At 68.9% G+C, this 55,594-nt stretch carries 53 protein-coding genes, 2 tRNA genes and 4 pseudogenes (1 of these 59 cut by a window edge); 39 read left to right on the top strand and 20 right to left on the bottom strand.

The window, feature by feature from the left end; genetic code table 11:
• The 6 genes in view from flgK to MFF24_RS22405 are tightly spaced (at most 43 nt apart) and all read left to right on the top strand, a layout consistent with a single transcriptional unit that may run on beyond the window.
• Positions 1-45: the 3' end of a flagellar hook-associated protein FlgK gene (flgK, locus tag MFF24_RS22430; protein ID WP_238227920.1), read on the top strand. Its footprint begins 1,425 nt before the window's first position; 45 of the gene's 1,470 nt are visible here — the last part of the coding sequence; the start codon falls outside the window, past its left edge; the stop codon is at positions 43-45.
• Between the two features lie 7 nt (positions 46-52).
• A complete protein-coding gene (locus MFF24_RS22425) occupies positions 53-1,105 on the top strand; it encodes a flagellar hook-associated family protein (RefSeq protein ID WP_238227918.1) in 1,053 nt (350 codons plus the stop codon).
• 43 nt (positions 1,106-1,148) lie between these two features.
• Positions 1,149-1,496, top strand: coding sequence for a flagellar biosynthesis regulator FlaF (gene flaF / locus MFF24_RS22420; protein ID WP_108938735.1), 348 nt, complete (start codon positions 1,149-1,151; stop codon positions 1,494-1,496).
• Between the two features lie 10 nt (positions 1,497-1,506).
• Positions 1,507-2,034: a flagellar biosynthesis repressor FlbT gene (gene flbT, locus MFF24_RS22415; protein WP_238227916.1), complete on the top strand. Its 528-nt coding sequence runs from the start codon at positions 1,507-1,509 to the stop codon at positions 2,032-2,034.
• A gap of 3 nt (positions 2,035-2,037) precedes the next feature.
• Complete coding sequence (gene flgD, locus MFF24_RS22410; RefSeq protein WP_238227914.1) at positions 2,038-2,445, top strand: flagellar hook assembly protein FlgD; 408 nt, start codon at positions 2,038-2,040, stop codon at positions 2,443-2,445.
• Positions 2,446-2,456: 11 nt separating this feature from the next.
• Positions 2,457-2,723: a flagellar biosynthetic protein FliQ gene (locus MFF24_RS22405; protein WP_012452597.1), complete on the top strand. Its 267-nt coding sequence runs from the start codon at positions 2,457-2,459 to the stop codon at positions 2,721-2,723.
• Between the two features lie 375 nt (positions 2,724-3,098).
• Here the strand turns inward: MFF24_RS22405 and MFF24_RS22400 are convergent, their stop codons facing one another.
• Complete coding sequence (locus MFF24_RS22400) at positions 3,099-4,796, bottom strand: methyl-accepting chemotaxis protein (protein WP_238227913.1); 1,698 nt, start codon at positions 4,794-4,796, stop codon at positions 3,099-3,101.
• A 279-nt stretch (positions 4,797-5,075) separates the two neighbouring features.
• Between MFF24_RS22400 and flhA the strand changes: the two genes are divergently transcribed.
• The 8 genes from flhA (at position 5,076) to MFF24_RS22360 (ending at position 11,854) form a co-directional block, all read left to right on the top strand.
• Positions 5,076-7,157: a flagellar biosynthesis protein FlhA gene (flhA, locus tag MFF24_RS22395; RefSeq protein WP_238227911.1), complete on the top strand. Its 2,082-nt coding sequence runs from the start codon at positions 5,076-5,078 to the stop codon at positions 7,155-7,157.
• Positions 7,154-7,924, top strand: coding sequence for a flagellar biosynthesis protein FliR (gene fliR, locus MFF24_RS22390; protein WP_108938741.1), 771 nt, complete (start codon positions 7,154-7,156; stop codon positions 7,922-7,924). Before flhA ends, fliR begins: the two co-directional genes overlap by 4 nt.
• 4 nt (positions 7,925-7,928) lie before the next feature.
• A complete protein-coding gene (locus tag MFF24_RS22385) occupies positions 7,929-8,339 on the top strand; it encodes a hypothetical protein (protein ID WP_108938742.1) in 411 nt (136 codons plus the stop codon).
• Positions 8,340-8,410: 71 nt separating this feature from the next.
• Positions 8,411-8,887 (top strand): rod-binding protein, encoded by a 477-nt coding sequence (locus tag MFF24_RS22380; protein WP_238227909.1) that lies wholly within the window; start codon positions 8,411-8,413, stop codon positions 8,885-8,887.
• 6 nt (positions 8,888-8,893) lie between these two features.
• Positions 8,894-9,238 (top strand): flagellar protein FlgN, encoded by a 345-nt coding sequence (locus MFF24_RS22375; protein WP_108938744.1) that lies wholly within the window; start codon positions 8,894-8,896, stop codon positions 9,236-9,238.
• 3 nt (positions 9,239-9,241) lie between these two features.
• Positions 9,242-9,688: a hypothetical protein gene (locus tag MFF24_RS22370; RefSeq protein ID WP_108938745.1), complete on the top strand. Its 447-nt coding sequence runs from the start codon at positions 9,242-9,244 to the stop codon at positions 9,686-9,688.
• A gap of 175 nt (positions 9,689-9,863) precedes the next feature.
• On the top strand, positions 9,864-10,757 hold the full coding sequence (locus MFF24_RS22365; protein WP_238227907.1) for a dihydrodipicolinate synthase family protein: 894 nt from the start codon (positions 9,864-9,866) through the stop codon (positions 10,755-10,757).
• Between the two features lie 101 nt (positions 10,758-10,858).
• Entirely contained in the window at positions 10,859-11,854 is a 996-nt protein-coding gene (locus tag MFF24_RS22360) for a DUF2336 domain-containing protein (RefSeq protein WP_238227905.1), read from the top strand.
• Between the two features lie 16 nt (positions 11,855-11,870).
• Here MFF24_RS22360 and MFF24_RS22355 read toward each other — a convergent pair whose 3' ends face one another.
• The 3 genes from MFF24_RS22355 to MFF24_RS22345 form a co-directional block, all read right to left on the bottom strand.
• Positions 11,871-12,212, bottom strand: a complete 342-nt coding sequence (locus MFF24_RS22355; RefSeq protein WP_231345501.1) for a DUF1491 family protein — start codon at positions 12,210-12,212, stop codon at positions 11,871-11,873.
• Between the two features lie 247 nt (positions 12,213-12,459).
• A complete protein-coding gene (locus MFF24_RS22350) occupies positions 12,460-13,206 on the bottom strand; it encodes a peptidoglycan-binding domain-containing protein (protein ID WP_238227902.1) in 747 nt (248 codons plus the stop codon).
• A gap of 112 nt (positions 13,207-13,318) precedes the next feature.
• The gene (locus MFF24_RS22345) at positions 13,319-15,277 is read right to left on the bottom strand and encodes a PAS domain-containing sensor histidine kinase (RefSeq protein ID WP_238227955.1); all 1,959 of its coding nucleotides are present in this window, start codon (positions 15,275-15,277) and stop codon (positions 13,319-13,321) included.
• A gap of 389 nt (positions 15,278-15,666) precedes the next feature.
• Here MFF24_RS22345 and MFF24_RS22340 point away from each other — a divergent pair, with 389 nt between their 5' ends.
• Positions 15,667-16,035, top strand: a complete 369-nt coding sequence (locus tag MFF24_RS22340; protein ID WP_238227900.1) for a hypothetical protein — start codon at positions 15,667-15,669, stop codon at positions 16,033-16,035.
• Positions 16,036-16,104: 69 nt separating this feature from the next.
• The gene (gene cydB / locus MFF24_RS22335) at positions 16,105-17,148 is read left to right on the top strand and encodes a cytochrome d ubiquinol oxidase subunit II (RefSeq protein WP_108938750.1); all 1,044 of its coding nucleotides are present in this window, start codon (positions 16,105-16,107) and stop codon (positions 17,146-17,148) included.
• Between the two features lie 108 nt (positions 17,149-17,256).
• Here the strand turns inward: cydB and MFF24_RS28895 are convergent, their stop codons facing one another.
• Positions 17,257-17,382 carry a hypothetical protein gene (locus tag MFF24_RS28895; RefSeq protein WP_283214539.1) on the bottom strand — a complete coding sequence of 42 codons (126 nt, stop codon included), beginning with the start codon at positions 17,380-17,382 and terminating at the stop codon, positions 17,257-17,259.
• A complete protein-coding gene (locus tag MFF24_RS22330) occupies positions 17,379-18,617 on the bottom strand; it encodes an MFS transporter (RefSeq protein WP_238227898.1) in 1,239 nt (412 codons plus the stop codon). Before MFF24_RS22330 ends, MFF24_RS28895 begins: the two co-directional genes overlap by 4 nt.
• Positions 18,618-18,866: 249 nt before the next feature.
• Here MFF24_RS22330 and MFF24_RS22325 point away from each other — a divergent pair, with 249 nt between their 5' ends.
• Complete coding sequence (locus tag MFF24_RS22325; RefSeq protein WP_238227896.1) at positions 18,867-21,347, top strand: PBP1A family penicillin-binding protein; 2,481 nt, start codon at positions 18,867-18,869, stop codon at positions 21,345-21,347.
• A gap of 86 nt (positions 21,348-21,433) precedes the next feature.
• Here the strand turns inward: MFF24_RS22325 and MFF24_RS22320 are convergent, their stop codons facing one another.
• Positions 21,434-22,021 (bottom strand): phospholipase A2 family protein, encoded by a 588-nt coding sequence (locus MFF24_RS22320; RefSeq protein ID WP_238227888.1) that lies wholly within the window; start codon positions 22,019-22,021, stop codon positions 21,434-21,436.
• 247 nt (positions 22,022-22,268) lie between these two features.
• Here MFF24_RS22320 and MFF24_RS22315 point away from each other — a divergent pair, with 247 nt between their 5' ends.
• Together MFF24_RS22315 and MFF24_RS22310 are read left to right on the top strand one after the other, a co-directional pair.
• Positions 22,269-22,514, top strand: a complete 246-nt coding sequence (locus MFF24_RS22315) for a hypothetical protein (protein ID WP_238227886.1) — start codon at positions 22,269-22,271, stop codon at positions 22,512-22,514.
• A 291-nt stretch (positions 22,515-22,805) separates the two neighbouring features.
• Positions 22,806-24,182: a TAXI family TRAP transporter solute-binding subunit gene (locus MFF24_RS22310; RefSeq protein WP_373322738.1), complete on the top strand. Its 1,377-nt coding sequence runs from the start codon at positions 22,806-22,808 to the stop codon at positions 24,180-24,182.
• Between the two features lie 153 nt (positions 24,183-24,335).
• Here MFF24_RS22310 and MFF24_RS22305 read toward each other — a convergent pair whose 3' ends face one another.
• On the bottom strand, positions 24,336-25,823 hold the full coding sequence (locus MFF24_RS22305; protein ID WP_238227884.1) for an AMP nucleosidase: 1,488 nt from the start codon (positions 25,821-25,823) through the stop codon (positions 24,336-24,338).
• Between the two features lie 209 nt (positions 25,824-26,032).
• On the opposite strand from MFF24_RS22305, the gene tsaA reads away from it, so the two are divergent.
• Positions 26,033-26,539 carry a tRNA (N6-threonylcarbamoyladenosine(37)-N6)-methyltransferase TrmO gene (tsaA, locus tag MFF24_RS22300; RefSeq protein WP_238227882.1) on the top strand — a complete coding sequence of 169 codons (507 nt, stop codon included), beginning with the start codon at positions 26,033-26,035 and terminating at the stop codon, positions 26,537-26,539.
• 19 nt (positions 26,540-26,558) lie between these two features.
• On the opposite strand, the gene MFF24_RS22295 is transcribed toward tsaA, so the two are convergent.
• From MFF24_RS22295 to MFF24_RS22280, 4 genes are all read right to left on the bottom strand, one after another.
• Positions 26,559-27,872, bottom strand: a complete 1,314-nt coding sequence (locus MFF24_RS22295; RefSeq protein ID WP_238227880.1) for a GNAT family N-acetyltransferase — start codon at positions 27,870-27,872, stop codon at positions 26,559-26,561.
• Between the two features lie 141 nt (positions 27,873-28,013).
• The gene (locus MFF24_RS22290; RefSeq protein WP_238227879.1) at positions 28,014-29,084 is read right to left on the bottom strand and encodes an ATP-grasp domain-containing protein; all 1,071 of its coding nucleotides are present in this window, start codon (positions 29,082-29,084) and stop codon (positions 28,014-28,016) included.
• Positions 29,085-29,328: 244 nt separating this feature from the next.
• A complete protein-coding gene (locus MFF24_RS22285; RefSeq protein ID WP_238227877.1) occupies positions 29,329-29,757 on the bottom strand; it encodes a DUF1810 domain-containing protein in 429 nt (142 codons plus the stop codon).
• Between the two features lie 97 nt (positions 29,758-29,854).
• Positions 29,855-30,751: a histone deacetylase family protein gene (locus MFF24_RS22280; RefSeq protein WP_238227943.1), complete on the bottom strand. Its 897-nt coding sequence runs from the start codon at positions 30,749-30,751 to the stop codon at positions 29,855-29,857.
• Between the two features lie 116 nt (positions 30,752-30,867).
• Here MFF24_RS22280 and MFF24_RS22275 point away from each other — a divergent pair, with 116 nt between their 5' ends.
• From MFF24_RS22275 to MFF24_RS22245, 7 genes are all read left to right on the top strand, one after another.
• A complete protein-coding gene (locus MFF24_RS22275) occupies positions 30,868-32,028 on the top strand; it encodes a ceramide glucosyltransferase (protein ID WP_238227875.1) in 1,161 nt (386 codons plus the stop codon).
• A 153-nt stretch (positions 32,029-32,181) separates the two neighbouring features.
• Positions 32,182-34,020, top strand: coding sequence for a chromosome partitioning protein ParA (locus tag MFF24_RS22270; protein ID WP_238227873.1), 1,839 nt, complete (start codon positions 32,182-32,184; stop codon positions 34,018-34,020).
• Between the two features lie 47 nt (positions 34,021-34,067).
• Positions 34,068-34,553, top strand: coding sequence for an ATP-dependent Clp protease ATP-binding subunit (locus MFF24_RS22265; RefSeq protein WP_108938762.1), 486 nt, complete (start codon positions 34,068-34,070; stop codon positions 34,551-34,553).
• Positions 34,554-34,571: 18 nt separating this feature from the next.
• Positions 34,572-35,153 (top strand): hypothetical protein, encoded by a 582-nt coding sequence (locus tag MFF24_RS22260; RefSeq protein WP_238227871.1) that lies wholly within the window; start codon positions 34,572-34,574, stop codon positions 35,151-35,153.
• Positions 35,154-35,527: 374 nt separating this feature from the next.
• Complete coding sequence (locus MFF24_RS22255) at positions 35,528-37,552, top strand: hypothetical protein (RefSeq protein ID WP_238227869.1); 2,025 nt, start codon at positions 35,528-35,530, stop codon at positions 37,550-37,552.
• On the top strand, positions 37,549-38,064 hold the full coding sequence (locus MFF24_RS22250; protein ID WP_238227867.1) for a hypothetical protein: 516 nt from the start codon (positions 37,549-37,551) through the stop codon (positions 38,062-38,064). The genes MFF24_RS22255 and MFF24_RS22250 overlap by 4 nt, the downstream gene beginning before the upstream one ends.
• Before the next feature lie 44 nt (positions 38,065-38,108).
• Complete coding sequence (locus MFF24_RS22245; RefSeq protein WP_238227865.1) at positions 38,109-38,801, top strand: glutamine amidotransferase-related protein; 693 nt, start codon at positions 38,109-38,111, stop codon at positions 38,799-38,801.
• Position 38,802: 1 nt separating this feature from the next.
• Here the strand turns inward: MFF24_RS22245 and MFF24_RS22240 are convergent.
• A pseudogene (locus tag MFF24_RS22240) lies at positions 38,803-38,970 on the bottom strand (aldo/keto reductase); the annotation flags it as partial.
• Here MFF24_RS22240 and MFF24_RS22235 point away from each other — a divergent pair.
• Positions 38,957-39,172 (top strand): annotated as a pseudogene (locus MFF24_RS22235) (helix-turn-helix domain-containing protein); the annotation flags it as partial. The pseudogenes MFF24_RS22240 and MFF24_RS22235 overlap by 14 nt on opposite strands.
• A gap of 19 nt (positions 39,173-39,191) precedes the next feature.
• Here MFF24_RS22235 and MFF24_RS22230 read toward each other — a convergent pair.
• Positions 39,192-39,276 (bottom strand) — tRNA-Leu (locus tag MFF24_RS22230).
• Between the two features lie 130 nt (positions 39,277-39,406).
• On the opposite strand from MFF24_RS22230, the gene MFF24_RS22225 reads away from it, so the two are divergent.
• Together MFF24_RS22225 and MFF24_RS22220 are read left to right on the top strand one after the other, a co-directional pair.
• On the top strand, positions 39,407-39,988 hold the full coding sequence (locus MFF24_RS22225; RefSeq protein WP_238227863.1) for a YqaA family protein: 582 nt from the start codon (positions 39,407-39,409) through the stop codon (positions 39,986-39,988).
• Complete coding sequence (locus MFF24_RS22220; protein ID WP_238227861.1) at positions 39,985-40,500, top strand: disulfide bond formation protein B; 516 nt, start codon at positions 39,985-39,987, stop codon at positions 40,498-40,500. Before MFF24_RS22225 ends, MFF24_RS22220 begins: the two co-directional genes overlap by 4 nt.
• Here MFF24_RS22220 and MFF24_RS22215 read toward each other — a convergent pair.
• From MFF24_RS22215 to MFF24_RS22205, 3 genes are all read right to left on the bottom strand, one after another.
• Entirely contained in the window at positions 40,464-41,081 is a 618-nt protein-coding gene (locus MFF24_RS22215; protein WP_238227859.1) for a ParB-like protein, read from the bottom strand. The two genes, MFF24_RS22220 and MFF24_RS22215, sit on opposite strands and share 37 nt — an antisense overlap.
• 636 nt (positions 41,082-41,717) lie before the next feature.
• Complete coding sequence (locus tag MFF24_RS22210) at positions 41,718-42,140, bottom strand: EVE domain-containing protein (RefSeq protein WP_238227857.1); 423 nt, start codon at positions 42,138-42,140, stop codon at positions 41,718-41,720.
• 100 nt (positions 42,141-42,240) lie between these two features.
• Positions 42,241-43,254, bottom strand: a complete 1,014-nt coding sequence (locus tag MFF24_RS22205) for an NAD(P)H-dependent glycerol-3-phosphate dehydrogenase (protein WP_238227855.1) — start codon at positions 43,252-43,254, stop codon at positions 42,241-42,243.
• Positions 43,255-43,821: 567 nt separating this feature from the next.
• Here MFF24_RS22205 and MFF24_RS22200 point away from each other — a divergent pair.
• Positions 43,822-45,297: a methyl-accepting chemotaxis protein gene (locus MFF24_RS22200; protein WP_238227854.1), complete on the top strand. Its 1,476-nt coding sequence runs from the start codon at positions 43,822-43,824 to the stop codon at positions 45,295-45,297.
• 16 nt (positions 45,298-45,313) lie between these two features.
• Here the strand turns inward: MFF24_RS22200 and tsaD are convergent, their stop codons facing one another.
• A complete protein-coding gene (gene tsaD / locus MFF24_RS22195; RefSeq protein ID WP_133090611.1) occupies positions 45,314-46,357 on the bottom strand; it encodes a tRNA (adenosine(37)-N6)-threonylcarbamoyltransferase complex transferase subunit TsaD in 1,044 nt (347 codons plus the stop codon).
• 205 nt (positions 46,358-46,562) lie between these two features.
• On the opposite strand from tsaD, the gene MFF24_RS22190 reads away from it, so the two are divergent.
• The 5 genes from MFF24_RS22190 to MFF24_RS29080 all read left to right on the top strand — a co-directional run bounded on the left by MFF24_RS22190 (position 46,563) and on the right by MFF24_RS29080 (position 51,972).
• Positions 46,563-47,276: a uroporphyrinogen-III synthase gene (locus tag MFF24_RS22190; RefSeq protein WP_238227843.1), complete on the top strand. Its 714-nt coding sequence runs from the start codon at positions 46,563-46,565 to the stop codon at positions 47,274-47,276.
• Positions 47,277-47,417: 141 nt separating this feature from the next.
• Entirely contained in the window at positions 47,418-49,736 is a 2,319-nt protein-coding gene (locus MFF24_RS22185; RefSeq protein ID WP_238227841.1) for a COG4223 family protein, read from the top strand.
• 117 nt (positions 49,737-49,853) lie between these two features.
• On the top strand, positions 49,854-51,380 hold the full coding sequence (locus MFF24_RS22180) for a heme biosynthesis protein HemY (protein WP_238227840.1): 1,527 nt from the start codon (positions 49,854-49,856) through the stop codon (positions 51,378-51,380).
• A 158-nt stretch (positions 51,381-51,538) separates the two neighbouring features.
• Positions 51,539-51,628, top strand: a tRNA-Ser gene (locus MFF24_RS22175).
• 65 nt (positions 51,629-51,693) lie between these two features.
• Positions 51,694-51,972 carry a DUF6538 domain-containing protein gene (locus tag MFF24_RS29080; protein ID WP_373322737.1) on the top strand — a complete coding sequence of 93 codons (279 nt, stop codon included), beginning with the start codon at positions 51,694-51,696 and terminating at the stop codon, positions 51,970-51,972.
• On the opposite strand, the pseudogene MFF24_RS22170 reads toward MFF24_RS29080, so the two are convergent.
• A pseudogene (locus MFF24_RS22170) lies at positions 51,941-52,460 on the bottom strand (transposase); the annotation flags it as partial. The gene MFF24_RS29080 and the pseudogene MFF24_RS22170 sit on opposite strands and share 32 nt — an antisense overlap.
• Before the next feature lie 422 nt (positions 52,461-52,882).
• Here MFF24_RS22170 and MFF24_RS22165 point away from each other — a divergent pair.
• The 3 genes from MFF24_RS22165 to MFF24_RS22155 all read left to right on the top strand — a co-directional run bounded on the left by MFF24_RS22165 (position 52,883) and on the right by MFF24_RS22155 (position 54,920).
• Positions 52,883-53,182 carry a hypothetical protein gene (locus tag MFF24_RS22165; RefSeq protein ID WP_238227941.1) on the top strand — a complete coding sequence of 100 codons (300 nt, stop codon included), beginning with the start codon at positions 52,883-52,885 and terminating at the stop codon, positions 53,180-53,182.
• Positions 53,183-53,249: 67 nt separating this feature from the next.
• Entirely contained in the window at positions 53,250-53,396 is a 147-nt protein-coding gene (locus tag MFF24_RS22160) for a hypothetical protein (protein WP_166058449.1), read from the top strand.
• Between the two features lie 450 nt (positions 53,397-53,846).
• Complete coding sequence (locus tag MFF24_RS22155; RefSeq protein ID WP_238227827.1) at positions 53,847-54,920, top strand: calcium-binding protein; 1,074 nt, start codon at positions 53,847-53,849, stop codon at positions 54,918-54,920.
• A gap of 581 nt (positions 54,921-55,501) precedes the next feature.
• Here MFF24_RS22155 and MFF24_RS22150 read toward each other — a convergent pair.
• Positions 55,502-55,594, bottom strand: a pseudogene (locus MFF24_RS22150) (IS5/IS1182 family transposase); the annotation flags it as partial.

The following is a 55,594-nucleotide window of genomic DNA, read 5'->3' as shown; positions in this document are numbered from 1 at the left end:
GTCGTCAACGACCTCCTCAAGACCCTCCTCGACGCGGTGCGGTGATACGGCGATGATGACGATCGGCTTCATCTCGAGCCTCAACCTCTGGAACGCGCCGCGCACCGGCGTGTCGCGTCTCCAGTCCGAACTCGCGACCGCGACCAAGGAGATCGCCACCGGCCGCTTCGCCGATATCGGGGCGACGCTGGGCGGCGGCGTCGCCGGGGCCTTCGGCCTGCGCGGACAGAGCGCCGTGCTCGCGGCGTTGACGCAGAGCAACGCGGCGGCCTCGTCCCGGCTCGAAGCCTCGCAGAGCGCGCTCAAGGAAATTCAAACCGCGGCCGAGGCGACGCTCAACGAACTCTTGGCGCTGCCCGCCGACCAGCGCGCGAAGACCGCCGGCGAATCCGGCCGCAGCCGCCTCGCCGCCCTGGCGGGCGCGCTCAACACCAGCGCGGGCGGTCAGTTCGTGTTCGGCGGCACGAACAGCGGCACCGCCCCACTGACCCCCTACGAGGGTAGCCCGCCCTCGGCCGCGAAGCAGGCGGTGGACGCGGCCTTCACCGCCTTCTTCACCTTCGCGCCGGGCAGCCCGGCGGCCTCCGCTATCACGCCGACCCAGATCGAGGGCTTCATCGACGGTCTGCTCGCCGACACGTTCACCCAGGCGAACTGGAGCGGGACGTGGTCGGCGGCCTCGAACCGGACGATCGACAGCAAGATCTCGCTCACCGAGACCGTCACCACCTCGGTGAGCGCGAATGCCGAGCCGTTCCGCCAGCTCGGCATGGCCTACGTCATCGCCGCCGGGCTTGGCCTGTCCGATCTTCGGGCGGACACGCAGCAGGCGGCGACGAGCAAGGTCATGGACCTGCTGGGCCAAGCCACCCGGAGCCTGACGACGATGCGAGCCGATCTCGGACGCGCGCAGAGCCAGATCGGGGACGCGAATGCCCGCATGGCCAAGCAGACCGCCCTTCTGACCGGACAGATCCGGGATCTGGAGAGCGTCGATCCGGCGGAGGCCAAATCCCGGGTCGATGCCATCACGACCCAGATGCAGATGTCTTACGGGCTGACTGCGCAGTTGCGCAGCCTCAGCCTGATCAACTTCATCTCCTGAACGACCGCCTTTCTGAAGAACCGAGTACGGAGCGTAGGCCCCGATGTACCGTCTATCCTATGCCGAGATCATGGAAGACGCGCCCGATCTCGGCCGCGAGCGCGAGCGCGCGGCGTTCGACCGGGCGCTCGGCCTGCTGCGCTCGGCCGAGGCGCGCGGCGCCGCCGGTCCGGAGCGGACAGCCGCGGTCGGATCGATCCAGGATCTCTGGAACGTGCTGATTGCCGACCTGCTCGACGCCGAGAACGCCTTGCCCGAGGCCCTTCGCGCCGATCTCGTTGCCATCGGCTTGTGGAACATGCGCGAGGCCGGGGAAGTGCTCAGCACGCCGGAGCGCAGCCTCGCGGCCCTGATCGAGGTCAACACCTCGATCCGCGACGGATTGCAGTGAGGAACGGGCCATGACGCGCGAGACCGGCCGGGCCGCCGCCCGTACCATGCACCTGAGCCTGAAAGCGGGCGAGCGCGTCTACATCAACGGCGCGGTGGTGCGCGTCGACCGCAAGGTCGCGCTCGAACTGATGAACGACGCGACCTTCCTGCTGGAGGGCCATGTCCTCCAGGCGGAGGAAGCGACGACGCCCCTGCGCCAGCTCTACTTCGCGGCGCAGACCGTGCTGATCGCGCCGGCCCAGGCTGGTCCGGCCCGCGCGCTCTATGCCCGGATCGAGGAGGGTATCCTCGCGGCCACGACCGAACCGGCGATCCGCGACGGGCTGGCGGCGGCGCACGCCCTCGTCGAGGCCGGTCGCGCCTTCGAGGCGCTGAAGCTCATCCGAGGGCTCTATTCAGCGGAGGCCGACCTGCTCGGCGCGGGCCGGCCTCTCCCCGAGGTGCCACCCGCCGCCCTCGTTCCGCCCAACCGGTCCGGCCCCCGCCGCCGGCCTACGACGCGCGCCCGGCCGGCGCCCTCCTCCGACAAGGCCTGAACCGTGGACGTCACCAACACCGGCACGACGAGCGGCGCCACGACGGCCGCCGCGGCGAAGGCGGCCACCTCGGTGGCTTCCAAGATGAACGCCGACACCTTCCTGAAGCTGCTGATGGCGCAGCTTCAGAACCAGGACCCGACGAAGCCGATGGACTCGACGGAATATGTCGGTCAGCTCGCCTCGTTCTCGCAGGTCGAGCAGGCCACCAAGACCAATCAGAAGCTCGATTCGCTGCTCACCTCGAGCTTCCTGAACCAAGCCGACGCGATCATCGGGCGGACGCTCACCTCGGCGGACGGCCTGACGACCGGCACGGTGCAGTCGGTGCGGGTCACCGGCGATGGCCTGATGGCCAAGCTCACCGACGGGCGCGAGATGCTGCTCGCCTCCGGTATCTCCATCAGCTAGTCACGCATTCCATGAACGAGGTCGACGCCCTCGAACTCGTCCGCTCCGCGATCTGGACGGTGCTCGTCGCCGCCGGGCCCTCCGTCGGCGCGGCGATGCTGGTCGGCATCGCGGTCGCCCTGCTGCAGGCGCTGACGCAGGTCCAAGAGGTCACCCTCACCTTCGTGCCGAAGATCGTCGCGATCCTGCTGGTCATGCTCGTGACCGGGACCTTCGTCGGCTCGCAGATCTACGCATTCGCCGAGATGACCTACGGGCGGATCGCGACGGGCTTCTGAACTCCGTCCAATCGGAACCGGCTCTCGTCCGAGGGCGCTGGTCGTGCCAGCGAAGATCGTGCGAACCGCCGGCGAGACGGCGCCCGGCCGTCATCGGGGGAAAAAGGGCGGGACCGGGCGGATGGAGCTGTCGAGACTTGACCGCCCGGTCCCTCGCGAGAGCCTCGACCTGGGGAAGGACAAAAGCTGTAGCGATCGGATCTTAGCATCGGCGTTGCCTGTTGGCAGCACGCGATGCGGTGGCCTGCCATGCATCGGTTAACAGTGAACAGGCGGCTGTCAGCGATTGCACTCTGACGGCCAGGTTGTTCGGGCGCGGGACGGCATCGCCGTTCCGCGCCCGCGGACCATCGGATACGCCTCGTGGGGCCGGGATCAGGCCGCGCGGATGGTGGCCAGGAAGCGGTCGACCTCGCTGGTGAGATGCTCCGATTCGCGCGACAGCTCGGTCGCTGCCGCCAGCACTTCGCTCGCCGCTGCGCCGGCCTCGTCCGAGGCCTGCGCCAGTCCCGTGACGTTGCGCGTCACCTCGGTCGTCCCGATCGAGGCCTGGGAGACGTTGCGCACGATCTCCTGCGTGGCCGCGCCCTGCTGCTCGACCGCGGCCGCGATGGTCGCGGCGACGGTGTTGATCTCCCCGATTCGTCCGGTGATCGAACCAATGGCCGAGACCGCGCGTTCGGTGACGCTTTGGATCTCGCTGATCTGACCGCCGATCTCCTCCGTGGCGCGGGCGGTCTGGCTGGCGAGTTCCTTCACCTCCGTCGCGACGACCGCGAAACCGCGTCCGGCTTCGCCCGCGCGCGCGGCCTCGATCGTGGCGTTGAGGGCAAGCAGGTTCGTGTGCGAGGCGATGTTGGAGATCATGCTCACCATGTCGCCGATGCGGGCCGAGGTGCGGCTCAATTCGCGCACGAGCTGACCGGTCTGATCCGCCTCCGCGACGGCGTTTTGCGCGAGCCCGGAGGAACCCTGAACCTGCCGTCCGATCTCCTGGACGGATGCCCCGAGTTCTTCCGCCGCGGCCGCCACGGTGCCGACATTGCTCGCCGCCTCCTCCGCCGCCGCAGCGACGGTGCTCGACTGGTTCGCCGTTTGATTGGCGGTCATGGACATCTGCTGGGCCGTGGCCTGAAGCTCGGTGGCCGAGGAGGACACCCGACCGACGATGCCGCCGACCGCCCGCTCGAAGCCGTCGGCGAGTTGGATCATCGTGCGGCGGCGCTCGGCGGCGGCAGCCTCGTCGGCGATGCGCCGCATCTCGGCCTGCTCCGCCGCCTTCTGCGCAACCATGGCCTTGATGCCATCGACAGCGCGGCCGACCGCACCGATTTCGTCGCCGCGCGCGGCCTCGCGGATCGTCGCATCGACATCCCCGTCCGCCATGCGCCGGAGCACAGCGACGAGACTCGCCAGCGGCCGGGTGATGCCGAGCACGGTGATGGCCGTGGCAAGCCCGAGCGCTGCGAGAATACCCAGCACGGACGCGATGGCGAGATTGGTGATCGACCGGCTCGCGGCTTGATCCGCTCTGTCCCGAGCCTCGGCAAGCTCCTCACCCAAACGATCGACCCGCGTCTGCACGGCATCGCGCAGCTTGGCACGGAAGACGGCCGCTTCCGTCAGCAGAAGCTTTCCGGCGGCTTCGTTGTCGTTCCTAAGTGCGAATTGAAGGACGCGATCATTGACGGAAAACAGGTCCGCAGCCGTTTTCCGCATCTCGTCATTGGCCTTGCGGCGCTCTGCGGTATCGGCCAAAGCGTCCAACTGATCAATATTCTTGAAGGTCGAATTGACCGCATTGTCGTATCGCTTCTTGTATTCGTCCAATTGTTTCTGGCGATTTTCAATGATCGCGTTGCGGGTCAGAATGGCAACTTCAGCGACATCGTTTTTCACCGAAAGAACATTCTCAAGCCTTTTGGCTTGAACATCAACAATTTGCCTCATCTGAACAGTATTGTCTAATATAATCGTGCAGGCATAAAAAATTGATCCACTCGATAGAGCCACGATGATCAAAATCGGCAAGAACGACTTTATGACCAAATTCAAATTGTTGAGTAGGCGCATTTGCCGCTCCGACACTCCGAGGACCGAGGAATGGACCTTCGTCGAAGCAGAACTAGTGAGTGCTGATTATCAATTGATAAAACTCTCATGATTTTCTTCACATATGATCGATAATCGACCGGATCTATAACGCCGCTTTGAGCGACCGGCGCCATATCCGCCGTGCCCACCGTCGGCCTGGGCAGACCTCGTGGTTGTCCGTTTCTGCTTCCGCGCCTCCATCCCCGCGCAAGCTTGCCAGGTCACAAGCGGCGTGACCTGAGGGGAACGGTTCACGTCATGGCGGTGAGCGAAGCGCTCGTCCTGGAGAAGCGGTCGCGGCGGGATTTCGGATTCGCGGCCGGCATCGTCGCGATCCTGGCGGTTCTGTTCCTGCCGGTGCCGGCGGTGCTGATCGATATCGGGCTCGCCTTCTCGATCGCGCTCTCGGTGCTGATCCTGATGGTGGCGCTCTGGATTCAGAAGCCGCTCGAATTCTCGGCCTTCCCCACCGTGCTGCTGATCGCGACGCTGCTGCGGCTCGCGCTCGGCATCGCCACCACCCGCCTGATCCTGGCCAACGGACAGAAGGGCGTGGACGCCGCCGGCCACGTCATCCAGGGCTTCTCGCAATTCGTGATGAGCGGCGATTTCGTCATCGGAATCGTCGTCTTCGTGATCCTCATCACGGTCAACTTCCTCGTCATCACTAAGGGCGCGACCCGCATCGCCGAGGTCGGCGCCCGCTTCACCCTCGACGCCATCCCCGGCAAGCAGATGGCGATCGACGCCGATCTCAATGCCGGCCTGATCGACGACAAGGAGGCGCAGCGCCGCCGCCGCGAACTGGAGGAGGAATCGGCCTTCTTCGGCTCGATGGACGGCGCCTCGAAATTCGTGCGCGGCGAGGCGGTGGCCTCGCTCATCGTCATCGCGGTCAACGTCTTCGGCGGCGTCATCATCGGCACCACCCGCCACGGCATGCCGCTCGGCCAAGCGGCGGACGTGTTCGTCAAGCTGTCGGTCGGCGACGGCCTCGTCTCGCAGATCCCGGCGCTGATCGTCTCGCTCGCCGCCGGCCTCCTCGTCTCGAAGGGCGGCACTCGCGGCGCGGCGGAAGAGGCGGTGCTCGGCCAGCTCAGCGCCTATCCCCGCGCGCTGATCGTCGCCGCCGCCTTGATGCTGATGTTCGCCCTCGTGCCGGGCCTGCCGTTCCTGCCGTTCGTCGCGCTCGCGGGCCTGATGGGCTTCGTGGCGATCACCATCCCGAAGCGCCGCGCGGCGCAGGCTGCGCTGGCCGCAGCCAAGGTCAAGCGCGAGGAGGAGACCAAGCAGGCCGAGGTCAAGGATTCGGTCAAGGAGCAGCTGCGCACGCCGGAGATCGAGCTGTGCCTCGGCCGGCAGGTCGCCGCGCAGATCCAGGGCAGCCACGCCGAGTTGCACCACCGCGTCGCCAAGATGCGCCGCAAGTTCGCGCGCCAGTACGGCTTCGTCGTGCCCGATATCAAGCTCACCGACAGCCTCAACCTGCCGCCCAAGACCTACCAGATCCGCATCCACGGCACGGTCGCGGCCACCCAGGAGATGCGCCCGGGCGAATTGCTCGTCGTCGTCGGCGATGGGCCCCGCCCCGACGTGCCGGCCGAAGAGGTGCGCGAACCCGCCTTCGGCATGAAGGCGCTGTGGGTGGTCGATGCCTATGCCGGCGAGATCCGCCGCTCCGGCTTCGAGGCGATCGACGGCGCCTCGGTGCTGCTCACCCACCTCTCCGAGGTGATCCGCAACAACCTGCCCCAGTTCCTGTCCTACAAGGATATGCGGTCGCTGCTCGATCGGCTCGACCCCGAATACAAGCGGCTGATCGACGAGATCTGCCCCTCGCAGATCTCGCATTCCGGCCTGCAGGCGGTGCTGAAGCTGCTGCTCTCCGAGCGGGTTTCGATCCGCAACCTCCACCTGATCCTGGAGGCGGTGGCCGAGATCACCCCGCATGCCCGCCGCGCCGAGCAGATCGCCGAGCACGTGCGCATGCGCGTCGCCCAGCAGATCTGCGGCGACCTCGCCGAGGACGGCGTGCTGCACGTGCTCAGGCTCGGCGCCAACTGGGACCTCACCTTCCACCAGAGCCTCAAGCGCGACGCCAAGGGCGAGGTCATCGAATTCGACATCGATCCGCGCCTCGTCGAGCAGTTCGGCGCGGAGGCCGGCGAGGCGATCCGCGAGCGGATGCGGCAGGTCCACGGCTTCGCCCTCGTCACCGCCCCCGACGCGCGGCCCTACGTGCGGATGATCATCGAGCGGATCTTCCCGACGCTCCCCGTCCTCTCGCATCTGGAGATCGCCCGCGGCGTCGAGATCAAGTCGCTGGGCACCATCTCGTGATTCCGGGCTTCGGCAGCCTGCTCGGCGGCGACGCCTTCCTCGCCACCTTCCTGATCTTCTGCCGCATCGGCGGCTGCCTCCTGATCGTGCCCGGCTTCTCAAGCCCGCGGGTGCCGGCGCAGGTGCGGCTCCTCATCGCCGGCGGCGTCTCGCTCGCGGTCACGCCGCTGCTGCTGCCGCTGTTCCAGGGTCGGCTTCCGGGGCAGGCGCCAACGGACACGCTGGCCTGGATCGCCAGCGAGAGCGTGACCGGGCTTCTCATCGGTCTGCTCGGGCGCATCTTCATCTTCGTGCTGGAGACGGTGATGAACGCGGTCTCGACCATGGTCGGCTTCGGCTCGATGCCGGGCACGCCGGTGGAGGGCAGCGACGCGATTCCCGCGGTCGAGACGCTGATCGTCCTCAGCGCGGTCGCGCTGATGTTCGCCGCCGACCTGCACTGGGAGCTGTTTCGCGGGCTGGTCGATTCCTATGCCCGCATCCCGCCGGGCGAGGGCTTCGGCACGCAGACCGCGCTGGTGCGCCTCGCCGACCAGATCGGCGAGGCCTTCACCCTGGCGCTGCGGATCGCCGCGCCCTTCATCATCTACGCCGTGGCGGTGAACCTCGCGGCCGGGTTCGTGAACAAGCTGACGCCGACGATCCCGGTCTACTTCATCGCCACGCCCTTCGTGATGTTCGGCGCGCTGCTCCTGCTCTACTATCTCTCCAGCGAATTCATGACCCAGTTCCTGGCCGGCTATCTCGCTTGGCTGCGCAAGGGCTGAGCGCATGTCCGCCGCCGACATCGCCAAGCGCCTCAAGCGCGCCGAGCGGCTCACCGCCGTGCAGGAGCAGATGCGCCGGGCTGCCGAATGGCAGCTCGCCCAGACCCGGCGCGACGCCGACGCCGTCGAGGCGGACCGCGCCGCCCTGCTGGCGGCCGTCGGCTCCTCCGCCCACGGGCACCTGTTCCTCGAAGCGTCCAACCGCCGCCTGCGCGGCCTCGCCGCTCGCGCGACCGAACTCGAACGGATCGCGGCATCGCAAGCCGACGACGTGCGCGAGCAGGGCCTCGCGCTCAAGCGCGCCGAACTCAATGCCGAGCGGATCGAGACGCTGCTCGACCGCGAGCGCGAACGGGTCGAGGCGATGGAGCGGCTCGACGGGCTGGCCCAGCGCCGGGACGCAAGCCTCCCGTAAGCCAGCGGGTCTAGGGTTCCTCCGATTGTCAGCGGCGCACCGGTTCGCGCCGCGTCAGGATCGATGGCGCGATGAGCATCTCCCCCCCTTCCGACATCGTCATGGACGTGGCCCGCGCCGCCGATCCGGCCCGCTATCAGGAGGCGGCAGCCAAGCTGTCGCAGCCCGGCGACCCGGCGGCCTTCGCCAGCGCCGCCGACGAGGCCGCCCGCGAGGTGGGTCTCACCACGCACATGCCGCTCGACGTCCACGGGACGCTCACCAGCATGAAGAACGACACCGTCCGCAGCAGCACCGCCGACCCCTACCGGAAGTTCGAGGGGCAGGTGATCCAGCAATTCGTCGAGGCGATGCTGCCCAAGGCCGAGACCGTGTTCGGCAAAGGCAATGCCGGCGGCATCTGGAAGTCGATGCTCTCCGAACAGATCGGCCAGCAGATCGCCAAGACCGGCGGCATCGGCATCGCCCGCATGCTGAACCCTGCGCATCCCACCGGCAACACGACGCCGGCGGCTCCCACGGCTACCGGCGTGGCGGGCAAGGTCTGACCGGCGATGCTGCTCGAATCCCTCAAGCGGCTGGAGGCCACCGTCGAGGCCGAGACCGAGGCGCTCGCCGCCAACACCGCCTTCGATCTCGACGCGGTCAACCGGGCGAAAAGCCGGAGCCTGCTCGAACTCACGCGGTTGGCCCGCGGCATCGACGTCGCGGCGCTGGACGCCGAGACCGGCATCGTGCTGGCCCGCCTGCGCGACAAGCTGATCCGCAACCAAGAGGCGGTCGCCCTGCATCTGCGGGCGGTGGAGGAGGTCGGCGAGACGCTCCAGGCCAGCCTCCAGGCGGCCGAGTCGGATGGCACCTATTCCGCGCGCCTGTCCGCACATTCGGGACGCGATTGAGCGATGCGCGTCCTCTTCAGCGGTTTGTGGATCTGCGCGGTCACCATCGCCTCGTGTTACGCGGCGGTGACCTATGGCGGCGGATTCTTCTCGAAGTCGACCGAGCCCTACCTGGAGGGTCTGCAATATCAGAAGCTCGCGCCCATCAACATTCCGATGGTCGCCGAGGGCAAGGTCCAGGGCTACGTCATCGCCGTGCTGGTCTTCACGGCGGATGCCAAGCTGATGCACACGCTGCCCGTCGCCCCCAACGCCTTCGTGGTGGATGAGGCCTTCCGCCAGATCTACGGCGACACCACGATCGATTTCCGCAAGCTCGCCCGCTACGACATCAACGGTCGGCTCGCCCAGATCCGCGCCAAGGTGAACGAGCGCCTGGGCTCCGACGTGGTGAAGGACGTGCTGGTCGACGAATTGAACTTCGTGGCCAAGCGGGAAGTACGCTCCTAGCCGAGCTCCGACATCGCGAGCGTCAGCGAAGCGATCCAGGGCGCCGCCTCCTTCGAAGACGCCGCGCCCCTGGACTGCTTTGCTCCGCTCGCAGTGACGGATCGGGCTGAACGCCGCGGCCATGTTCCCAGCCCGCGTTGACCGCGCTCGGGCGCCCGCCCATCCTGCCACGGCCATGACCTGTTTCACCGGCCTGTCCGCCTTCCCCATCACCCCCGCCTCCGCCGACGGACGCGTCGACACCGCGGCGTTGCGCGCCCTGATCGCCCCGCTCGTGCGCGCGGGCGTGGACTCGATCGGGCTTCTCGGCAGCACCGGCACCTACGCCTATCTGTCCCGCGAAGAGCGCCGCCGCGCCCTCGACGCGGCCCTCGACGAGGCCGCCGGCCGGGTACCGGTCATCGTCGGCGTCGGGGCTCTGCGCACGGACGAAGCGATCGCGCTGGCGCAGGACGCGCGGGCGGCGGGCGCCGTGGCAGGGCTCCTGGCCGCCGTCTCCTACACGCCGCTGACTGACGAGGAGGTGTCCGAGCATTTCTCGGCCGTCGCGACGGAGAGCGGGCTGCCGATCTGCATCTACGACAATCCCGGCACCACGCATTTCCGGTTCGCGCCCTCGCTGGTCGGGCGACTGGCGCAGGTGCCCGGCATCTGTGCGCTCAAGAGTCCGGCGCCGGATCCGGACGCGGTAGCCGACCATCTCGACGCCCTGCGCCGGGCCGTGCCGGCCGAGTTCCGTCTCGGCACCAGCGGGGACTGGAACGCAGCAGAGGCGCTGCTCGCGGGCAGCGAGGCTTGGTACAGCGTCGCCGCCGGGCTGTTTCCGCACACCTGCCTCGCGATTCTGCGGGCGGCGCAGGCCGGCGACGCCACGAGAACGCGGGCGCTCAACGCACGGATGCAGCCGCTCTGGGACCTGTTCAAGGAGTTCACCAGTCTGCGGGTCATCTATGCAGCGGCGAGCCATCTCGGCCTGTGCCGGGCCGATCCGCCCCGGCCGATCCTGCCGCTCCCGGAACCCCTCCGGCAGCGGGTGGCGGATGTGGTGGATCGTCTCGACCTCTCCTGAATCGGCCGCAGCGGGACAATCGCCGCTGGCCGGTCTTAAAGGTCGATTCACGCAGAACTGTTTGACTCACCATCAGAGTAAGTTCTGCGTAATCGAGTGCCATGTCCTCATCGGTCGCCGGCGCGCCGGACCTGTCCGGCCTCATCGAGCTCTCGCGCGACCCCGCGCTGGACCTGAAGCCCGTGATCCTGCGGGTACAGACCGACCTGTTCCTGACCGCGCCGGTCCACGACCGGGCGATCCTCCAGGCCTTCGAGTCCCTGGCGGCGGGTCTGATTCCGACCGTGGACGAGGACACGCTGCGCGTCGTCGCCGAAAAGCTCGACGGTTGCCCCGACGTACCGGAGGGCGTGCGCGCCGCCCTCGCGACCCGCGGCTTTCCCCTCGCGCCGCCTCGCGAGCGGGAGACGGAGGCGGAAACCGACCGGGCGATCGCGGAAAATCCCGGCGCGCTGATCGGCACCCGAGTGCTGGAGCGCCTGCTCGCCCGCGCCCGCACCGACACGGATCTCGCCCGCACCCTGCTCGGCCGGCCCGACATCCCGCCCGCCGACCTCGCGCCGCTCTGGCTCTTCGCCGAATCCGAGCAGCGCCGCGCCATAACCGAGGCCGTCGAGGCCACTGCGGCCCTGCGGCCCTGCCCACCGGCGCCCCGCGCTCTGGCCACGAGCCTCGTCGAGCATTCCCATTCCCGCGACATCCAGGCCTTCGTCACCGCGCTCGGAAACGGGCTCGGCCTTCCGCCGAACTATCTCAGCGCGGCAGTCGATCCGGCCGCGCGCTACGATCTGCTGACGCTCGCGCTGCGGGCCGCGGATCTGCGCGAAGGCGAGGCGGTGTTCGTCTTCCTCACGCTCAACGACAACGTGGCGCGCTCGGTCGATCGGGTGTTCGCCCTCGTCACGCTGTTTCGCGAGACGAGCCGGGCCACGGCTCGCGACCTGCTCTGCGCGATCCTCGGCGTACCCGTGATGGAGCGCACGGGTGGCGAGCACCAGCCGCTGCACGGCCCCGAGGCCAAGCGCCCGGCCGCGGCCGCCTCCGAGCGCGGCGGCTTCCGCACCCTCCTCCCGACGCGTCTGCGCCGCACCAGTTGACGCCGGCTGAAAAAACCTACTCCGCGAGCGGCAGGCCGTGCCGACCCTCGCGGTCGTCGATCTCAACGATCCAGAGATCGGAATCGAAGCGGATCTCGCGGGCGAGCCGCTCCTCGACATCCGGCGACGGGGCGGCGCTGAGGATCGCCGTGAACAGGCGCTCGCCCGGATCCTCCGCCTCGATCAGCGCCTGCGGCGCAGGGCCGTAAAGGTCGGCGGTGCCGTCGAGCCGGTCAATCTTGACGAAGATCGCTCCCGCCTCCGCCGCGCCGCGCCGACGCTGCACCGCCGGGATGTTTTCCCCATTGAGGCGTCGCAACTGCGCGGAGACCCAGAAATCCGAGCGAAGGCGTGGCATGCCCGGTTCATAGGCGCCCGCCGCCTGGATGGCGAGGGCCGCAAGGCGCGGCTTGGGGGGCGGACACGACCCGCTTTTCGCTGAAGTGCATCGGGTTTCGCTCCCCTCCGTCATCGCGAGCGACCGCGAAGCGATCCAGCCGCGCGACCTCTTCGGAAGGGGCGCGCCCTGGATCGCGTCCGCTTCGCCTCGCGACGACGGAGGGGAAACCGCAGCGATCGAGCCGATCCTGCCTTATCCGCTCGCCTTATCCGTTCGCCTTGGCGGTCATCTCGCGGGTCAGGGCGCGCAGGGTCGGCCCGACGGCCTCGCCCTTCACCGGCAGCTTGCGGTCACGCTCGAACTTCTCGATCGCCGCCTTCGTGCCCGGTCCCATCAGGCCGTCATCCTTGAGCGGACCGTAACCGAGCTTGGCCAGCGCGCGCTGGACGCGGATCACGGTGGGGTCGGGCTTCGGGCTCTCGGGTTTGCCCGCATCCGCCTTCACCTCGGCCTTCTCCTTCGCGGCCGGCTTCGGTTCGGGCTTGCGTTCCGCCTTGGGCGTGACCGAGGCAGTCGTCTCGCCGGAGCGGATCATGTCGGCGATCGCGTCGCGGGGCGGGGCCGGCGCCTCCCGCACCGGGGCGGGCTTCGGCGCCTCCACGGTGCGGACCTCCCGCACCGGCGGCGGCGCAGGCTTTGCCGCTACCGGCTTCGACTCGACGGTCGGCAGGATCGGCGCCGGGTGCGGCCCGTCCTGAAGGCCCATGGCGTTGACGCAGACATAGATCGCCGCGCCGGCGCCGAGCAGCGTTCCAAACACGCCGCCGGGATAGCGCAGGCAGAACCGTCCGGCCCCGCTCGCTGCGGACAGGGCGGCGGCCTGCCAGCCGGCGGCAGTCGGTCCGCGCGGCACCGGCTTGCGGCGCGGCGACCTGGCCGGGCCTCGCCCGGCGCGCATGTCACCGGGGACGACGATCTCGCGCTGGTCCCGTCGGGCGGGCGGCTCGCGCATCATTTCGCTCCTTCAGCGCATCGTCCCGAAAGGCGGGGTCCAGCCTTCCGGAAACGACGATGCAAGAACAGGGACCCTGCTCCGGGTGTCTGCCACGCTGCGTTCGCTCGGCTCATCCGGCGCGGCGCATCGGGGCGTTGACAGGCAGGGGGTTGGGCGATGGGGCAGGCAATGGGGCGGGATCGAACAGGCCGACCGGCAGACGGATCGGCTCGGGCGCCGGCTCCGATGCCGCCCCCCGCACCGAGGTGCGGATCGGTGCCGGCTGGTTCTGCGCCGGCACGATCTTCGCGCTGTCGAGCCCCGCTTTACCGGCGGTCGTGGCGGCCTTGGCGCGGCTGCAATCGAGCGGCAGCGTCACGGTGACGGCCGTGCCCCTGCCCGGCGCACTCTCGACCGAGACGGCACCGCCGTGCAGCCCGGCGAGGCCGCGCACCACCGAGAGGCCGAGCCCGGTTCCCTCGTGGGTCCGGCCGTAGCCGCCGCCGACCTGGAAGAAGGGGTCGCCAAGCCGCGGCAGGTCGGCCTCGGTGATGCCGATGCCGGTGTCGCTCACCACGAGGTCGAAATAGGCCCCGCCCCGGCGCACCATCACCTCGACCCGGCCGCCGCGGGGCGTGAACTTCACGGCGTTGGAGATCAGGTTGATGAGCATCTGGCGGCAGGCGCGGGCATCCGCCACAAGGGCACAGCCGGCGGGCACGGGCGCGCTCGCCAGGGTGACGCCCGAGGCGTCGGCCTTGAGCCGCATCAGGTCGCAGCAGCTGCGGATCAGCGCCTCGACATCCACCGGCTCGGGCTGGAAGTCGAAATGGCCGCCGCGGATGCGCGAGATGTCGAGCAGGGTGTTCACGACCTCGAGCAGATGACGCCCGGACTGGGCGATGATGCCGGCATATTCGCGCGAGCGCTCCGGCGAGAGGCTCACCGCGCCCTCCCCGCCCAGCACGTCCGAGAAGCCGATGATGGCGTTGAGCGGGGTACGCAGCTCGTGGCTGACGGTGGCGAGGAAGTGGGTCTTCACCTCGTCGGCGCGCTCGGCCTCGGCGCGGGCCCGGTCGAGTTCCTGCGCGTGGCGGCGGTGCTCGGTCACGTCGCGGGTCACGGCGACGACGGTCGAGCCGTTGGCGCCGGCCAGCCCCGCCTCGATCCGATGCGCGCGCATCTCGGCGAAGATCGTGCGGCTGCCGTCGCTGCGAGGCGCATCGAGATGCAGGCGGAAGGGGACGGTCGCCGGGGCGCCGTGGGCGGCGACGTCGCTGATCGCCTGGAGCAGCGCCGGACGGTCGCCGATATGCACCCGGTCGAGCAGGCCGTGGCCGCGCAGGCGGCTCGCCTCGGCGCCGACGAAGCGGGCGGCCGAACCGCTGGCCTCCAGCACGCGGCCATTCGAATCGTGCCAGGTCACGAGGTCGTCGATGGCCGAGAGCAGCAGGCGGTCGCGGGCCTCGTTGTCCTGCATGCGGGTGCGCCACTCGCCCTCGCGGCGCATGTGCTCCATCGCCTGCGCCGCGATGTGGCCGATGGCGGTGACGGCGAAGACCGGCATGACGACGGCGTTCGGCCACGTCAGCGCGAGGCTTCCGACCGGAAGGTAGCCGCTCAGCGCGACGGCGAAGGCGCCGAGGACGGCGATGACGGAGGCCGCGATCGTCGCCCGGCGCGAGCCGGAGATCATCGCCTCGAGCGGCACCGCCACCAGCCAGATCGCCGCGGCCGAACTCGCGCCGCCGGTCAGCGCGGCGAGGCAGACGACGATTCCGGTCAGGCCGAGCGAGGACAGGGCATGGGCGACCCACAGCGAGCCGGTGCGCGACAGCACGACGGCCGCGAGCAGCGGCAGGAACAGGCTCGCGATGGCGATCGCCTCGATGCCGCTCGGGACGCCGCGCCAGACGAGATAGGGCGGCAGCCCGGCCATCATCGCGGCGCCGGTGGCGAGCCGCGAGATTAGGAACCGCTCGTGGCGGAATCGCACGCCGGGCTCGGCCATCGCGGAGGCGTGGACCAGCCCGGCGAGACGGGCATCGAAGAGGGAGGCAAGGGCACCGTTCTTACGCAACACCACCACGCACAGCGCGAAATCCAAGCCCGAAAACGGGTGGCCCGCGCCCCTCGACTACTCGTTACGATCTTCGAGCAAACCGTCGCAGAGCCGGTTTAAGCGAGGATGAAAAGGGTCGCTCACTTGCTGCCGACCGCGGCAGCGACCGGCCCCTGCGGACCCCGGCCGAGGCGCCGATCCCCGTTCTTCACAGCACCCGGAACCGGCCCCGGCGATGCTCCGCAGAGGGTAAACGGGCCTGCGAGAGGGCGGCATCGGGCGGAAAAAGGCTTCGTTCACCACGTCGGCGTTTTCGTCTCTCGCGCTTCATCCCGCCGTGCCGGGACGATGGCAGGATCGCATCAGGAATTCGCGCCGGCCGAGCCGGCCAAGCAGCGCCCCTTGGAACCGGATCGATGTCGTTTCTCCTGCGCGCCGCCCTCGTGATCGGTGCCCTGTCCTTTCTCGCGCTCCAGCGCCAGGACGGACCGTCGCCGGCCCCGCCGCGCGCCGCCACGGCGGGGATCGCATCGGAGACCGCGACGGGCGAGGCGATGGATCGCCTGACCACCGGCGGCATCGGCGCGCTGGTGAACGCCGTGAACGCGCTGCCGCCCGAGGCCCGCGAGGAGATGGTGCGGGCCGGGGCGGATGCCGTCGCCCGCCACGTCGCGGGTCAATTCGCCGGACAAGCCGCCGGACCAGTCCCATCGCCGCGTCCCTCCGCGGACACCCTCTCGGCCAGCGACCGCCGGCCATCATGGCGGGGACCCACATCGCATTGAGCGCGGTTCTGGCCTGATGAGGCGGTGCTCCTATAACGGGCGTGTACCGCCCGCCGGGTAGGAGCGACGATGTTCGGCTTCGGGAACGAGTACGAGGGCCTGGCCTTCTGGCTGCCGCTGATCTGGGCCGGCCTTCTGGCGCTCGCGGTGGCGATGTACGTCGTCATCGACGGGTTCGACCTCGGGGTCGGCATCCTCTTCACCGCCGCGCGCCCCGGCAACTGGCGCGACCGAATGATGCTCTCGGTGGCGCCGATCTGGGACGGCAACGAGACCTGGCTCGTGCTCGGCGGCGGCGGGCTGTTCGCGGTGTTCTCGGTCGCCTACGCGATCCTGCTGCCGGCGCTCTACCTGCCGATCATCCTGATGCTGATCGCGCTGATCTTCCGCGGCGTCGCCTTCGAGTTCCGCTTCAAGGCCGAGCGCTCGCAGATCGTGTGGGACAACGCGTTCCACTACGGCTCGCTGGTCGCCACCTTCGCGCAGGGCATGGTGCTCGGCGCCTTCGTCCAGGGCTTCCAGACGGAAGGGCGGGGATTTACCGGCGGCACCTTCGATTGGCTCACCCCCTTCAGCGTCATGACCGGCATCGGCCTCGTCTGCGGCTACGGTCTTCTCGGCGCGACGTGGTGCGTGATGAAGACCTCGGGCGAACTGGAGATCTGGTCGCGGATCAAGGCCAAGCAGTTCCTGATCGGCACCGTCGTCTCGATGGCGATCGTCAGTGCCTGGGTGCCGTTCCTCGGGCTCCACATCCAGTGGCGCTGGTTCTCCTGGCCGAACCTGCTGTTCGTGGCGCCCGTGCCGCTGCTGACCGCCTTCGTCTGCTGGCGAATCTGGCGGGCGATCGAGGACGGGCGCGAGGTGGCGCCCTTCCTTCTCTCGATCGCCCTGTTCCTGCTCGGCTTCCTCGGTCTCGCGATCAGCCTGTTCCCCTACATCGTGCCGCCCAAGCTGACGATCTGGCAGGCAGCCAACGCGACCTCGGCGCTGGAATTCGCCCTTGTCGGCTACGCCGTGGTGATGCCTCTGACGCTCGCCTACACGGCCTATGCCTACTGGGTCTTCCGCGGCAAGATCGAGGAAGACCCGAACGCGGCGAGCTACCATTGAGCGTCCGGCGCATCCTCTGGTTCGCCGCCCTCTACGGTCTGAGCCTCCTCGCCTTCACGGCGCTCGTCTACTTCATCCGCGCCATCGCGCGGTGAGGCGGGCAGCGGGTCAGAGGCAGAGGGGAAAGGCGGCGGCAAGCCAGAGCGTCACGCCTTCCCGCGCCCAGAGCAGCGCACCGACCAGCGTCAGCGCGCCGAGGAGGGCGAGGACGACGAGTTCGTCCCGCCCGCTCATGCCGGCCTCGTCTGCATATCCGGGCGCGCCAGCGGAGCATCGCGGATCGGCAGGTTGAGGAGGCCCGCCAGCAGCGCGATGCCGAGTGAGAGGGTCCAGGCCGCGTCGTAGGACCCGGTATGGGCGAAGATGAAGCCCGCGCCCCACGCGCCGAAAAAGGCGCCGACCTGATGGCTCATGAAGACGATGCCGAACAGGGTCGAGAGGTAGCGCACGCCGAAGATCTGCCCGACGAGGCCGCTCGTCAGCGGCACGGTGCCGAGCCAGAGGAAGCCGATGGCGCAGGCAAACAGCGTCGCGGTGAGCGGGGTGAGGGGAAAGACGACGAACAAAGCCATCACCGCAGCGCGGGCGAAGTAGATCCACGACAGCACGTATTTCTTGCGCAGCCGGTCCGCGGCGACGCCGAAGGCGTAGGAGCCGAGAATGTTGAACAGGCCGATCAAGGCGAGCGCACGGGCGCCGATCCCCGGATCGAGGCCGGCATCGGTCAGGAACGCCGGCAGGTGGGTCGAGACGAAGGCAATGTGGAAGCCGCAGACGAAGAAGCCGGCATTGAGCAGCCAGTAGCCGCGATGGCCCGCCGCCTGCCGTATGGCGGAACTGAGCGGGATGTCGTTAGGTGTCACGGCCGTCCGCCCCCCAGCGGAGCCGGCTTTGCGGGCGATGCCGATGGCAAGGGGGATCATCAGCGCGGCAAGGCCGGCGGCGGCGAGCAGCGCCCCGCGCCAGCCGAGTCCGTCCACCGCGATCTGCGTGGCCGGAACCAGCAGGAACTGCCCGACCGACCCGCCCGCCGTGACGATGCCGGCGGCCGCGCCGCGCCGCCCCGGCGGCATCAGCGGCACGACCGCCCCGAGCACGACGACGAAGGTGACGCCGGCCATGGCAAGGCCGAGCAGAAGCCCGAGCGTGACGGTGAGGCCGAGCGCCGTGGACGCGAGGGCTGCCAGGGCGAGTCCAATGGCGTAGAGGAGGCCGCCGCCGGCAGCGACGCGTCCGGGACCGAACCGGTCCGCCAGTGCGCCGACGAAGGGCTGGGCAAGGCCGAAGATCAGGTTCTGCACGGCCATGGCGAGGCCGAAGCCCTCCCGCCCGACGCCGAAATCCAACTCGACCGGCCGCATGAACAGGCCGAAGCCCTGGCGGATTCCCATGGCGATCGTCACGATCACCGCGCCGCAGGCGAGCGCGATCCAAGGGGCGGGTCGGCGAAGAGGCGGGGAAGGGATCAAGGTCGCGGATCCGGGACAATCGGCCGGGATCATAGTCCGTATCCCGGCCTCGGCAGAACCGGCCCAGGCCGCATGACCGATGCCGCATGACCGCTCACGTGACGGGAGCGGCACCCGAGCGTGGCGCCGGGGTCACCCGTCCGCCCCGTTCGCGGTCCGCCGCTTCCACGCGCGTAGCCTTGGCGGCCTCCGCTCCGCTAAGGTCCGCCGCATGATGTGGGATTTCCGCCAGGCGGCGAACGGTTCGCGATGACGGGCCAGGGACCTGACAGGCCGGGCGCGGACGAGGCCGAGACGCGCGCGGCGGCACGCGAGGCCGCGCGGGCGGCCGCCCTGCTCGCGCGCCAGCTCGGCCGGCTCGCCGGCAGCGCGGGGCGCGGCGCATGGCGCAGCGGTACGGCGGCGGCAAAGGAAGCGGCGAAAGGGACCGCTCCGGTCTTCGCGCGGGCGGCGGACCGCCTCCGCTCGACCGGCCCGCGCACGGCGCCGGCCGCGCCCGTGGCGGATCCGGCGCCGGTCGAGCGGCCGGACACACAGAGCCAGCCCTTCCCCCGTCACTCCGTTCGCCCGCGCCGCCATCGGCCATGGGTGATCGGATTGGCGGTCCTCGTCGGCCTGCCGCTGGTGATCCTGGCCGGCTACGTCTTCGCCGCCTTCGCTACCCTGCCGCCGCTCGGCGGCGTGGCGCCGGAGGCCGCCCAGCGCGCCCTCGTGGTCGAGGCCGAGGACGGGCGCTCGTTCGCCACCCGCGGGGCGTTCCAGGGCGAGCGGCTGACCGAGAAGACGCTGCCGCCCCGGCTGGCCCAAGCCATCGTCGCGATCGAGGACCGGCGCTTCTACAGCCACTGGGGCATCGACCTGCGCGGCATGGCCCGCGCCATGTGGCGCAACGCCACCGGCGGCGGCGTGCGCGAGGGCGGCTCGACCATCACCCAGCAATATGCCCGCCTCACCTCGCTCACCCAGGAGAAGACGCTCCGGCGCAAGATCCAGGAAGCCTTCCTGGCGCTGCGCCTGGAGAGCACGCTGACGAAGCCCGAGATCCTCGTGGGCTACCTCAACACCGCCTATTTCGGTGCCGGCGCCTATGGAGCGGACGCGGCGTCGCGGCGCTATTTCGGGCATGGCGCCGAGAAGCTGACCCTGCCGGAAGCGGCGATGCTGGCCGGCCTCGTGCGCGCGCCCTCGCAACTCGCCCCGACCCGCAATTTCGGCGGCGCCAAGGAGCGGGCCGACCTCGTGCTCCAGGCCATGGTCGAGACCGGCGCGATCAGCCAGTCTGAGGCCGACAAGGCGCGGGCGGAGAAGCTGACCCTGCACACCCCGCCCGAGACGCCGCCGGGCACCAACTACTTCCTCGACGCGGTGCAGGGCGAGGTGAAGCGACTGACGCAGGAATCGGGCGACGTCACCGTCCGCTCGACGCTCAACCTCGAGCTCCAGAGCCTCGCCGAGGGTGTGCTCGCCCGCCGCCTTGACGCGGAGGGAGGCAAGAAGAAGGTCGGCCAGGGCGCGCTGATCGCGATGGCGCCCGACGGCGCGATCCTCGCCATGGTGGGCGGGCGCGACTACGAGGACAGCCAGTTCAACCGCGCGACCCAGGCCAAGCGGCAGGCCGGCTCGCTGTTCAAGCTGTTCGTCTACCTCGCCGCCTACGGGCGGGGCTATTTCCCCGACAGCGTTCTCGTCGATCGCCCGACCCAGATCGGTGAGTGGGAGCCGCAGAACTCCAACAACCGCTTCCGCGGAGCGCTGCCGCTGCGCCAGGCCTTCGCATTGTCCGTCAATACCATCGCGGCGCAGCTCGGCGAGGAGGTCGGGATCCCCGCGATCGTTGCCGAGGCGCGCCGGCTCGGCGTGCAGGCGGATCTGCCGGCGGTGCCCAGCCTCGCGCTCGGCACGGCGGACGTATCGCTTCTCGAGATGACCCGCGCCTATGCCGGCGTACTCGGGCCGGGCGTGCCGGTGGAGCCCTACCTCGTCCGAACGGTCCGCGGGAACACGCCGCAGCCGCTGTTCCAGCGAACGGCACCGAAGCCCGGCGCGGCGATGGACGCGCAGGTCCAGTCCATGATGCTCGGCTCGCTCCAGGCGGTAGTGGAATCCGGCACCGGCAAGGCAGCACGGGTCAACGGCCTCGCGGTCGGCGGCAAGACCGGCACCAGCCAGGACTACCGCGACGCGTGGTTCGTCGGCCTGACCCCGGACATGATCGTCGGCGTCTGGGTCGGCAACGACGACAACGCGCCGATGAACAAGGTGACCGGCGGCGACATCCCGGCCCGCGTCTTCCACGACTTCGTGGAGCGTGCGCAGAAGGTGCTGAAGGGCCGCAAGCGCCCCGCTCCCTCCGCCGCACGGGCCGAGCCGGCCCCGGCGGCGGCCGTGGCGCCCACGCCCGCGGCGCCGGCCACGGGCGAGGTCCGCGGCGTGCCCGAGGTGGTCGATACCGGCACGCTCACGATCCGCGGCCGCAAGGTGCATCTGCTCGGCGTCGTCGGCGAGAGCGGCGCGCTCGCCCGCCAGCTCGCGCGCTACCTGCGCCGCCGCGAGGTGATCTGCTCCGGCGATCCGGCCTCCGCCCGCTGCCGCCTCGACGGCGACGACCTCGCCGCCCTGATCGTGACGGCCGGCGGGGCGCGGGCAAGCGAGGACGCACCGAGCGACCTGATCGAGGCCGAGGATCAAGCCCGGGCCGAGCGGGCCGGTTTGTGGCAGCGGGAGCGGTGAGAGGCGGCCGGGGGATCGGCCCCCATCCCTCGCGGTCGAGGACGGGCGACGCGTGGCCCATGCACCGCGACGGGCGTCGTCGATGATCAGGGCATGCGGCACGCCATGGCCGCCGTCGCCTCGACCACACTGAGCGCCCGGCGCCGAACTTCAAGAGAGACTCGCGGGCTGTCGGCGACGGCCGACGCCTCGCGCTTCAGCGCCGCGTCGCAGGCGCAGGACGGATGGCCGCTGGTGTCGTAGCAGGCATCGTGGCGCATGCAGGCCGCGTCGAGCTCGTCGATCGGGGGCGCCCCGTCGCCGCGCTGGCCCTTGCCGCAGTAATGGCCGTGGAACAGGGCTTGGCCGGCCACGACCTTGTCGAGATCGCCTTTCGGCGGTGCCGGGGCTTCGGCCTGTCCGCCCGGGTTGAGATCGTTGGCCGGGCCGCCCGCTCTGGCTCCCGATCCGCGCAGCGTCTTCGGGATGCCGGAGCTTGCGCCGGGCTCGTTCAGCGGTTCCGCAGCGCGGGCGTTCGGATCCGAGAGGTCCGGCAGCGGCGGAGGAGGTCCCGGGCGGGGCTCATCGGCCTCCGTCGTCGCGGCGGGCACTTCTTCCAAGGCGCCCTGTGCTGAAAGATCATGCGGGTGGATCAGACAGATCAGCCCAAGCACGATGAGAAGATGAGATTTCATCGTGTCCCCCAAATTGCGAACCGATCAACTTGGAGTCTGCCGATTTCGTTCCTCAGGGCCGGACGCGCATCGATCGAATAGGCATCGATGCGAACATGGCTCCGGGCGGACAAGTGCTGCGTGTGAAACATTCATCGCACACGCAGTCATCGACGACGCACCGAGCCGATGAGAATGTGCAACGATTGAAGATCCCGCGGCGTTCTCGCCTTCAGCCCAGATCGGTTGGGCACCTTGGGAGCAGATCATGCTGGGACGTTTTGGGCTGGGTGTTGCTTTGACCCTGTTGGCCGGCAGTGCTGCGTTGGCCGCGCCGATGTCGGACGAGGACAAGGCGGTTCTTCAACAGCAATGCGCCGGTGATTTCACGACCTTCTGTGCCGGCTTGCCGCCCGAGGACGGCCCCGAGACCCAGGCCTGCTTCCAGAAGAACATGTCCCAGCTCTCCCCCGGCTGCCGCACTGCGATTCAGGCGTACAAGAAGAAGGGTTGACGCTTCGCAGCCGGGGACGGTTCGCGGCGCAAGTGGGTCAACGATGGACGGCAGTTGCTCGCCCCTGCCGGCCAACAGCATCGTATTTACACGAGGTAAATCCTTGTTTCCTGATTTTTCTGCGCAATAGATATTTTATATTCCGATTCTAAACCACAAATCAGCAAGTCCCGTCCAAACCGCGTCTTGCAATCCGATACAGCACTTGCGATTTCCGTATCATCAGCGACATAGGCCGAATCGGATTGCGTGGCGCGCATGAGGCCTGTCCCGCGTCCTGGGGGTGTGTCGGTGGGGAAGTCAGCCTTTTCGAGGAGCCGGGAAGCGCTGTTGCTTCTCGGTCTGACGCCAGTTCTGATCCTTGGTGCCGCCGCAGCGTATTACCTCACACGGCCCACGACCCTGACTATCGCCGTCGCTCCGAGTGGCGGGACCGAACCGGCCCTGCTGCGCGCCTATGCCGACGAACTCGTCCGAAGACGGGTCGGCATCCGGTTGAAGGTCATCCCGTTCGATGGCGTGCGCGAGAGCGCGGAAGCGCTCAATGCCGGAAAAGCCGACCTCGCGGTGGTCAGGCCCGATGTCGCGATGCCGGGCAACGGCTTGACCCTCGTCGTCCTGAGGGAACTTGCCGTCTTCGTTGCGGCGCCAATCTCCGCCGGCATCACCGGTCTCCCGAATCTCGCCGGCAAGCGGCTGGGTCTGCTGGCCGGTCGACAGGCCGACCGGACACTCGTCGGCCACCTTGCAGACCATTACGGACTGGAGATGCCGACCGAGGCAGCAACCGGCATCCTATCGCCGAATGCCGTGTCCATCGTACCGATCGAGGAGGCGGAGATCGAAGCGGCCCTTCGAGACCGACGTATCGACGCGATGATCCTGGTCTCCACCCCGACATCGCCGGCCGCTCGGCGCGTTGTCGGCCTCGTGCAGGATGCGAGCGGGGAGGATGGCGCGACGCTTGTCGGAACCGCCGAGACCGGCGCGGTTCTGGCGCGCTGGCCGCGCCTGCAATCGACCACGATTCCGGCCTCTCTGTTCGGTGGAAATCCGCGCCTGCCCGCCGAAGACGTCACGACCGTCGGCTCGTCCTATCGTCTGATGGCGCGCGCCAACCTGTCACGCAGCGTCGCCGCCGAGGTGACGCAGCACCTGTTCGAGATGCGGGCTGCCTTGGCGGACAAGGTGCCGGCCGCGGAGAGCCTCACGCACCCGGCCTACGAGGACAGCGCGGACGCCACCAGCGCCCGCCTTCCCATCCATCCCGGCGCGCTCGATTACTACGAACGTGAGCAGGAGACCTTCATCGAGCGCTACGAAAGCTGGATCTATCTGGTCGCCATCTTGGCCGGCGGCTTCGGCTCGACGCTCGCTTGGCTACGGCAGCGCCTCGGGCGCATCCGCCGGGAGCGAATCGAGGTGGCCACGACGCGCCTGCTGGAACTTCGCTCCGATGCCCGACGCGAGACGGACCGAGGACGTCTGGCGACCATGGCCTCCGAGATCGACGATCTCGCCGCCAGCATCGCGCGCCATGCCCTAAACCGGCCGACAGAACCGCGCACGCTGGGTGCGGCCAACGTCGCCATCGAGGCGGCCCGTTCGACGGTCCGGCGCCGTATCGGGCAGCACGGTTTGCCGGAAGGCGCACCGGACGTGACGTAGGCTTGCGGGTGTCCGCCTTACACAGGGAGCGGACCCCGGCTCGCGGAGATCCGAAGGCTGCTCGGTCTTGCGGGGCGGACGTGCGGCGGCCCGATGCTGACCCGCGGGCCGCCTGCGCAACGCCTCCTAAGACCATTCCGACCGCGTTCGATGCTACCGGAACGGAGGCTCATCGAAACTTCTGAGCTTCCTCGAATGCAGGCCGGCCCGGTCGGTGCGCAGCGCGTCGAGGGTCGCCAGCCCGATCTGGAGATGCTCGGCCACCGCGCGCTCGTAGAAGGCGTTGGCCGCACCCGGCAGCTTGATCTCGCCGTGCAGCGGCTTGTCGGAAACGCAAAGCAGCGTCCCGTAGGGCACCCGCAGGCGGTAGCCTTGGGCGGCGATGGTGCCGCTCTCCATATCCACCGCGATCGCCCGCGACAGGTTGATCCGCCGCCGCTCCTGGCTGAAGCGGAGTTCCCAGTTGCGGTCGTCGTAGGTCACGACGGTGCCGGTGCGCAGGCGGCGCTTGAGCGCGTCGGCCCGCTCGCCGGTGACGGCGGCCGCCGCCGCTTGCAGGGCGATCTGGACCTCTGCCAGCGCCGGCACTGGAATCTCCGGTGGCACGAGGTCGTCGAGGATGCGGTCGCGGCGCAGGTATCCGTGGGCGAGCACGTAGTCGCCGATGGTTTGCGACTGGCGTAAGCCCCCGCAATGCCCGACCATCAGCCAGCAATGCGGGCGCAGCACCGCGAGGTGGTCGGTGATGGTCTTGGCGTTGGAGGGGCCGACGCCGATATTGACGAGCGTCGTGCCCTGGGGCGCCCCGTCCGGCCCGCGGCCGACGAGGTGGTAGGCCGGCATCTGGTACTTGTGCCAGGGCGAGGCGGCGATCACCGCCGCCGGGTCGGCGGAGGCCGCATCGGCCTGTTCGACCACGATCCCGCCGGGCAGCACCAGCCGCTCCCCCTCTCCCGCGGTCAGACGCTCCAGCCCGTGGCGGACGAAGCCATCGACGTAGCGGTGATAATTGGTGAGCAGGATCCAGGGCTGGATCTCGCGCCAGTCCGAGCCCGTGTAATGCACGAGGCGGCGCAGGGAGTAATCGGTGCGCACCCCGTCGAACAGGGCGAGCGGGCGCGGATCGCCGGGGCTTTCCAGCCACAGCCCGTCGGCCACCTCGTCGCCGACGACCGAGAGCAGCGGCACCGGAAACAGGGTGGCGAGATCGCTGGTGCTGACGCCGCTGCCGCCGAGATCGGTGCCGGGCTCGACGATGTAGGGATAGGGGATCTCCTGGCCCGAGAGGCCGACCTCGATGCTGGCGCCGTAATCGCGCACCAGCGGCCGCAACTGCTCCAGCAGGTAGGCGCGGAAATAGCCGGGCTGCGTCACCGTGGTGGCGTAGAGCCCCGGCGCCTGGAACTTGGCGGTGGCCCGGTTGAGCCGCGGCAGCGGCCCCGTGGGCTGATAGGTCAGGCGCAGCTCGGGGTAACGAAACTGAAGCCGCTCGGTGGCATCCGGCGGAATCCGGTGCTCGAGATAGCGCGCCAGCGCCACTTGCAGCGCCTGGGTCGCGCCGGCATGCAGCGCTTCGAGCCGATCCACGGCCGTCTCCGCGTCGGCGACAGCCTCCATCGGCCGCAACTCGTCGATGGCCATGCATCCTCCCCGCTCGCCCCAGGGTGTCTACACCGACCCGGCCGGCGAGACGAGCAAGCGGCTTGCAGGAAAGCGGCCCGCCTTGCGGCAACGCCGTGCCAGGGCGACAAGGCATCGTGAGAGCATCATCCCGCCAGGTGGCCGTTAGCTTCCAGAAACGGACGATGCAAAAGCCAAAGCAGACACCTGGACCGGGAGCGCGAGGGCGGATGAACGAGGATGTCGAGCGGCGCCCTGGCGAGGAGGCGATCTCGCTGCCCGCCGAATACGATGCTGGCCTCTACTTCATCGGCCGGGTGCGCACGCCCTGGAAGACCCGCGCCGAGTGCCCGAAGAACAACACCCAGACGGATGCGGTCTGCACGCTCGAAGTCGATGCGCGCTACCAGCCGGCGCTGCAGAATCTGAAGGGCGCCACGCACCTGATCGTCCTCTACTGGATGGACCGGGCGGCGCGCGACCTCGTGCGCCAGCAGCCGCGCCACGCGCCCGCCAGCCGCGGCACCTTCTCGCTGCGCTCGCCGGCGCGGCCGAACCCGATCGCCCTGGCCGTGGTCGAGCGACTCGCCATCGGTGACGGCACGGTCAGCGTGCGCGGGCTCGACTGCCTCGACGGCACGCCGCTCCTCGATATCAAGCCCTATTTCGCCTCCACCGACAGCCGGCCGGACGCGCGGGTCGATCGCGCCGGGACGGATGCAGCGGCGGCGTCCTGATCAGGCAGGATCGGGACGCCTACCGCTCCGTCCCTTCCGTCCCGGATCCTGCCCTCGTCGTCAGCCGGGCGAGAGCGCGCAGGTAAAGCGGTTTGACGTGGCTCTTGTAGGTCCGCCGCGCCCAACCGCGCCCCTGCCGGAACAGCGTCTCGGACAGAGCCGTCAGCCGGCCGCGCATGGAGCCGCCGGGGGCGACGTCGATCACGAGATCCGCAATCTCGCGCCGCTCCGGCCAAAGCTGCGCCAGCGCGGCCGAGCTGTCCCGGTTGCACGAATCGAAGGTGTCGATGGCTCCTTCCGCAAACACCGACTCGGTCGTCGCCTCCATCAGCAGCGAGCCGGGCCCCCATTTCGCGTAGCTCTCGTCGTAGGCCATCTTCCAGCCGAACGCCGTACGGCCGGATCGCAGCCAGATGTTCATCGCGATCGCCCGGCCGTCCAGCCGCAGGGCTTCGATGCCGGCGCAGCCGTCCCGCGCCAATCCGACGATCATCGTCTCGGCGAAGGTGCGCAGCGGCGGCGCGTTGCGGATCGCCCGCCCGCGCCGGCTCGCCCGACCCTTCCAGCCGGCGGCCTCCAGCTCGACGAATTCCTGAAACGCCGCGCTGATCTCCTCCGGCTTGCGATAACTGACATGGCGCAGGTCGCCGCGCTCCGCGAGTCGCTTGCGTTGCCGCCGCATCTCGGCGCGCCGTTTCGAAGAGACGGCATGGACCGGTGCAGATTGCCCCGCGACCGGCGCACTGAACTTGGCGCGGTGCCGCCGCTCGACGGCGACGACGCGGGCACCCTGCCGCTCGACCGCAGCCATGAGCGCGGAGAAGACCGGCCCGTCGGCCGCGATCTGGTTGGCGCAGATCAGATTCGGCAGGGCGGGATTGCGGGCGACGGCCGCCAGCATCGCCGCCAGGGCCGCGACCGCATGATCGCGATCGAGCACGGGCGAGCCGAGGAAGGTCAGTGAGTTGCACGGGGCTTCCAGCGTCCGGATCGGCAGGCGCGAGGAGGGCCGTGCGCTCACGAGGAGCCACACGCCGATCAACTCGACCCCTTCCCCGGCACGAGGGGACCAGACGAGGAGGACGTGCAGCGGCGTCTCGGTCACCGTGTAGATCGCACCGGCGATGGCGGGCTCCATGAACACGTTCGGCTCGGCGCAGCGCTGAACCAAGCGCCGCCAATCCGCGGCGAGCGCGCGGAAGCGCGGCGCCGCGGCGAACTCGACGGATATTTCGGCAGGGGCCGGCAATCGGACGGAAGCCGTGTCGTCCGGGATCGGGGCCGGGACGGCCTCGGCCGTGCCCAGACTCTTGAAGTCGCCGCTCGCATCCATGGACGGCCTCTCCCCGGCATTACCGCCCCGGCGGTGCCTTTTCTGCCCCGCTTCAGAACGACGACAAAGCCGCGCTCGAAGCACGCGTTCTTCAGGAGTACATCCGGATGAGCGAAGGCGGCGCCGGCGCGGCGGATGCCCTTACAGGAGCTGCCCGCCGGCGAGGCGGTAGCGGCCGATGGCGCTCTGAAACGCGGCCCAGCCGGACATTGCCGGATCGCGGATGATGTAGCGAAGATAGGCTCGCTCGGCTCGGTTCAGGCGCCAGGGCGTGAGCAAATTCCCGCACAAGCGGCGCGGCGAGCGGATCTTGAGCGTCTCGGGGTCGGAGGCCCCGGCCTCCCCCTCGCGCAGACGGCAGCCGAGGGTGACGAAGTTCAGGCCCGCCAGCATCGCCACGTCCATGTGGTACCAGAAGCGCGGGTTGCACTCGATGAAGGCGATCCGGCCCTCCGGACTGCGACGGATGTCGAAGCCGATCACCCCTTGATAGCGGAAGTGCTCGATCAACCGGCGGGCATGGTCATCGATGACCGGCACCCGGATCTCCTCCAGTTTGGTGAGGGTCCGGCGATAGGAAAACGAGGCCATGATCCGCCCGGCCTCGCACAGGTAGAAGCTGCTCAGCTCTTCTCCCGGTATGTATTCCTGGCAGATGATCGGCGAGTAATTGAGATGTTCGGGAAGCGCATCGGCTGAATCGATCCGCCGCACGCCGTAGCCCCCCGACATCGCCGCCGGCTTCAGAATCAAAGGGTAACCGAAGCGGGCATGGTCGGGGTCGTCGCGCAGATCCACCATCGTCTCGTAGCGGCGTGTCATCGGAACGGGCAGATCGAGGTCGGCGCAGACACCGGCGAAGCGCCACTTGTCATCGAGCGCGTCGAACGTGTCCTGGGCCGGCACCGGAAAGATCGGCGCCCCGATCTGCGCACCGTGGACGGCCAGGAGCCGCGTCGTCCGGCTGCAACTCGGCAGAACCATATCGATGTCGTGGACCGCACAGAGCCGACGAATCTCAATAAGATCGGATGGCTGAGGGTCGGCAAAGTCACCCGTGAACGCGATGAACCTTTCACAAAACCGGGATCGCTTCAGAAGATGGGCTTCACCTGCGCCAAGTACGTAGACTTCACGGAAGCATTCGCTCGCGCATCGCAAGACTCGATACTGGATGCGCGGGCCACAGGCCAGAACAAGCGCGCGTTTCATCGCAAAGCCTCATGCCCGAACAATCTCTGCACAGGCAGATGACGGGCTCATCACAGTGTTTTATGGTCGTCGGCTTCGGAACACCCTTCTTCATGCAAAATTTAACGTCAACAACTCTGCTATAGCAGGGCCGATATTTGTATCAGTTCTATACTGATGCGCGCATGGGATATATAGGGTTAGAACTGAATTGCTGCTTCCCGCTTCGGCTAAGGCGCGAGCCCGACCGGGCAACGATCTTTGATCAGCGCTGCGACAGCCGCTCCAGGGTCAGCGGGTCGGGCCGGCCGTCGAAGAACGTCGCGAGCGCGCGGGTGAAGTCCGGCGCATCCGGATCGGCCTGCGCGAACAGCGTCATGGAGGAGCGGAACTTCACGTCGTCGGGCGCACCGAACAGTGTGTGAGCCGAGCGATCCTCCCAGGCGTTCACCGCCCGCGTGCAGGTCCGCAACCTCTCGCCGAGCAACGGATGGGCGAGATAGGCCCGCGCCTCCGCCAGCGAGCCGATCGCGTAGCGCCGGGCCATGGCACTGGAGCCGAGCCCGGTGATCTGAGGGAAGATGAACCACATCCAGTGGCTCCGCTTGCGTCCGCCCCGCAACTCCGCGAGCGCCGTCTCGTAGACACCGGTCTGCGCCTCCACGAAGCGGTTCAGGTCGAACCCGTCGTCCATCGCTTGCCCCCCGCGGCGCGGGCAATCGGACTCCGCCCCGGCCGTCTTGCAACCACCTCGTGAGGCAGGCCAACCGGCTGGGACGGGCGCGCGTTCCTCAAGCCAGGGCCGCCATCGCCTCGAAGACAAGGGCGTGGCGGGCGGCGAGCGCATCGACGTCGCTGCCGTAGCCGCCGCCGATCACCGCGCAGAGCGGGATGCCGCGTGAGCGCGCGAGCCCGACGACGGTGCGGTCGCGGGCGCGCAAGCCGTCATCGGTGAGGCAGAGGCGGCCGAGCCGGTCGTCGCGGTGGGGATCGACGCCGGCATTGTAGAAGATCAAGTCCGGCGCAAAGTTTTGTATCAGGCCGGGCAGGCGCGCCTCCAGCACCGCGAGATACTCCGCGTCCCCCAACCCGTCGGGCAGGCCGATATCGAGATCCCCCGGCACCTTGTCGTGCGGGTAGTTGCGCTCGCAATGGACCGAGAGCGTGAACAGGTCCGGTTCGCGGGCGAGGCAATCGGCGGTGCCGTCGCCCTGATGCACGTCGAGATCGATGACGAGCGCCCGGGTGATCGCTCCCTCGCGCCGCAGGGCCAGGGCGGCCACCGCCACGTCGTTGAACACGCAGAAGCCCGCCCCACCGGCCCGCCGCGCATGGTGGCTGCCGCCGGCGGTGCTCCCGGCAAGTCCGTGGGCGAGCGCGAGACGCGCGGCGCGCAGCGTGCCGCCGGCCGAGGCGCGGGAGCGGGCGGCGACGCCCTCCGTCACGGGCAAGCCGATCGCCCGCTCGATCGCGCGCGGCACCTCGAGGGCCAGCACGGCCTCGACATAGCCCGGCTTGTGCGCGCCCGAGAGCAGGGCCGCATCGGCGGGCTCGGGCGTGACGAAGCCCTCCGGCACGAGGCCGCGGGCGTGCAGGATCTCGGCGAGCCGGCCGTATTTGCGCATCGGAAAGCGGTGGCCCGCCGGCAACTCGGCCTCGTAGGCCGGATGGAACACGATCGGGATCAAGGAGGCGGCCTGGATCAGCGTGGGAAGTGTCACACGCCTGATAAGACGGCGCTGCTAGGGGCGTGATGGGACGCGCCGTCGCGCCCGGACATCACGATCGACGGGAGACGCCGCGCATGATCGCCCTGCCGGAGAGCGGCGCCTCCGCCGCCCTCGCGCTCTGCGCGGCCCTCGTTGCGGTCAACCTCGCCAGCCTCGCCGTGGCGGCCCTGCGGATCGGGCGCAAGGGGAAGCCCTCGGCTTTCCCCGCCGGCGCACCCGTCTCGGTGGTGCGGCCCCTGCGCGGCCTGGAAGCGTTCAGCGAGGAGACGCTGCTGGCGAGCTTCCGGCTCGATTATCCGGCCTACGAGCTGATCTTCTGCGTGGCGGATGCGGGCGACCCGATCCTGCCGCTGCTGGAGCGGCTGCGGGCGGCGCATCCGCAGATCCCCTCGCGGCTGATCCTCGGCGACGAGCGCCTTGGCGGCAATCCGAAGCTCAACAACTGCGTGCGCGGCTGGGACGACGCCCGGCATGAATGGGTGATCCTCGCCGATTCCAACGTCCTGATGCCAGCTGACTATATCCAGCAGATGCAGGCGGCGTGGCGCACCGATAGCGGCCTCGTCTGCTCGACGCCGATCGGATCGCGGCCGGGCAACTTCTTCGCCGAGGTGGAGTGCGCCTTCCTCAACACCCTGCAGGCCCGCTGGCAATATGCCGGCGAGGCGCTCGGGCTCGGCTTCGCCCAGGGCAAGAGCATGCTCTGGAACAAGCCCTTCCTCGAAGCGCAGGGCGGCATCCGCGCGCTGAACGCCGAGATCGCCGAGGACGCTGCCGCCACCAAGCTCGTGCGCGCGGCGGGCAAGCGGGTCCATCTCGTCGCCGCGCCCTTCCGCCAGCCCCTCGGGCGCCGCAACCTGGCGGAGGTCTGGTCGCGGCAGGTGCGCTGGGCGCGCCTGCGGCGAGTGACCTTCCCGCTGTTCTTCGCCCCCGAGATCGGCATCGGCGCCCTGCTGCCGCTGATGCTGGCGGGTCTCGTGGCGGGGACGGCCGAGGCCGCGCTCTGGCTCTGCGGAGCGGGTGCGCTGTGGTACGGCGCGGAGATGGCGCTCGCCGCCCGCGCCGGCTGGCACCGCTCGCCGCGGATGCTCGCCGCCTTCCTCGTCCGCGACGCCCTGCTGCCTGCGATCTGGGCGAGCGCCTGGGCCCGCACCGCCATCGTCTGGCGCGGCAATACCATGGACATTCGCACCCGCGACGCGGCCCCGCTGGAGACGGGACCGAGCGCGGCCTGACCGCGTCCGACCGCGGGCCTGCCGATCGAGGCGCTGCTCGCACCAGGGTGAGATGCCTGCGGCGGACCGCCTTCGACGAGCGCCTCCTTTTCCGACGCGATTTCGTCCACCGCCCCTGTTGGCCAGCATCGCGATCACAGGTGCAGGCGCGTGATGGATTGTCGGACCCGCACGCTGGGCCGCTCAACTGAGCAGATCCGTCGGCAGTGCCGCGATCCGAAACACAAATCTGTTATCATCGGCACCCGCCCAGCGAAACCAGGACTCGAATACATCCAAAACAATACTTATAAAGCAGCAAATTTATCCAAAAATAGTCGAAACACCGGCACATTCATTTTCGGAAAGAAGCCTGTTGCCAACGAAGCCGCCGACTCGCCTTGGTCAACAGATCTGTTAAAAAGCAGTAAGCACCGCGAACTCGCCGTGTCGTCAGGGGATCACACAGCGATGGCTTGGATGCCGTTCCGAAACGTGCTGCCGACGTCATCCGCCAACCGAGACAGGGACGCGGAGCAACGGTCTGCGGCCCCGGAACCATCCCCCTCGCCACGGTTGCCGAAGGCCGCCATGCCCGACCTGATGGAGGGCGGCAGACGCCCGCGTCCCGCGCCGGAGCCGGCGGCGCCCACGCTCGATGCCATCGGTCAGCGCGACGAGGTCGTCCGGCAGCGCATCGACGCGATGGTCGGCCGACTGGAGGATCTCCGCAGCCTCCAGGATGATTTCACGCTGATCCTGCAGCCGCTGGCGAGCATCAGCAGCGAGCTTTCGAAAGCCAGCGTGCGGATCGCCGAGCTCGAGAGCACTCTGTCCCAGGAAGTCAGCGCCAACAGCGGCTTGCGCGACGAGGTCGTGGACCTGTCGGCGAAGCTCTCGCGCCTGACCAACGAACTGGTGGATTCGCAAGGACAGGCGAAACGGACGCTGGAGAACCTGCGCGAGCGCGATGCGGCGGTCGAAGCGTATCAGATTGATCTGCGCGACAAGCTGTCGGTCATCGAGAATCTGGAGCGGCAGCTCTTCTCCGAGGTCGAGCAGAACAAGGCCCTGGTGAGCGAGAGCCGAGCGCTGCGGCAAGAGGCGCAGGCCGCCGACAGCGCCCTGGCGCGCTCCGAGCACGAGCTGAACAATCTGCGCGAGAAGAACAGCCTGCTGGAGACCGACGGGCGAAGGCTCCAGCTTCTCAGCGAGGAGCAGGCGACGCAGCTCGCGGATCTCGATGCCCGCCATCGCGACCTCACGGCCACCGCCGAGGCGGACCGGCAGCGCCTGCGCCTCATCGAGACGCAGCTCGCGACGGAGATCTCGGTGCGGGAGCGCAACGAGGTCCAGCACGAAACGGAATTGGCCGCTTTGCGGAACGATCGCGCCAGTCTCGCGATGAAACTCGAAGCCGCCGCGAACCGCGCGGCCTCGACGGAGCAGTTGCTGGTGCAGGCGCGCAATCAGTTGCGGGACAAGGACGAGGAGTTCCGCGCGGTCGACCGCAACTTCAAGGAGGCGACGATCGCGCGCAGCACGCTGGAACGGCGCCTCGAAGCGCTGCAGGCCGATCTTGCCCGCCAGTCCGATCGCTTCCAGGAAATCCAGCGGATCCGCGGCGAACTCGACAGCCGCTGCGACATGCTCAACAAGGCGCTGGCCGCCAAGGATGCCGCGATCGAGCAGACGATGAACCGCAACGCGGTTCTCAACGACCGCATCGAGCACCTGACCCACCGGCACGAAGCCGCCCGCGCCGATCTCGAAGCCTCCAATCGCAGATTGACGGAGGAGTTGCAGAACGAGCGTTCGGAGCGGGCCCTGCTGCAGGGGGCTCTCGACATCGCCCGCGAGAGCCGGGCCACGCTTCAGAAGCAGCACGATGCCTTGAAACGCTCGGGGCGCCCCTGGCGGGAGCAGATGAACGACGAGGCCGACGACGAGACCGCGCAGGCTTCGGCCGACGCGGTGAGCAACGTCCGCCCGTTCACCTCCACCGGCAAATAGGCCTCGTCCGACACCGCCCGTTGAAGAAGAGCTGGAAGGATCGTTGAATGTCAGAGCAAGCTGTGAAGGACGCCCCCTCCTCCGGCAACTCGATTCTCATGAGGGCTTGGCAGGCCAACGTGACGCGACCGGGCGATAAAGTGATCAGTTTCTCCCCGGCCGGTTCGGAGGGCGCCTCCTCCGACGGGGCTGCGCCGTCGTTGCCGCAGCGCGACTGGGTCTCGGCGATCGATCTCGTGCAGGAGGCGGCCGAGGCGATCCGGATCAGCGAGGAGCGCGCCGTCGATCTGGAGAACCAGCTGAGGAACGTCATCGCCCAGGCCGAGGACGAGGTACGCCAGCTTCAGAAGACGATCGCATCGAACCAGCTCCTGCTGTCGCAGGCGGAAGACCGCGCCCGCCGCGCCGAGACGCGCGCCAAGGAGGCGGAGACTTGGCTGGTGCGGATCCACGATGCCGTGTTCACGGCCTTCGGCTCCAAGACCAAACCCGAGACCGCAGAATCCGGGGATGGCGGGCAGGACACCCCCTAAAGGCGAGACCTCGCCGTCATGAGTGTTGACAGTTCCTGCCCGACGACCGGCGAGCCGCGTCTACCGGTTCAAGCCTCTGAACGGACGCTGTTCGACATCGAAGTCGGGCTGTCCGATGTGCTGGGGTTGGTGAAGCAGGCTGCGGACACGATCCATGACCTGCAGCGCTGGCGGGATACGATCGAACCGCAGACGCTGAGCCTGATCCGGAGCGTCCAGCAGGAGCGGGTCCGCTGGCAGCGGGAGCGAACGGCCCTGGCCGGTGAAATCCGGGAATGCCAGCTGACGATCGACGCGACGAAGATGGCCCTGCAAACGGCTTTATCCGAGAACGAGGGGCTGCAGCGGCGCTATCACGACGCGAAAGCGTGCGCAGCCTCCGCCGAAAAGCGCGCCGCCGCGGCAGAGGACTTGCTCGCCTTCATCTATCAGACCTTCCATGTCGAGCTGGACGGCGCGGCCGGAAACGACAGAATCCGCCTGCCGTCTCGTCCGGCCGGTGAGCTAATCGCGCCCGAGTCGCTGCCCGCCTCCGCGGCGCCTCACGGCACTTCGTCGAGCGCCGCATCGCCAGAGCCCGGCATCGACCTGGGCCTGTGACGTTCCGGAGCCGGAAACGGGCTCTCGGCAGCGCGGTCGACCGGTGCCGCGGGCCCATGCCCCGGAAACGGCAACGCTCTCGCTCTGCATCGCTCCCACTGCCCTCCCCCCTGCCGGGGATGCCGCGTCTGGCGGCCTTGATCCGGGTTGGGAACCGCCGGACGCGGACACCGGCGACTGGGGCCCGCAGAATGACAGGGCAATCGCCGTTCATACGATGCCGACCCTCTTTCGTGCTCTGGTTGCATTGTCGTCGCAAATCCAGTTTAGCTCCGGGCTCGATCAGCAGCGCCGCGGATCAGAACTGCGGCTCGCTCTCGGAGAGACCCGGTTCATCGATGCAATGTCTTGCAAGAGCGCTCGCTATCCTCGTTGTGTCGGGAGGCCTGATTGGTGGAGCCGGAGCCGGCGAGGCGAAATTTTATCGCGGCACGCATGTCTGCAACGGCAACCTGACGCTCGACGATTGGGAATTTTCCCCGGCGGACGCGCGGTTCAACGTCTTCTTCCGGAGGGCGGACGGGCAGTCCTTCCAGGCCCTCGAACTGACGGCGCAATCGACCGCTGACGGTCTCGTCCTATCCGACCGGCGTGGCCGCCCCTGGCTCGCGCTGCGCACGCAGCCGGACGGCGAGACGCTTCACGGCCGCTGGCTCAGCTACCAGGGCCGGCCGCAGACCGAGTGCGAACCGTTCACGGTGGAACGCACCGAGAGCGCGAAGGCGCGCATGGACGGCCTGTTCGCTCTCTTCGGCGAAGCCGAACCGACGGTCCGGACCGCCCGCGCCGCCGCGGCCGAACAGCAGCGCCTGCCGCCGATCGAACTGCTGCCGGAACTCGACCAGCAGGCCTATCGCCAGCGCTACGCCGAGGCCGCGCCGGCCTTCTGGAAGCGGTTCTACGAGGCGGAGCGCAAACGGCTCGCCGACGCCCCCATCGCTACGCCGGAGGAGCGCGAGCGGCTTGTCGCAGCGTTGCGCGCGGGATCGAGCGCCGAGGCGACGCCCCAGGGCTCGCTGGAACGCGACGCCGCCGCCCGGCAATCCGCGCTCGATCGCCTGCGTCTCGTGGCCGACCGCCTCGCAGATCAAAACAGCCCCTTGCAGCCGCTTCCAATGGACAGCTTGTGCGAGCGGCTCTCGGACTTCGGCTATATCGACACCGAGCGGCTCGAACTCGCCGTCGGCCTGCCGGTGGAGGCTTGGAACCGCGCCTTCACCGAAAGCCTCATCCAGCAGGTGCAATCCTGCAAGGAGGGCAAGACAGTCGTCCGCCTCCTGACCCAGTCCTATCCGGAGATCGAGCGGCGCGGGCGCAATGCGGCGTGGCTGCGCGAGCAGCGGGAGCGCCTGTGCGCCCTTCCGCCGACCCTGGCGACGCTCCGCGATACGAACGGGCTGCATCTAAGCCAGGAGGAGCTGCGCCGGAACGACGTCCCGCGGGCCCTCTACGAGCGCTTCGTCGGAGCGCCGCTCGAACCGCGTCGCGCGGAGCTGGAGCGGGCCGCCGTCCGAGAGATCGAGGATGCGTTCGCCAAGGAGACCCCTACGAGCCTTCCCCTCGACCAAGCGCGCTCACGCTGCCAGAGCCTCGTCGGCCGTTCCTGGGGCAACGACGCGCTGTCGCGGCTCTACAAGGTCTGCACCGAGGCCGCCGACAGCTATGTCGACCGGACGATCCGGCGCTCCTTCCAGGCCCAGGTCGAGCGGATCGAGGCCGCGCCGAAGACCTTCGAGGGCCTGCGCACGAACCACTGGTTCCTGATGGACACCGGCGATCTCGCAGGGGCCTATCCGCCGCCGGCACTGCTGGCCGAATTCAACGCAAAGGCGGCCGGCGCCCGCGCGGAGGCCGTCCGCGCGGCGAGAGATGAGGTCGAGAAGGCGTTCGCTGCGGCCGATCCGATGGCGCGGACGCCCGAGGCGCCCATCCTGCGATGCGGACGCGATCCGCTTCCCTCCGACGAGACGCTGAGGCCGCTGGTCCTGGCCTGCCTCGACGCCGCCCGTGCCTTCGAGACACGCCGCGAGGAAGCACGTTGCAAGGAGGCGCTGAAGGCCTCGGGGGCCGGCGACGGATTGTTGGCGGCAACGATCAGACCGAAGCCCGGCTCCGACACCGCAATTCCGGTGCGTCAGGTCGTGTGCGGCGGCGCCCGGCAGACGATCGCGGTCACCTTCCCGACCTCGGGAATGCTGTGGTGGTCCAAGCAGTACATGGAGGTTCGCCTGCCGAACGATCCGAAGCGCGATGAACCGCGCATCGTCCGCTGGCTGATCGAACCGGTCTCCGGCAAGGCCGAGTGGGCGATGACGAAGCTCGAAGCCAAGACCATCGACCTGCCCGTCGCGGAGGAGCTGTTCCTGCCCTGCCTCGCGCGCCAGGGCCTCTGCCGGTGACGCCGGCAGGCTGGACCGTCGCGCTCGCCCTCGTTCTGGCCGGATGGCTCAACGTGCCGGAGGTCCGCGCCCAGACGCAGCGCCAGATCGGTCGCTACACCGTGACCGAGCGCATGGTCGGCGCATGGCTGCTCAAATCGTCGAGTGGCCCGCTCGGAGCCTATTGCACCATCGAGCGGCGCGCGAACGGGCAGACCTTCGGCTACCAGGTCACGCGCGCCGGCGAGCGTTATGTCGGCCTCTCCTCCTCCGCTTGGCAGCGGGCGCCGGGATCGTTCGAAACGGTCCGGCTCACCGTCGGCGGCGCGACGCTGTGGTCGGGCCGCGCCGCGGCTCCGGTGCCGGACAGTCTGGTGCTGCCGATTAAGCCGGAACAACGTGATCCGGCGGAGATCCTGTCGCGGGCCGACAGCGCGCGGGCGGAGATCTCAGGGCAGGTGACGTCGTTCGACCTGTCGGGGGCCGCCGAAGCGCTGCGGGCGCAGCGGACCTGCCTCGCCGGGGCGCAGTGACGGGCGTTCTTCCGCACGCCGCCGTCGATGGGCTAGGGAAGCCCATGAACATCGCCATCCTCGAGACCGGCCATCCGCCCGAGCGGCTCGGCGGCCGCTTTCCCTCCTACGGCGCGATGGTGGCGGCGCTGATCGGTGACGGCCACCGCTTCGAAGGCTTCGACGTAACGGCGGGGCGTTGGCCCGAGACGCCGGAGGCGTTCGATGCCTTCGTCATCACCGGTTCGCCCGCCTCGGTCTACGATCCGATCCCCTGGGTCGAGGATCTGCTCGCCTTTCTGCGCCGCCTCGACCGCTCGAAGAAGCTCGTCGGTCTCTGCTTCGGGCATCAGGCCCTGGCGCAGGCCTTTGGCGGGCGGGTGGAGCGGTCGCAGCGTGGCTGGGGCCTGGGGCTGCACGCCTACGACGTGGTGGAGCGCGCGCCCTTCATGGACGAGGCGGAGAGCATCGCCATCCCGGTGAGCCATCAGGATCAGGTCGTGGCCCTGCCGCCTGGCGCGCGGGTGCTGGCCGGCAGCGCCTTCACGCCCAATGGCGTCCTGGCCTGGATCGACCGCCCTGCCCTCTCCTTCCAGTGCCACCCGGAATTCGCGCCGGACTACGCCCGCGCGCTCACCGACGGCCACCGGGCCGGCGCGACCGACCCGGACCTTGTGCCGGCGGCTTTGGCTTCGCTGGAAGCGCCGCACGACAGCGCCCGCGTCGGCGGTTGGATCCGGCGCTTCCTGCGCGAATGAATCAGCCGCGGTAGGCGCCCTGCCGCTCCAGCATCCAGCCGGGATATTCCGGCGGCAGCCGGGTGGCCGCATCGAGCCGCGCGCGGTCGTCGGTGTCGAGTTGCACCCGCGTCGCCCCGATATTGTCCTGAAGCTGCTCGACGCGCTTGGCCCCGACGATGACCCCGGTCCAGTTCCAGAAGCAGGTCCGGCTCCACGAAGGGCGGCGCCTGCTGCTCTCCGCCGGAGACGTGGCGGGCGTGGGCTACGCCATCGGCTACGAGAGCCCGTCGCAGTTCAGCCGCGACTATCGCCGCCTGTTCGGAGCGCCGCCGGGCCGGGACGGCGCCGCGATCCGCGCGCGTCTCACCGCCGAGCCGACGCTGCCATAGTTGCTTTCGAGGAGGGTGCTGGTGCGGGTAGAGGGAATCGAACCCCCACGCCTTTCGGCTGGCGATTTTGAGTCGCCCGCGTCTACCAATTCCGCCATACCCGCGACGCACGCGCCTCTTGGCACAAGCCGAGGCGACGGGCCAGAGCGAATCTTTTCAGCATCGGGGTGACCCTCGCCTCCGGCCCGCTTCTGTGCTGAAAGGGCACCGCTTCCCCGACCCCAACGAGGCCCCATGCTCCGCCGGCTCTACGAGTGGATCCTCGCGCTCGCCGCCAAGCCTTCCGCGCCCTGGGCGCTCGGGGCGGTGGCCTTCGCGGAGAGTTCGTTCTTTCCCGTCCCGCCGGACGCGATGATGGTGCCGATGGCTGTGAGCCGGCCGGACCGGGTCTGGCTCTACGCCACCATCGCCACCGTCGCCTCGGTGCTCGGCGGCCTACTCGGCTACGCCATCGGCGCATTGCTGTTCGATTCGGTCGGGCTATGGCTGTTCAACCTCTACGGGTTGACCGACAAGGCTGAGACCTTCCAGGCCTCCTACGCCACCTACGGGCACTGGGTGATCCTGCTGAAGGGCCTTACCCCGATCCCCTACAAGCTCGTCACCATCACCTCGGGCTTCGCCCACTACTCGCTGTTCTGGTTCACGCTGCTCTCGGTCGTCACCCGCGGGGCGCGGTTCTTCCTGCTGGCTTGGCTGCTCGGGCGCTACGGCATCGGCATCCGCGCGGTGCTCGACCGGCATCTCAACGTGGTGGCGGGGCTGTTCGCCGCCGTGGTGATCCTGGGCTTCGTCGCCTTCAAGGTGATGCTGTGACCCGCATTCTCACCCTGCGGAGCGCGGCGCTCGCCGTGGCGCTCGGCGCCGCGCTGACCGTCGGCGGCGCCCTCGTGTTCGAGCACGGCCTCGGTTACGTGCCGTGCAAGCTCTGCCTGACGGAGCGGGTGCCCTACTACCTCGCCGCCCCGCTCGCGCTGATCGCCGCCCTGCTTCCGCCGCGGCCCGCCCGCTTTCTCCTCGGCCTCGTGGCGCTGGTCCTGATCTACGGTGCCGGCCTCGGCGTGTATCACGCGGGGGCGGAATGGGGGTTCTGGCCCGGGCCCAACGATTGCGGCGGCGGCTCCGGCGCCGGGCCGGCGGACGTGGCCGACTTCCTGAAGAATCTCGAGACCGTGCGACCGGTCGATTGCACGGCCGCCGCATGGCGCTTCCTCGGCCTCTCGCTCGCCGGCTGGAACGCCCTGATCGCGGCCGCCCTCGGCCTCTGCGCCGCGGCGGCCGCCTGTTTCGCTCAGCCGTCGAGAGGGCCGCACCAGCCGGGCAGGTAGCCGGCATCCGGTGCCTTCGCGAGGCGCAGCGCGCTCTCCATCGCTTCGGTGAAGTCGCGCTCGATCGCCTTCCGCTTCAGGTTGCGCCGGAGGTAGTCGGCCCACAGGAATTCGCTGAACGGCGTCGTGTCCTTGGCGAATCCGCCGGCCCGGCGCAGCTCGCCCGCGAGGCTTCGAAACGGGTCGTCGGCGAGATCCGCGATCGTCTTGGGGATGGCATCGAAGCCGACCCGCGCGCCGGAGGCATCGTAGGGATGGACCCAGGACTTGTGGTCGGCCACCGTCCAGAAGGCGTCCCTGTCGAGCTTGTGCAGGTCGGCGACGATGGTCACCAGCACATTCTTCTCCCCCTCTTCCTGCAGGGCGCGGGCGAGGTGGTGATGATCGATCACGTAGTGCTTCTTCTTGGGCCCGAGCAGCACCGGGATCATGTGTGAGCCGAGGAACTCGGCCTTCTTCTCCGTATCATGCGCCCGCCAGCGACGGCGCTTCTCCTCCACCTCGCGAAAGCCGACCGTGATCTGCGTCGGACGCAGCGCCGCGATCGGCACGGAGATGAGCAGGGGTTCACGGGGCGCCATCGATGTCTCCAATCCTGTTCGAACCTTGACCGAGAAGTGCCGCGTCGCCGACGCGGCCCGCGCAGACGATCCCGGCGTCGCGAAGACGGACCTCGCGGGAGCGGCACTGTCCGAACTCGAACGAGCGGCCACGCTTTACGGTTGCCCGGAAACTAGGGACACATTTTCAGTGTCAAGGCTCGCTGGGCGCCAGACAAAGGCGGTGTATCGATACTTTTATCCCGGTGTCCCGACGGGATCTTGCCGAAAGACAAGTCGAACGCGTGTCGCGTGATCGGGTAATGATCTGGAAGCGCTTCTGCAAAGGGAAGACAGGCATGGGTTCCGTCTCGGCCGGGAACGAGCCGTCGCCGACCGCACGCGCGCACGCTCCGCGGCCCTGATCGGCCTCGACCTGCTTCGCTTCGGCGCGGCCTGCCTCGGCATGCTGTATCCCCGCCCGCCGCGTGGCTCGCGGGCAGTCTTCTCACGGCCGTCGCCGCATCGCTGCGGGTATCGCGGTGGTCGAGCTGCCCCTGCGCACGGGGCTCGGACGCGCCCTCCAAGCCGCGGGCACCCGGCTGTGCAGCCGTGACCTGATGCCCGGCGCGCTCACCCGCTGAGATTTCGAACCGGGACGGGCCGCCTCGCCGACGCTCAGCGCTCGACGTAGCCGCCCATGGCGCAGACCGTGGCCCATTCCGCCTCCGTCACCGGCTGGACCGAGAGGCGTGAATTGGTGACGAGGGCCATGTCCTTGAGCGCGGCCTCCGCCTTGATCGCGTCGAGGCCGACCGGGCGCGGCATCGGCGCCACCGCCCGGACATCGACCATGCCGAAGCGTCCGCTCTCGTCGGTATGGTCGGGGTAATAGGGCTTGATGACCTCGACGATGCCGACGACGGCCTTGCCCTCGTTGGAATGGTAGAAGAAGCCGCGCTCGCCGACCTGCATCGCCTGCATCTGTTTCTTGGCGAGGTGGTTGCGCACGCCGTTCCAGAAGGTGCCCCCCTCCCCCGCCTCGACCTGCTGGTCCCAGGACCAGGTCGCGGGTTCGGACTTGAACAGCCAGTAGGCCATGGTGCGAGGCGGCTCCGTCGGGAAAGGCGCCCCCGCTTATCGAAAATCCGGCCGCGCTTGAAGGGCGGGCGCTGCTTCGCCCTCAGCCGCCGGACACCGATTAAGCCGTCTCGGCCTTGAGCGGCCGCGATAGCAGGCGGGTCATCGCCGCATCGACCGTCAGGGCGCCGGCCACCACCGCCGCGACCGCCTCGGCCACCGGCATCTCGACCTCGCGGGTGCGGGCGAGATCGACCAATGCCTGCGCGGTGAAGGCGCCCTCCGCGAGCTTGCCGCCCGAAGCCTCCTCGGGCGAGGCGCCACGCCCGAGGCGCTCACCGAAGGCGAAGTTGCGTGATTGTGGCGAGGAGGCCGTGAGGACGAGGTCGCCGAGGCCTGACAGCCCCATCAGCGTCTCCGCCCGGCCGCCATAGGCGCGGGCGAAGCGCATCAGCTCGGCAAAGGCGCGGGCGATCAGCGCGGCGCGCGCGCTCTCCCCCAGGCCGCGGCCCGCGACGATGCCGGCCGCGATTGCGAGCACGTTCTTGCCCGCTCCCCCGACCTCGACGCCGCGCACATCGTCGGTGTGATAGAGCCGGAAGGCCGGCCCCGAGAGCAGGCCGGCGAGCCGCGCCGCCAGCGCCCCGTCTGCGGCGGCGAGCGTCACCGCCGTGGGCAGTCCGCGGGCCACGTCGGCGGCGAAGCTCGGCCCCGACAGCACCGCGACTGGCGCGCCTTCCCGCAGAACCTCCGCCGCCACCTCGCTCATGAAGGCGTCGCTGCCCCGCTCGATCCCCTTGGCGCACAGCACCAGGGCGGCGCCGGGCGCCAGCGAGGGTGCGAGCGCCGCGAGCACGCCGCGCAGGGTCTGGGCCGGCACGACCAGCAGCACCGTGCCGGCCTGCCCGAGCGCGGCGGCCTCGGCAGTGGCCCGCACACCCGGATGCAGGGCGATTCCGGGCAGGTAGCGCTCGTTGACACGATCCCGCTCCATCCGCGCGGCGGCCTCGGAATCGCGCATCCAGAGCGTGACCTCGCGTCCCGCTGCGGCCGCGGCGTTCGCCAGGGCCGTACCCCAGGATCCGCCGCCGACGACCGCGACGCTCTCGTCCCGCCGCTGCGTGCCTGAGTTCATGTCTGCCTCCACCGGGAACCTGATTGCGGGAACTTGGTGCGCCCCCTGCCCATTACAGCCAAGCTGCGGGAATGCTCCGCCTCTTCCGCTTCGCGATAACGGCCTGTCGGCGGAAGAGCGAGGGTCGATCCGGGATCGTTCAATGACGGAGGCACCATAGCGCCAAGTCCCCCTCTCGCGGCTTCGACGGCAACGTTCCACGGGACAAGGCGGTTACGGCAGCGACGGGTTGGAGCGATTTTCAATGGGTTCGAGGTGAGAAGATCTTTGTCCGTCGATCCCGGACAAAGGTGGCGCTTTTCCCCTCCCATCGTGTGAATTCAGTCTTGGCTGTCCATTCCCTTACAAGGGTGAGCCTCTTCTCCACCGATGATCGATCTCGATGTACGCACTTTTCATCTATGCAGATTTTTCACGGCACTTTGACTTTTCAAATCCGCGTGATTGTCACTGAAAAAGCGAAATCAGCGGTGCGCATATTGCCCGAAGCTCGCAAAATTAACTTTTGGTTAGAAATATGTCGAGAAAATAAGTTTCCGAAACACGTGATGCTTGGAACTGTCTGCCGTGGCGATCTTCCAATCCGAGCAGGATTCCATTCTGGCCGCCGTCGATCGCGCCCAAGGTCGCATCGAATTCACGATGGACGGCACCATCACGCACTCGAACGCCAACTTCCTCGGGCTCGTTGGCTACACCCTCGATGAGGTGCGCGGTCGCTCGCACGCGATGTTCATGCCGCCGGAACAGCGCGAAAGCCCGGAATACAAGGACTTCTGGAATGCGCTTCGCCGCGGCGAATTTCAGGCCCGCGAGTTTCGCCGGATCGCCAAGGACGGCCGATCGATCTGGATCCAAGCCTCCTACAATCCGATCCTCGACCGGCGCGGACGTCCCTACAAAGTGGTGAAGTTCGCCACCGACGTCACCGCCCAGACCGAGCGCAACGCGGGTTACGAGGGGCAGATTGCCGCGATCAACCGGTCCCAGGCCGTGATCCATTTCAGCCTCGACGGCACGATCACGGATGCCAACGAGAACTTCCTCAACGCGATGGGGTATCGGCTGGACGAGATCCGCGGCCGCCATCACAGCCTGTTCGTCGATCCCGAGGAGGCCAAGGGCGCCGCCTATGCCGGCTTCTGGAAGTCGCTCGCGAACGGCACCTATCAGTCCGGCGAGTTTCAGCGCTTCGCCAAGGGCGGGCGGACGGTCTGGATCTACGGCAGCTACAATCCGGTCCTCGACCGAGAGGGGCGGCCCTGCGCGGTGGTAAAATTCGCCAGCGACGTGACCCAGGCGGTCGCAGACCGCCTGCGGCGCGCCAACGGACAACGCGCCATCGAGACCGATCTCGGCACCATCACCGGTGCGATGTCGAATGTCAGCCGCCAGGCCAGCGAGACGGCGGCCGCCGTCGCCGTCACCTCCGACAATGTCCAGTCCGTCGCCGCGGGGGCCGAGGAGTTCGCGGCCTCGATCTCGGAGTTGAGCCGCCACGCCTCGCAGGCGAAGACGGCCGCCGATGCGGCCGTGACCCGCGCCGAGGAGGCGGGTGGCATCGTCAGTGGCCTGACCGCCACGGCCGAGCGCATCGGAGAGGTCGTCTCCGTGATCCGCTCGATCGCCGACCAGACGAACCTGCTGGCACTGAACGCCACCATCGAGGCGGCCCGCGCCGGTGCGGCCGGCCGCGGCTTCGCCGTGGTCGCCACCGAGGTGAAGGCGCTGGCCAGCCAGTCCTCGCGTGCCACTGAGGATATCGGCCAGCAGATCGCCGCCGTGCAGGATTCCTCGGCCCGGGCCGTCGAGGCGATCCGCGCCATCGTCTCAACCATCACGGAACTCAGCGAGATCTCGATGAGCGTGTCTTCGGCCGTCACCGAGCAGGCGGCCGTCACGCAGGAGATCGCGACCAACATGCAGACCGCCGCGCGCAGCGTGGACGCTGTCCGCCGCAACGCCGACGGCATCGCCTATGCGGCGGGCGAAGTCGATCTGTCCGTGCAGAAGGTGACCGCCTCCGCCCGCGCGCTCGCCTGATCTCAGGCGGGCGGTCTCAAGCGGCCGGCGCGGCCTCGGCGAAGGGCCAGCGGGCGCGGGCCGGCACGGTGAGGTCGTCGACGAGGCCGAGGCGCAGGCGCTCAAGCCCGGCCCAGGCGATCATCGCCCCGTTGTCGCCGCACAGCGGAAGCGGCGGGGCGACGAAGCTCAGCCCGACCTCCCCCGCCTGCGCCGCGAGAGCCCGGCGGATCGCCCCGTTGGCGGCCACGCCGCCCGCGGCGACCAGAGCCGTCGGATGCCCGGCGACGCCCGCGAAGGCGCGGAGCGCCACGCGGACACGGTCCACCACCACGTCCACCACCGCCGCCTGGAAGCTGGCGCAGAGATCCGCCACGTCCTGCGAGGCGAGCGGTTCGAGCCGCTCGGCCTCGATGCGCAGCGCGGTCTTGAGGCCCGAGAGCGAGAAATCCGCCTGCCGCCGTCCCAGCATCGGCCGCGGCAGCGCGAAGCGCTCGGGATTCCCGCTCTGAGCCTGCCGCTCCACCTCGGGGCCGCCGGGATAGCCGAGGCCTAAGAGCTTGGCGACCTTGTCGAAGGCCTCGCCGATCGCATCGTCGATGGTGGTGCCGAGCCGGACGTAGTCGCCCACCCCCTTCACCGCGACGAGCTGCGTGTGCCCGCCGGAGGCCAGCAGCAGCAGGTAGGGAAAGGCGAGCCCGTCGGTGAGCCGCGGCGTCAGCGCGTGCGCCTCCAGATGGTTGACCGCCAGAAGCGGCTTGCGCGCGACGAGGGAGAGGGTCTTGGCCGTGACGAGGCCAATCAGCACGCCGCCGATCAGGCCGGGTCCAGCGGCGACCGCGATCCCGTCGATCTCCTTCAGGGTCGTCCCCGCCCGCTGGAGCGCCCGGGCGATCAGGCGATCGAGCACCTCGACATGGGCGCGGGCGGCGATCTCGGGCACCACGCCGCCATAGGCCGCGTGCTCGGCGATCTGGCTCAGCACCTCGTTGGAGAGGATCTGTCCGCGCTCGCCCTCACCGAGCGTCACGACGGCGGCGGCGGTCTCGTCGCAGGTGGTCTCGATGCCAAGGATCTTCATGAGGGTCACGCTGACGTCCACGCACCGTTGCGCGCCGGGGGCCGGCCCGCCTACTCCATGTCTCGCGAGAGCCGGGTCCGGCCGCCCGCGAAGACGCATCTGCGAAGACACGTCTACGACGAAACCGCCGACGGATACAGGTGAGGCTCGCCGCCGACGGACGCTGTGGATGGCGTGAGCGAACGGCGTGAGAGGAGACGAACGCATGCGGATCTGGGTGTCGCGGCCCGAGCCGGGCGCGGGACGCACAGCGCGGCGGCTGGCCGAACTCGGCCACGCGACGCTCGTGGCGCCCGTCCTTCGGATCGGGCCGGGCGGCGAACCACCGCCCGCCGGCCGGTTCGATGGGCTGATCCTCACGAGCGCCAACGCCGCCGCGCCGCTCGCCGGGGCGGGCTTTCCCGCCGCGCCGGTCTTCGCCGTCGGCCGCCGCACCGCCGAGTGGGCCGAGCGAATGGGTCTGCGATCCGTGCTCTGTGCCGACGGGGACGCCGCCGACCTCGCCCGGCTGGTCGCGGCACATGTCAGGCCGGACGGCGCCCTCCTCCACGCCGCGGGCGAGGACCGAAAGCCGGAACCGGCTGCGAGCCTGACGGCCGAGGGCTACCGCGTCACGACCTGGACCGCCTACGCCGCCCTGGCCGAGGCGACCCTCCCCGGATCGGCGGCGCAGGCGCTCGCGGGCCGAGACGACGCCCTGCCGGTCACGGCGGCCCTGCATTTCTCACGAAGGAGCGCTGAAATCGCCGAGCGGCTCTGCCGAGAGGCGGGTCTGAGCGGAGCGTTTCGGGCGCTGGCGCATTACTGCCTGTCCCCGGACGTGGCCGCGGGACTGGTCGAGCTCGGCATTGCGGCCCATTTTGTGGCGGCGCGCCCGAGCGAGGAGGCTCTCCTGGCTGGTCTCGCGACTTCGGACTGACCGCCCTCGTCGCCCCCTGCGGGCCGATGCGGACGGCAGACCGTAACGAAGCGTCGGAGAAGGAGCCCGGAAGCGGCTCCAATGGATGACGGCGCGGTTTCGCTCTTCTATGGGAGCAAACTGCGCCGGTGCGGCGGCTGAATGGAGCGAACGCCCGTGACTTCACCCAAGGACGGCCCCAGGGACGGTTCCAAGTCTCTCGAGCAAGGCAAGGCTTCCGAGCAAGGCAAGGAGCCGGCCAAGGATTCTACGAGGGATGCGTCACGGCCCGCCGATCCCAAGGTGACGGACAAGCCGGCCGAACCTTCAGCGATTGCCGCCACTGCGAAGCCCGACTCGACCAAGACGGGGTTGACTGCCTCGGAACCGGCCAAGCCCGGACCGACCGGCAGCAGCGCGCTGTCCGGCAGCGGGCCGACGGGCGCCTCGGGCCGTCCGCAGGACGCCAAGGCTGACACACCGGCCAAGCCGGGGCCGACGGGCAGCAGCGCCATCCCTTCCCCCGGTTCGGCCGGTGCCGCAGGATCGACCGCGTCGGGCAAACCCGCCGAGCCGGGAAAGACGTCCACCGGCTCCGCATCACCGGCCGCCCCCAACCCCCCGGGCTCGAACCCGATGGGGGGCAGCGCGCCGTTGAAGCCGGGTCCGACCGGAAGCTCCGCCGTGCCGCCGACCGCGGCCGCGACCAAGCCCGCCGATGCGAAACCGGAGGCGCCCGCCAAAGCCGGCGCCACTGGCAGCAGCGCCATGAAGCCGGAGGTCCCGCCGTCCGGGAGCGCCAAGCCGCAAGACCCGAAGCTGCAAGACTCGAAGCCGCAGGACACCAAGCCTGACGCGAAGCCCGGAACGGCGCCGGGTGCCACCCGGGTGACGGAAACGGCCTCGCTGACGGAAGGTCCGATCCTCGACTTGAAGGCCAAGCGCCTCTCCGACCCGGCGGACGCAGCGAAACCGGGTTCAAAGCCCGACGCCGCCAAGGAGGGGCCGGGTGCCTCCACGTCGCCGAAATCGCCGTCCGGTGAGGCCCCCAAGGCCGAGGCGTCCAGGGCGACGGCGCCGTCCGCGCCGGCTCGCAGCGGTCCCGGCTTCGGTTCGGTCGCCGCCTCGGGGCTGCTCGGCGGCCTGATCGGCGCCGGCCTGCTCTACGGAGTCACTACCTACCAGCGCGGAGCCGATCCGAGGCTGACCAACCTCGACCAGACCGTCGCGGGTCTTGCCACCAAGGATGCGGTGTCAGGCCTCGATAAGCGGCTTGCCGCCAACGAACAGGCCCTGAAGCCCCTGCCCGACGCGATCGCCCGGGCCGAGGCGGCGGCCAAGGCCGCGACGGAACGCGCCAACGAGGCGCTGCAGCGAGCGGGCGCTGCGCCCGCCGCCGACGGCTCGGCTCCGGCTCCGGCCCCGGCGATCCCCGCGGATCTGACGGCGCGTCTCGATGCCCTCGATCAGCGGGTCTCGGCGCTGCAGGAGGAGCCCGGCCGCGACGGCAATGCGGAGCTGAAGGCGGCGCCGACATCGGATCCGACAGCGCTCGCGGCCCTCGACGACCGGATCAAGGCGTTGGAAGCGAACGGCTCCAAGACCGCGTCGTCCGACCTCACGGACAAGATCGCGGCGCTCCAGGGCGAGGTCGCGTCCCGCGCCAAGGCCGACGAGGCGGCCGAGGCCGCCCTCGGCAAGCGCGTGGACGAGGTGCAGAAGGCGCTGGAGGGCCGCCTCGCTGCGGCGAGCCAGGCCGCGCAGGAGGCGACCCAGGCGGGCAAGCAGGCCGCCGACGCCGCCCGGACCCGTGCCGAGGAGGCTGTGCAGAGCCTGGAGCGCAAGCTTCAGGACAAGCTGCAGGAGCAGTCGGACCGGATCGCCAGCCTCGACAAGGCGGTTGATCAGAGCGCCAAGCAGACCACCGTACAGTCGGCCCTGCGCATCGTCGCGGCCGACCGGATCGCCTCGGCGCTGGAGGCGGGCCAGCCCTACCCGGACGCGCTGGCCAGCCTGCGCAACCTCGAACCGGCAGATTCCAAGCGCCTCGACGCGCTCGGTCCCTTCGCCGACAAGGGTGCGCCGACCGCGGCCAGCCTCGCGGCGGAGTTCCGCCGGATCTCGGAGAAGATCGCCGACGCCAAGCGCGCGGCCCAGGCGAAGGCTGTGGCCGAGACCGGCAATGTCGGTGACCGGCTGATGAGCATGGCAAGCTCCCTCGTGCAGGTGAAGCGCGTCGAGGGATCGGCCTCGGGCGCTGCGTCGTCGAGCGCGGGCACCGAGACCTCCACCGGACAGGTTCAGGCGGCCCTCGACCGTGGGGACCTCGCCGAAGCGGCCAAGGCCTATGCCGCGCTTCCCGAGGAAGCGCGGGCCCAGGGCGGTGATTTCGGCGCCCGGCTCGCGGCGCGGGCCGAGGCAGGCCGCGCCGCGCAAGGGCTGCTGGCCGACGCCTTCACCGGCCTGCCTCCCGCGCGCTGACGGTCGGGGCCACTCTCGATGACCATGAACCAGCCGCGCCCTGCGCGGCGTTCCCCCCTTCCACTCTGCCCGGGCCGCGTGCGCCCGCTCCCCGTGCTCCCAAGGAGGCCCTGACCCATGTGGCGCGCCCTCGTCTTCCTGGCCCTCCTGGCCGTCGCCGCCTACGGCGCGGTGTGGATCGCCGACCATCCAGGCACCGTGACCGTCGTCTGGAACGGCTACGAGGTCGGTATGAGCCTCGCCATCGCGCTCACCGGCGTGCTGGTGGCGGCCATCGTCATCGGCCTGATCTGGGCGATCGTGACCGGCGTGATCGGCCTGCCCGCCAGCATCAGCCGCTCGACCCGCGAGCGTCGCCGCAACAAGGGCCTCGCCTCGCTCTCGCGGGGCATGATCGCCGTCGGCTCCGGTGACCCGCTCGCCGCCCGCCGCCATGCCGGCGACGCCGAGCGGCTGCTCGGCAGCCAGCCTCTGACACTCCTACTCAAGGCCCAGGCGGCGCAGATCTCCGGCGACCGGGACGCGGCCGAGCAGGCGTTCAAGCGCATGGCGGACGATCCCGAGACCCGTGTGCTCGGCCTGCGCGGCCTGTTCGTGGAAGCCCGCCGTCGCGAGGACGAGGGTGCCGCCCGCGCCTACGCCGCCGAGGCCGCCCGGCTCGCCCCGAGCGTCACCTGGGCGAACGAGGCGGTTCTGGAGGCGCAATGCGCCGACGGCGAGTGGTCCGCCGCGACGGAGACCGTGGAGCGCCGCGCCGCGCTCGGCCTGATGGACAAGCACGCCGCGCGCCGTCAGCGGGCGGTCCTGCTCACCGCGGCCGCCCAGCGCCACGAGGCCGGCGAGCCCGACACCGCGATCGAGCAGGCGCTGAAGGCGGTCAAGCTGGCCCCCGACCTCGTGCCCGCGGCTGTCATCGCCGGCCGTCTGCTCGCTCGGCGCAACGACCTGCGCAAGGCCGCCAAGATCGTCGAGGCAGCCTGGAAGGCGACCCCGCATCCGGAACTCGGCAAGGTCTATCTCAACCTGCGCACGGGTGACTCCGCCCGCGACCGTCTGGCCCGCGCCGAGACCCTCGCCAAACTCTCGTCCTGGGATCCGGAATCGCGCCTCGTGATCGCTCAGGCCGCGACCGAGGCTAAGGATTTCGCCCGCGCCCGCGAGGCGCTGGCGCCGCTGACCGACGACAGGCCGACGGCGCGCGTCTGCCGGATGATGGCGCGGATCGAAGCCGCCGAGCACGGCGCCGAGAGCGGACGCTCCCGCGAGTGGCTCGCCCGCGCCGCCCACGCCCCGCGCGACCCGGCCTGGGTCGCCGACGGCGTCATCTCCGAGCGCTGGGCCCCCGTCTCGCCGGTCACCGGCCGCCTCGACGCCTTCGTGTGGAAGACGCCGCCCGAGATCCTGGCCGGCCCCGACGAGGATGACGCGCCGGCCCCGGCTGAACCGGCGGCTCCGGCCGAGATCCCGGTGGCGCCCGTCCCGCCCCCGGTCACCAGCGACAGCCCGGCTCCCTCGACGCCCGGCTTCCTCCAGACCGGTGCCGGCACCCCGTCGGCGCTGTCGACACCCGCGCCGGTCAACGCCCCGGCCGGCCCCTCGCCGGCTCCCCAGACGACCGCGGACCGTCCCCGCCGCATCGCCTGAAGCCTCCTGCCGCCCGGTCCAGCACCGGGCGGCGCACACGCCGTGCATTCTGTGGCATTCTCCGCCTTGCCAGACGTCGGCGCCCCGGCTACAGACCCGCCACCTGCCGCAAGTGACCACCGCCCGCGCTGAGCGCGCGTCGGTCCCCGGCCGGTTCCGGAGGGGTGGCCGAGTGGTTGAAGGCGCACGCCTGGAAAGTGTGTATACGGGAAACCGTATCGCGGGTTCGAATCCCGCTCCCTCCGCCAGATGCCTATAAACCACTGAAATCAAATCGATTTTAGCTCTCGATCTCAGCCCACGTGTTGACACTGTGTCACCGTGGCTTTTGGGAGCGAAGCCAACGGTGCGCCGCGCCGAGTATCTGCAATGTCGCCGTGGTCGCTGGTACGTCCGCCTGCGGGTACCAGCCCATCTCGTCGCCACAGTTGGTCAGCAGCACCTCGTCAGAGCCCTCGACACAATGAGCGAAGCGGTAGCTCGCGAGCGCCGCTGGATCGCGCGCTCACTGCTGTGGAAGTGGATCGGCTCGCAGACCGTTTCAAACGGCTGGCAGCCTAGAGGTGGAACAGCTTCTTGCGGTTCAGTGTGAAGCCCTCCCGCCGCGAGCTGAGATCAGCAGGCGCCGGCTGCCGAACCAGCGGCGCTCGCCGGCCAGGCTGCGCAGGCGTACCCGCACGGGCGCATCGTCACCCCGCGTCGAGGCGTAGCGGTACGTCTTCGGGGCCAACTCGATCAGCCCGCAGGCGCGACGCTGGGAATAGCCCTTCTCCTCGATGGCCCAGCTTACGGCCGTTCTCCGTGCGCCGGGCGTCAGAAGTTTTTTTCCCAAAGCCTCACGCAGCGCCGCCACGTCGAGCATCGCCTCGGCCAGGAGCTTCTTGAGCTTGCGGTTCTCCTCGTCGAGCGATTTCAGGCGACCAGCGTCCGAGACCTCCATGCCGCCGAAGCGCGAGCGCCACGTGTAGAACGTCTCGTCGCTGATGCCGTGGCAGCGGTAGATCTCAGCCACCGGCAGCCCAGCCCGCTGCTCCTTCAGGATACCGATATCTGTTGTTCGCTGAACCGGCTCTTCTTCATCGTCCGTCTCCTCAACGACGGACCCTAGCTTCAGAACGAGGGCAGGCCAGGGGGCAAGGCCAAGCGACACCCATAAGCATCACGAACTCCTCAGCGTTGTGAAGCCCGCCCAAGGCACGCAGGACGGGTCTTTCGAGACGGCTGTGACGCGGGCATTGGAGCACGTCTTCGAGCACTTGGAGCGGCTGAATTCTCACGTCTGGACGGGCGGTCCTGAGGGTGAGGATCGTCCGCTTAAGCCCGGTGAGTCTCCCACCCTCCGCTGATTGGCAGTGATTCCAATCCTCACGGTGATGCGCAGGGCCAGCCACGCCGTCTGCGTCCACGCCGAATGCTTGGTGGGGCGCTTCGGTCAGTGGTCTGAACGAAGCTGACAGCCCTGCGTTGCTCCTGCTCAACGACGAACAGGGATGGAAACGACCATGCAATCGAAGACATTGGCGCTTGCCGCCGCGCTGACGCTTACACTCTCGGGTGCCGCTGTAGCCCAGACGCCTGCCGGCGGCGGGAGCGCCGAAGGCAACATGAACAACCCGGGCAGCGTGAAGAGCAATTCCGAGAAGGCCATGGAGCGCTCGACAGGTTCAGCCACCGGCACCGCAACTGGAAACAGGATGGCCCCGGCGGCTCCAGGCGCTGCCGGCAGCACTTCCGGTGGAAGCATGGGGACGAGCGGCGGCGCGGGCACCAGCGGTGCAGGTGGCGCAGCCGGTGGTCGCTGATCGCTCCGCACTGAACTGAAATCGACACAGGCCACGCCTCGCAGGGCTGTGGCGCATGGAGGAACGCATGACGAAGATCATCACGGCGGCGCTGGCGCTTGCTCTTATAACCGGTTCCGCAATGGCGCAGGACACCGGCGGACGCGGCGGAAACCCAAGTAACTCCGGTGGCGGCAACACGAGTTCGGGTGGCGGCGGCGGCTCCGGGCGCTGATCGGCTCGATGTGAAAGGCCCCGCAGCGGTCTATCCGCTGGGGGGCGCATCTTTCCAATCGTGAGAAGCGGCCAAGTCTTTGGCGGCCACCTCGGTTCTCGCGCAAACCGATGATTAATACGGAGCCCGGCCTAGCTCGATTCCATAACGCCGGCCATCACATCTTCGTATTATTCCAGTTTATTTTGCGTCTTGGCGCGCCTTACAAGTATTGATATAAAATTGATCGCCGATTGTTATATCGCAATCAAAGACACCCTGAGATCAAGTCAACGCTCGATGATTGCAGCGAATCCTCCCGTGCAATCTCAATTGCATTGCAGATTCCACACAGCGCAAAAGTGTTTGCGATCTCACGCGCTCAGGGGACACAATGCAGCCAAAATCAGAAATGAGATCATGGCATCACGGCCGCACACAAATTAAAACGGTCGGTGATGGGGGTTCGCTATGAGCGTCAAAGAAGACGACAAGTTCTACTACATCGCAGGCGACGATAATGACTCGACCGTTGATTATACCTATTCGAAAAAGGCCATAATAGTACATGCAGCCGGCGGAAATGATGTGATCTACGGCAGCACCGTCAACGATTTCATTCATGGCGAAGCTGGCAATGACACCATCTTTGGCGGCTACGGCGACGATTATCTGAACGGCGGCGACGGCGACGATCTGATCACCAACGGTGGGCAGCAGCCGCTACGTACCGGGGCTGATCATGTGCGGGGCGGCGACGGCAACGACACCCTGTACTACCTCAACAGCCTCGATGGCGTTGCGCTTTACGGTGATGATGGCGACGACACGATCCAAGGCGGCATGGCTGCCGACATCATCTACGGCGACTCGGATGTCGCAGGTGCCAAGGACGGCAACGACTACATCCGCGGCGGCGAGGGAGCTGACCTGATCTACGGTGGCGGCGGTGCGGACACGATCCGCGGCAGCTACAACGATGGTTCGGACAAGGTGTACGGCGGGACGGGCGACGACCTGATCGTCTACACCAATGACCTCTCCGCCGTGACGCTTTACGGCGACGAGGGCAAAGACACCGTCAGCGGTGGCTTCGGAAATGACAAAATTTTCGGTGGCGCCGATAACGACACCCTCACCGGCGGCTATGGCAACGATGCCATCGATGGTGGCACGGGCGCCGACTTGCTCGACGGCGGGTTCGGAGCAGACGTCCTGACCGGTGGAGAAGGCGCAGACGTCTTCATGTTCACGACCAAGTTCGGCAATGGCAACGTCGATCGTGTCGCTGATTTCTCGACCGGCGATAAGATCTACATCGCCAAGGGGCAGGCCTCAGGTCTGAACTCGGGCCCCCTCACTGAAACGGCCTTCAAGGATCTGTCCGTCGCTGGCGTCGATGCCGACGATCGCGTCCTTTACAACAAGGCCTCAGGTGAGCTGTCCTACGATGCGGACGGATCGGGTTCCGCCGCGAACGCCGTCGTGTTCGCGGTGCTGGACAACAAGGCCAGCCTGACCTTCCAAGACTTCTTGATAGGCTAGGCGCACCGAGTTCAGGCTTTGTTCCAAGCCTACTGCGCTTTCGATGCAGTGCGCAGTGAATGAATCGTTGGCGACGGGCCTTCGGGCCCGCCGCTTACCTTGCGCTATGGATCAGCAGCCGCGCCGGCTGTCTGTCGCTCCTATATTTTCAAATCGTGCCCTCTGAGGGCACGGTCAGAAGGACCAGCCTTCAAAGTGGAGAAGCGGTTCTGCCCGTCTCCGTCGCAGCCCCACATCGATCCCGTTAGGGAGAGTTAAGCGGCGTCTTTTATCTTGTACTAAATGCTCGCAGATTTCGCAATGTCCAAGACTACGGGCGACATGCGCTCGAAGAGGCTTACACCCACCTTGACCCGGTCGTTGGGCAGGTTTGCCTCTACGACACCGGAAAAGCTTGCGAACGGCCCTTCGCGGACCAGCACGCTGTGCCCGACGCGGATGCCCGTAGGCTGAACAATCTCCGCCCAGGCTTTTGCTCGCTTCACGGCAGATGAGTGCCGCAACTCCCTCGATGCCGCCGACTACGATACCGACTTGGCCGTCGATACGTGACTGGGCACGGCTCTAGGTCGCGTGGACAGTTACCGGAGCCATAGGACGATGGCGGCGAGCGTGACGACGGCGGCGTAGTTGCGGGCGGTCTTCTCGTAGCGAGTGGCGACGCGGCGGAACTG

This window comes from Methylorubrum aminovorans (assembly GCF_022179725.1).
Taxonomy (GTDB): domain Bacteria; phylum Pseudomonadota; class Alphaproteobacteria; order Rhizobiales; family Beijerinckiaceae; genus Methylobacterium; species Methylobacterium aminovorans.
The sequence above is the reverse complement of the archived record's forward strand: the minus strand, read 5'-3'. Positions and strand labels throughout refer to the sequence as shown.

Coding starts and splice junctions, on each gene's coding strand:
- MFF24_RS22375 (WP_108938744.1), top strand. CDS start 8,894: ATGCTGCTCGAATCCCTCAAGCGGCTGGAGGCCACCGTCGAGGCCGAG.
- MFF24_RS22320 (WP_238227888.1), bottom strand. CDS start 22,021: ATGAAATCTCATCTTCTCATCGTGCTTGGGCTGATCTGTCTGATCCAC.
- flhA (WP_238227911.1), top strand. CDS start 5,076: ATGGCGGTGAGCGAAGCGCTCGTCCTGGAGAAGCGGTCGCGGCGGGAT.
- MFF24_RS22360 (WP_238227905.1), top strand. CDS start 10,859: ATGTCCTCATCGGTCGCCGGCGCGCCGGACCTGTCCGGCCTCATCGAG.
- MFF24_RS22190 (WP_238227843.1), top strand. CDS start 46,563: ATGCGGATCTGGGTGTCGCGGCCCGAGCCGGGCGCGGGACGCACAGCG.
- MFF24_RS22260 (WP_238227871.1), top strand. CDS start 34,572: ATGAGTGTTGACAGTTCCTGCCCGACGACCGGCGAGCCGCGTCTACCG.
- MFF24_RS22425 (WP_238227918.1), top strand. CDS start 53: ATGATGACGATCGGCTTCATCTCGAGCCTCAACCTCTGGAACGCGCCG.
- MFF24_RS22405 (WP_012452597.1), top strand. CDS start 2,457: ATGAACGAGGTCGACGCCCTCGAACTCGTCCGCTCCGCGATCTGGACG.
- MFF24_RS22155 (WP_238227827.1), top strand. CDS start 53,847: ATGAGCGTCAAAGAAGACGACAAGTTCTACTACATCGCAGGCGACGAT.
- MFF24_RS22215 (WP_238227859.1), bottom strand. CDS start 41,081: ATGGCGCCCCGTGAACCCCTGCTCATCTCCGTGCCGATCGCGGCGCTG.
- MFF24_RS22290 (WP_238227879.1), bottom strand. CDS start 29,084: ATGAAACGCGCGCTTGTTCTGGCCTGTGGCCCGCGCATCCAGTATCGA.
- MFF24_RS22205 (WP_238227855.1), bottom strand. CDS start 43,254: ATGAACTCAGGCACGCAGCGGCGGGACGAGAGCGTCGCGGTCGTCGGC.
- MFF24_RS22315 (WP_238227886.1), top strand. CDS start 22,269: ATGCTGGGACGTTTTGGGCTGGGTGTTGCTTTGACCCTGTTGGCCGGC.
- MFF24_RS22305 (WP_238227884.1), bottom strand. CDS start 25,823: ATGGCCATCGACGAGTTGCGGCCGATGGAGGCTGTCGCCGACGCGGAG.
- MFF24_RS22225 (WP_238227863.1), top strand. CDS start 39,407: ATGCTCCGCCGGCTCTACGAGTGGATCCTCGCGCTCGCCGCCAAGCCT.
- MFF24_RS22370 (WP_108938745.1), top strand. CDS start 9,242: ATGCGCGTCCTCTTCAGCGGTTTGTGGATCTGCGCGGTCACCATCGCC.
- cydB (WP_108938750.1), top strand. CDS start 16,105: ATGTTCGGCTTCGGGAACGAGTACGAGGGCCTGGCCTTCTGGCTGCCG.
- MFF24_RS22275 (WP_238227875.1), top strand. CDS start 30,868: ATGATCGCCCTGCCGGAGAGCGGCGCCTCCGCCGCCCTCGCGCTCTGC.
- MFF24_RS22355 (WP_231345501.1), bottom strand. CDS start 12,212: ATGCCACGCCTTCGCTCGGATTTCTGGGTCTCCGCGCAGTTGCGACGC.
- MFF24_RS22350 (WP_238227902.1), bottom strand. CDS start 13,206: ATGCGCGAGCCGCCCGCCCGACGGGACCAGCGCGAGATCGTCGTCCCC.
- MFF24_RS22400 (WP_238227913.1), bottom strand. CDS start 4,796: ATGCGCCTACTCAACAATTTGAATTTGGTCATAAAGTCGTTCTTGCCG.
- tsaD (WP_133090611.1), bottom strand. CDS start 46,357: ATGAAGATCCTTGGCATCGAGACCACCTGCGACGAGACCGCCGCCGCC.
- MFF24_RS22365 (WP_238227907.1), top strand. CDS start 9,864: ATGACCTGTTTCACCGGCCTGTCCGCCTTCCCCATCACCCCCGCCTCC.
- MFF24_RS22285 (WP_238227877.1), bottom strand. CDS start 29,757: ATGGACGACGGGTTCGACCTGAACCGCTTCGTGGAGGCGCAGACCGGT.
- MFF24_RS22245 (WP_238227865.1), top strand. CDS start 38,109: ATGAACATCGCCATCCTCGAGACCGGCCATCCGCCCGAGCGGCTCGGC.
- flbT (WP_238227916.1), top strand. CDS start 1,507: ATGACGCGCGAGACCGGCCGGGCCGCCGCCCGTACCATGCACCTGAGC.
- tsaA (WP_238227882.1), top strand. CDS start 26,033: ATGAACGAGGATGTCGAGCGGCGCCCTGGCGAGGAGGCGATCTCGCTG.
- MFF24_RS22270 (WP_238227873.1), top strand. CDS start 32,182: ATGGATTGTCGGACCCGCACGCTGGGCCGCTCAACTGAGCAGATCCGT.
- MFF24_RS22340 (WP_238227900.1), top strand. CDS start 15,667: ATGTCGTTTCTCCTGCGCGCCGCCCTCGTGATCGGTGCCCTGTCCTTT.
- MFF24_RS22295 (WP_238227880.1), bottom strand. CDS start 27,872: ATGGATGCGAGCGGCGACTTCAAGAGTCTGGGCACGGCCGAGGCCGTC.
- MFF24_RS22210 (WP_238227857.1), bottom strand. CDS start 42,140: ATGGCCTACTGGCTGTTCAAGTCCGAACCCGCGACCTGGTCCTGGGAC.
- MFF24_RS22185 (WP_238227841.1), top strand. CDS start 47,418: ATGGAGCGAACGCCCGTGACTTCACCCAAGGACGGCCCCAGGGACGGT.
- MFF24_RS22385 (WP_108938742.1), top strand. CDS start 7,929: ATGTCCGCCGCCGACATCGCCAAGCGCCTCAAGCGCGCCGAGCGGCTC.
- MFF24_RS22160 (WP_166058449.1), top strand. CDS start 53,250: ATGACGAAGATCATCACGGCGGCGCTGGCGCTTGCTCTTATAACCGGT.
- flaF (WP_108938735.1), top strand. CDS start 1,149: ATGTACCGTCTATCCTATGCCGAGATCATGGAAGACGCGCCCGATCTC.
- MFF24_RS22265 (WP_108938762.1), top strand. CDS start 34,068: ATGTCAGAGCAAGCTGTGAAGGACGCCCCCTCCTCCGGCAACTCGATT.
- MFF24_RS28895 (WP_283214539.1), bottom strand. CDS start 17,382: ATGAGCGGGCGGGACGAACTCGTCGTCCTCGCCCTCCTCGGCGCGCTG.
- MFF24_RS22380 (WP_238227909.1), top strand. CDS start 8,411: ATGAGCATCTCCCCCCCTTCCGACATCGTCATGGACGTGGCCCGCGCC.
- MFF24_RS22325 (WP_238227896.1), top strand. CDS start 18,867: ATGACGGGCCAGGGACCTGACAGGCCGGGCGCGGACGAGGCCGAGACG.
- MFF24_RS22180 (WP_238227840.1), top strand. CDS start 49,854: ATGTGGCGCGCCCTCGTCTTCCTGGCCCTCCTGGCCGTCGCCGCCTAC.
- MFF24_RS22165 (WP_238227941.1), top strand. CDS start 52,883: ATGCAATCGAAGACATTGGCGCTTGCCGCCGCGCTGACGCTTACACTC.